Consider the following 56,601-nt stretch of genomic DNA (forward strand, 5'->3'; position numbering starts at 1 on the left):
GCGCCCCACATGCCGCACACGCAGTTTCTGCTCTTCGTCACTCATATTTGGTGTCCACCTATTTTAAGTGGACACTTCATGCGGCAGAGGCATCAACGAGAAAAGGCGCATGGAAATGAGCGCTTACGCTTGATCCGCGAAGCCCGCGGTGTGGGCGGCCGTCGTAAAGTTGCTGCCGTTCACGATCTCGCTTATGGCCACACGCATCCGGTTCCAAGCGCGGTAGCGACGGAAAGGCACACCCACCTCTCGGGTGAATACGCGCTGAAACTGCGACGGTGACAGGCCTAGGCTCTTTGCGAGCGGCGGTACCGAGGTGAGTTCGTCCGAGTGCATTCGCAGGTAATCAATAGCCGCTGCTATGCGCGTGTCTCTGCTTCTCGAGGCCCGCCGTGCGGAAAAGCCGAGCAAGTCCTCCAAAGCCAAGCCGGCCCATCTGGCGGCGGCCCTATCCTCCCACAGCTCGCGCATGACGGAAACCTCGCCACTGCGCCCCATGAGAACTCCGTCCACTTCCCAACTGTCGCCGGACAGCGGCACAAGTGCTTCGGTGCCGCCTTGCTTTGGTTCGATGTAAAATACCGCCAGTGGATAGCCGCCGAGATCAAGCTCGTGAAGCACACCAGCGGGAATGACCGCCGTACGGCACGAGTGCCATTGGCCCCCATGGATCCGCAGCCAGAATTCGCTGTAGATTCCAGCCAGGAAGACGGGAGCGCCATGCTGGTGGAGCTTGTTGTACTCGAGAGGACCTACAAAGAACGTATGCACTTCATCCACGTGCCAAAAGGGGCGGGGGATGCCGTCCGGAGCAGCACGTTCATACAAGCTATCCGGTGCCGACATAGCTAACCTCCCAATACTTGAGACCACCTAACCTCATCCCGATCGCGGGACTGCAGTGTAGGTGAACCTCGCAGAAATGGAACGACCTGTGCTGGAGCGTTCCGCAGTCAGATCGGCTGCGGCGAACGCGGCTCACTGCTTCGAGCGCAGTGGGAGCGCTCCAGCAGAGATCAGTACCCACGTGGAGGATACCGCATAATGCTTCTACCCCACCTATCTCGACGACAGGTTCTGACCTCCGCCGCTTCGTTGATAGCAGCTCCGGCCATAACCGGCCTGTGCGGTTCGGCGGCACAAGGTGCTGGCATGCCACTCGGTCCGTCTATGCCAACGCACTACCGTTTCAAGCTGGGAAGATTTGAAGTGACCAATATCCTCGATGCCGGCCCCGTGCTCGATGGACCGTGGCCGATCGTCGGGCAAGATCGCCCGCAGACCGAGGTCGAAGAGTTGATGCGGCAAAGCCTGCTTCCCGAAAGGAAATTTCGGCCGGGCTTTACCCCCACAATCGTGAACACGGGCAAAGAGCTCGTGCTCTTCGATACCGGCAACGGCGAAAACGGTTTCGTCCCGCGGCCCAATGGCGGCTGGCTAGCAAACCTGTTGGGCCCGGCCGGCTTTACGCCGGAGCAGATCGACGTCGTGGTCCTGACCCATGGCCATGCTGATCATATCGGCGGCCTTATCGAGGGTGGAAGACCACTATTCCCGAACGCGCGATATGCGATCGGGGATGCGGAGTTCGATTTCTGGTCGGCCGAGGACCGTCTCGCGGCTTCTCCCAGCGACAACGAGTATGTGTCGGCAAAGCTCTTCGCCAGCAATGTCATTCCCTTGGCCGAACGTACAAGCTTTATCAAACCGGGTGGCGACGTAGTTCCCGGCATTCGTGCGGTTGAGGCCTATGGGCATACACCTGGCCACCTTGCGTTTCACATCGAAAGCGAGGGCAAACAACTGCTCGTCTGGGGCGATTGCGCGCATCACGAGGTAGCATCGCTTGCGCATCCCGAGTGGCACGCTTTTTTCGACATGGATAAGGCCAAAGGCGCGGAGACCCGGCGGCACATCTATGACATGGTTGCAACCGACCGGCTTCCAGTCGCCGGATACCATACGTCATTCCCCTCGCTCGGGTTCGTTGAGCGGAAGGATAGAGGTTATCGTTGGCTGCCGATTTCCTATCAGTTCAGTTTATAGGCCCCATTGCAACAATGTCAGAGTGTGACCTGATTGTCTCGCATCAAGCCTACGGCCGGGAGCCATTCCCTGATCCGTGCAGTGAGGGCTACGATGCGGCGTATTGGCCGTCCAAGGGCAGCCGACAATGCCTCGGCCGCTTCTTATATCGCGCCCGCCGGATACCGATTCTTCTGTAGCGCGCAGCGTTCTCACAATTTTTCGTACTATAACTGGTAGTCACGCGCGCTGCGAGTCGCTCATCCCACAGTGTGCATGCATTTCTGCAGCGAAGGCGTTTTCGGCCGCCCCGGTCGAGGCCGCACCGACGTGCGAACTGACGTGTCGAGCTAAACCTATCGCTACATAGACGGGCTTAGCGCCGTCTTTTTCGTTCGGTGTGCGCCCAGGGATGCCCTCGCCCCACCCTTAATACCTCCACTTAGGAGCGCGCTTTGCGTTGTGAAGCAACTCGCGAGCCGTGGCAAACCGGCCGAAGAGGCGGGTCAAGCGCCGTTTTTCTTCTTCGCACAAGTTTTGCCGTCGGCAAAACTCCGGCACTGACAACATTTTGGTTGCAGCCTCTGTTATTGCGGCTTGCGGCTGAAGCTCCATAGAAATCCTCCATCCCATGACGCGAGCACACTACCAAAGCCTAATTTAGCTAGAAATAAACTAAGACATGTGCTGAGATTTTTTATCTGCAGTCGGGTTTCAGACATAATACAAGCAGTCGCTCAGTCCCAGCATTCGCATAACGCCAAAGGCCGCGACAGGGGCCTGGCCGTCCCGGTAAAATAGATAGAAGCGGGCTTTAAGCTTGGTCGCACACACCTGCCTCTAGCCCTTCAGGCGGCTGGCCGCTTTATCGGCAGCGTCGCGGTCGTTGCCGTGCTGTTTGATGATGCGGCGTGCATCCGCTGCAGCGATGCCGTGCTTTCGCGCGAAGTAGTCGACCTCGTATTTCTGGGTGCCCGATACCAGTCGGCGGTCAGCTGCCGTCTTAGTCTTGTCGTCCGCCATCTAAGGCCTCCTTCCGTTGACTAACCAACAACGCAGACGGGAATCGCAGGTTCCGCGCCTCCTGCCATCACGACCACTAGATCCGAACACACGATAGGGAGCTGGCGCCATGACATTTGCACGCGTGTAAACAGGAGAGTTGGAGTAGGTGCCGCGGTCGGTTTCAGCGTTTCAGCGGGCAGTCTTCGTCGAACAGCAGCTCGCAATGCGGGTCGAGCTTTCGGCTGCCCCGGTTCTGCTATCTTTCTTCTCGGTACGGGTTGGCCTCGTTTTGGCCGCTATCCGGGATCCGCGCATCGCAAAAGTTGCCGTTGGAAGCACTGCGTTATGAAAAATGGATGCGGCCAGCAATCCGCACTCCGGCACTCACAAATGGACGGCTTTGGGTGGTATTACTATGTGGTGCCCTTGGCGAACTGAGTGGAGACAATGTGCCGCTGGAAGAGCACGAAAAGGATAACGACTGGCACGATCGAGATGAACGCACCGGCCAAGACGAGTCCCCAATCACCCTGCACACCCCCGAACGAACGACGTAGACTGAGAAGCCCGACTTGGACCGTCAACGCTTCGGGCGGGCTGGTGATGAGGACGAGGGGCCAAAAGAAGTCGTTCCAGGCGCCTTGAAACGCGAGAATCGCGTTGACCAACAAGGCCGGTTTGGCGTTTGGCAGAACGATCTTGCAGAACACTTGAAAACGGCTGGCACCGTCGACAATTGCAGCTTCCTCTATCTCTCTTGGAAACCCCTCGAAAAACTGTTTCATCAAGAGGACGTTAGCTGAAGCTACGAAAACGACGATTACGCTCCAGGGTGTGTTCAGAAGCGACAGATCCCTGAAAATCAGATAGTTTGACACGAAGGTCACTTGCGCCGGGATTGTCATTGAGAAGAGTGCTGCAGCGAATAGTAAGCGGCTGCCCCTGAACTTAAGCCGCGCGAGCGCATACCCCGCAAGGCTAGCGACGACGAGCGTCAGGACCAGGCGCCCAGTTGCGATCACAAGACTATTGCCCAGCCAGCTTCCAAGCAGGCTCTTCCCAGTCTGCAGGTCAGCGGTCTCGTTTATCACCCTCCGGTAGTTGTTGAAGATCAACCCAAGAGCGCCTGGTGTGATGTTGTCCCAGCTCAGCAAACGTCCGCGCCGCTCGGATCGGGATGGCGAAATCGGACTGTCGATAAGAATTTGAGAGGTCGGGGCGGTAAGATTGAGGGGCGTACGTTCGATCCAGGGGCCATTCTGGCGGTCGGTGCGGTAGGTGATCTCATAGACGAATGTCCGCGTCTGCCAACCCTGCCGAATTCCCTTCTCGTCACGAGCCTGCATCGTTGCCGCACTGGAGCTTCTCAATGCAATTGACGCATAATCCGCCGCATAATGCCGCATGAGCGCAGCGGCGATGCCCGAGCCCGGGCGGCGGCGAGGAACCTCGGCTCTGGGTTCAACAATCGTAGCATCGGCGGGTGCCGCGTACGTCACGCTGAAATCAACTTTGGCGCCAGGAGCAAGTCCTCCCCACAAAGCGTCACCCGCACCCTCCTGTCCCAAGCGAGCGGCGGCGATCCATGCGGCCGGATTGAGCTGATCGAAATAGATGCGGAACGGTCTCTCGAGTGGATCGACTTTCAAGCTCGCTATAAAGGCAAGAGCGAATGTCCCCACCATGATGGTCGCGACGGCAAGAAAGGCCAGATATAGCCAGGCGCTCGCCGCAAGCTGCCGCCGGCGAAGCGCGCCAGCCGGTAAACGGCGGCGCAAGGGAGGGACTTTAGCAGCCGGCGTGCTCGCCATCATTCGCCCTTTTCCTTCACGCCGAGCGATTTTTGCACGTAGACGGCTGTGATTGTAAGGATGCCAAGGACGAGGGCCGCAGCACTTGCCATACCGATTCTCGAAGAGGCGCCTGCGGGAAAGGCGTTCTCATAAACGTAGTAGGCAAGCGTTACTCGACTTGCGAGGGGAGCCGCATCTCCTAAAATCGCAACCTGGTCAAACATTTGTAGGGTACCAATGACGCCCATCGTCACGACGGCAAAGGTTACCGGCCTGAGCGCCGGCACGGTTATGTGGCGAAATCGCTGGAAAGCGTTGGCTCCGTCGACCTCAGCCGCATCGTATAAGCTGCTCGGGATTGACTGCAGGCCTGCCAGGAACAACAGCATCAGCGTCGGGACCGTCGTAAAAACGTTCATCAACGCCACGGACCACAGCGTGACCGGCATGAAAAGGAAATGGCGCTGCGTATTTAGCCAGGAAATAGGCAGATTGTTGTCGAAAACAGACAGCAATCCCGCGAGGGCACAGGAAACAGCAAGCGCCAGCGCGCCTACGGCGGCGACGAGCAGAAAGAATGGATCGAAGATCGAAACACCTTCGTAGTTGCGTCGCGCGTTGAGAACCAGGGCGCCGTGCAGCGCAGCCATGCCCACGAGGAACAAAAGGATGTGCTGGCGATAAGCAAGCACGACGCTGACGATTGCGGTCATGAAGCCATCTCCCTGAAAAAGCCAGAGAAAGATAAGCGTCATGGCCGCACTGGACATGATCGATGGCAGGTAAAACACCGTCCGAACGAGTCCCCTCGCCCGGACGGCATGGTTCACGAGAACCGCCAGAGCAAGTGCGAGCACGGTCTGGGTCGTTGTGACAATGAGCGAGAAGCCGATAGTGTTGCGCAAGGCGAGGAGGAAAAGTTCGTCGGAGACCAGTGCAGTGTAATTGGACATCCCAACAAAGCTTGGAGCCTCGAACAAGTCGAAATCGGTAAAGCTGTAGTAAGCTGTCCGCACAATCGCGTAGACGAAAAACAGCATCATCGAGATTGTAAAAGGCAATACGAAGAGCCAGCCGCTCCTCTCTTCTGACCTTGCTCGTGACATGCATGCTCCTCCCGCAGGCGCCTGCTTCGCGCGTTCTCTAACCGTGGCAAGCCCGAGAGAAACTTACTTGGCGAGCATCCGATCAAAGGCGTTTTGTGCCGATGGCAAAGCTTTGTTCGCATCCTCCTCCCCGAGGATGACAGAATTGAGCGCAGCATTGATCGGCTGCATCCATCTCCCACCGACGTCTCCGAAAAAATACGGCGTAACGTGATCGTCCGAGAGGCCTTCAAGGACCACTCGGCTTGCGATCTGTTCAGACTCGCCGCCCCGCAGCCAGGGGTTGTCAGTCAGACTAGTCCGGCTCGGGAGGGCCAGCCCCTGCTCCAAAACCCATAGCTGAGCCTCCTCGGTGGTTAGGAGCTCGGCGGCTTTTGCAGCAGCCTTACTGACCTTCGAGGCCGCGTTGACGGTCCAACCGACGGAGAAGACGATATTGCCTCGTTTGCCGCTTTCAGGGTCTTTCGGCATCCGGACAGTGCCGAGATTCATGTTTGGAGCACTATCGCGCAACGCGCTGAGTATCCAAGCACCCTCTATCGCTACGGCAGCCCGCTCGGACGCCAAGCAACCGCCAGTCCAGCTGTGTCCCGCGTCGGCGGCCATAACGGCGGCCCCGGACTTCACGAGGCCGGTATAGAAATCGAAAGCCCGACGAAAGCGCTCATCCAGGACGGTTTTTCCCCGAGTATCAAAGGGGGACCATCCTGTCGATAATGCAAAGGCGCCGAACCGGGCATATTCCGGAACAACACAGAGACCATCGACCTCCGGAAGCGACTTGTGCACGGCCACCAATTTCTCTTGCAGCGTAGTCCACGTGTCGTCGTTGCTCGGATAATCGACTCCCGCGTCATCGAAGATGTCCTTGTTGAAATGTATGGCCAGCGTATTGAAGTCCTTGGGGATCGAGTAAAGCTTCCCATCGTAGGTGAAGGCCGTGAGAAGATTGGCTGCAAAACCAGAAACGTCGCTTGTTACCGGTGCGGCTTGACCGGCGCTGAATACTGACCGCGCCCAAAAGGTATCGACGTAAAAAAGGTCTGGAGCGGTGCCCGCCGACAGGCCGTTGATGATGAATTGCGAATAGTCGCCATCAACAGGCTCGTACTTTACCCTGATACCCTCTTTCGCGAGCTTTTCGGCAACAACGTTCGTCAATAGCCCGTTGACAATGGCGACCTCGGACCCACCCCAGCCGGATATCCGCACAGTCTCCTCAGCAGATGCCGGCAAACAGAGCATGGTCGCTGCGACGAGAGCTCCAGGACGGAACAGCATATCGGTCCTCCCTCCGAACAAAAGGCCACGTAACAGAGCGGCAGGTACGGGACAAAGGCGTCCTGCTTTTTTCAGCAGGTAGATAGCTTCATATGTGGAAACGTCGAGCGGCGGTCCCCTACTTGCAATATCGCGGAGCCTATCCGAGTATATTCGCTGCGCGGCCGCAACGCCGAGATCGAGGCGAACGCCATCGTCGGCGCCCTTCTCCAAAACTACAACGAGAGTTCCCGATGACCTGCTTCAGCCGGACCGCAGCTGCAAGACCAGCCGGTCCCGCAGCGACGATCACGACGTCGAATTCCATTCTCTCGCGCTCGGGGGGTTCAGCCTACACCGTGCCATCACATCGCCTTTTCGAGTTCCGGCAGGACGTCGAAGAGATCGGCGACGAGGCCGTAGTCGGCGACCTGGAAGATCGGCGCTTCCTCGTCCTTGTTGATGGCGACGATCACCTTGCTATCCTTCATGCCGGCGAGGTGCTGGATCGCACCGGAAATGCCGCAGGCGATGTAGAGGTCGGGGGCGACCACCTTGCCGGTCTGGCCGACCTGCCAGTCGTTCGGCGCATAGCCGGCATCGACGGCGGCGCGCGAGGCGCCGACGGCGGCGCCGAGCTTGTCGGCAACCGGGAGGATGACTTCCTTGAACTTCTCCGAGGAGCCGAGCGCCCGGCCGCCGGAGATGATGATCTTCGCCGAGGTCAGTTCCGGCCGGTCGGAGGACGACAGCGCATCGGAAACATGGGCGGAAAGGCCGGGATTAGCCGCGGCGGCAACCGTCTCGACCGGGGCCGAGCCGCCGTCTTGAGCAGCGGCAAAGGAGGCGGTGCGCACGGTGATCACCTTCTTCGGCTCGCTCGTCTGCACCGTCTGGATGGCGTTGCCGGCATAGATCGGCCGTTTGAAGGTATCGGGCGCGACGACCTCGATGATCTCCGAAACCTGGGCGACGTCGAGAAGGGCTGCGACCCGTGGCATGACGTTCTTGCCGACCGAGGTGGCGGCGGCAACGACGGTGTCGTAATTGCCGGCGAGCGAAACGATCAGCGCGGCCAGCGGCTCGGCGAGATTGTTGGCGAGCGAGGCGTCCTCGGCGACCAGCACCCTGGCGACGCCCGGAAGCTTGGAGGCTTGCTCGGCAATCCCTTTGACGTTCTGACCGGCAACCAGCACATGCACGTCGGTTCCGGTCCCACTGGCGATCTTCGTTGCCGCCGTCAGCGCCTTCGCCGTCTGGTCGGAAAGGTGGCTGTTGTCGTGGTCAGCCAGAAGCAGAATGGCCATGGTAGAATTCTCCCTTTCGATCGAGCTCAACGATCCGTTCCGGATCGGAGCTCATGAGTCTGAAGTGGTTCATGCGTTTGCCCGGAAGCCGGTGTTCACTTTCCGGACGCATGAACTTAAAGCACGCCGGCTTCGGTCTTGAGCTTCTCGACGAGCTCGGCGACCGTCTTCACCTTGACGCCGGCCTTGCGGCCGGAGGGCTCTTCGGTCTTCAAGACTTTCAATCGCGGCGCCGTGTCGACGCCGAAATCGGCCGGGGTCTTCTTGTCGAGCGGCTTCTTCTTCGCCTTCATGATGTTCGGCAGCGAGGCATAGCGCGGCTCGTTGAGGCGCAGATCGGTGGTGACGACCGCCGGCAGCTTCAGTTCGACCGTCTGCAGGCCGCCGTCGACCTCCCGGGTGACGTTGATCTTGCCGTCGCCGATCTCGACCTTGGAGGCAAAGGTGCCCTGGGCCCAGCCGAGCAAGGCCGACAGCATCTGGCCGGTCTGGTTGGAATCGTCGTCGATCGCCTGCTTGCCGACGATGATCAGCCCCGGCTGTTCGGCCTCGGCGACTTGCCTGACGATCTTGGCCACAGCGAGCGGCTCGACCTGGTCTTCGGTCTCGACCAGGATCGCCCGGTCGGCGCCCATGGCGAGCGCGGTCCTGAGCGTCTCTTCCGCCTTGGCCGGGCCGATCGACACGACCACCACTTCAGTCGCCTTGCCGGCTTCCTTCAGCCGCAGCGCCTCTTCGACCGAGATCTCGTCGAAGGGGTTCATCGACATCTTCACATTGGCAAGCTCGACGCCCGTTCCATCCGCTTTGACCCGGATCTTGACGTTGTAGTCGACGACCCGTTTCACCGTCACAAGTATTTTCATGGATTCCTACTCTCTGTCAGCAACAGTTGCGGAAACGCTCGACCATCACGTCCAGCACCTCGCCGGGATCGCGCTTCCACCAGTCGTTCGCGGAAAAGATTTCGACCTCGCAAGGGCCGCGATAGCCGGCGCTTTCAACGAATGAACGGATCGTCTTGAGATCGGCGACGCCGTCGCCCATCATGCCGCGGTCGAGAAGCACGTCGTTGGTTTCGGCGAGCCAGTCGCAGAGATGATAGCCATATATTCGCTCGGCGCCGGCACGGTTCAACTGCCGTTCAAGCTCCGTGTCCCACCAGACATGGTAGACATCCACGGCTATGCCGACATTCGGGGCAGCTATGCGATCGCAAAGGTCCACGGCATCGCGAAGCGTCGTGAGGCAGGAGCGGTTGCCGGCGTAGACGGGATTGAGCGGTTCCAGAGCCAGTTTCACGCCGCTTGCCTGTGCGCAGGGAGCGGCCTCGGCAACGCGGTCCGCAACGATCTTCAGGCTTTCGGCAATCCCTTTGGTCCCCGGATGCACGCCTCCGACGACAATCGTTAAGACCGGAGCCCCCAAGGCTGCGGCCATGTCGATCGAGCTCTTCAAGTCGTCCATGACGCTTTCGACATCCGTCGCCTGGGTGCCTACCAGAAAGGGCGTCCGGCACAGACCCGCCACGGCAAGCCCGGCGGAACGAACCCGTTCGCCGATCTCCACGGCGCGTGCGCCGATTTCGCGCCGCCAGAACACGATGCTCCCGAAGCCGCGCTCGGCACAGGCATCGATGACCTGTTCGCTAGTCCAGCCCGCACCGCGACCCTCGAGGTTGTGGCCGAGGCTTGCCGTGTTCAGTGCAAGGGCCGAGTGATCCGAAGAGAAGTCCCTCATCTCACACCCCGTAGACTGCGAGGAGACGCTTCATGCGGGTGACGGCCACTTCCGGATCGCGAAGGATACCGCATTGATCCGCTAGGCGGAAAACCTCGGTGAAATAGGGAAGCGGCCGCATCGCCTGCGCGCCGTTCAGCATCACGAAGTGGTCCTGGAAGCCGTTCAGCCAGGCCAGGAAGACCACGCCCGTCTTGTAGTATTGGGTCGGCTCCCGGAAGATCAGCCGCGCCAGCGGCACTGTCGGATCCAATGTCGCGCGGAACGCGGCAACGTCGCCTTCGCCAAGTCTCTGCACCGCAAAAGCGGCAGCCGGCGCGAGCGGATCGAAGATGCCGAGAAGTGCATGCGAAAAACCCTGCTCGTCGCCTTCAATGAGTTCCGGGTAGTTGAAATCGTCTCCGGTGTACATCTTGACGTCCGCCGGCAGCAGCCGGCGCATCGCTATTTCTTTGTCCTTGTCGAGCAGGGAGATCTTTATGCCGTCAACCTTGCGGACGTTCGCTTCGATGACCGCCAATGCCGTCTGCATCGCGGGCTCGAATGTCTCGCCACCCCAATACCCGGCAAGCTGCGGGTCGAACATGTCTCCTAGCCAGTGCAGGATGACCGGGTGATCACAGGCATCGAGCACGTCGGAATAGACCCTGATGTAATCGTCCGGCCCCCTGGCCGCCCGAACCAGCGCCCTCGACGCCATGAGGATGATCCGCCCGCCCAGCTTCTGCACCGCTTCGACCTGATCGAGATAGGCACGTCTCACGTCGTCGATGCTGTGGGACTTGGAAAGGTCCAGATGATCGGTCCCGCAGCCGTTTGCAATCAGCGCGTCCGGCAGCTCGGCTTTTGTGCGGCGAATGAGTTCCAGGGCGCCCGCCCAGTCCAGGCCCATGCCGCGCTGGGCCGTGTCCATGGCCTCGGCGATCCCGAGCCCCAGCCCCGCAAGGTAGCGGCGGAACTCCAGCGTCTTTGGCCAGTCGACGGTTGCCCGTCCTGAGGGCTCGTTGGCGGTGAACGGGTCTGCCACGACATGGGCGGCGGAATAGACGACACGAGCAGGATCGGAACCGAGGGCCGCGCCTGCTATCGCTTTGCCTGAAAGGCCGTATTCGGCCAGTCTGCCTTCGGTGTCGGGAAGAGCAATTTTCATTGGAGACCTCAAAATCGCGGAAGGAGCATGCCGGCATCTGCCGAGATCGTCTGTCCTGTCGTGTAGGGGAGCCTGCCGGAGGCGAGCGAGGCGATCACGGCCCCGACCTCCTCGGGCTCTCCGACGCGCGGAAAAAGCGTCAGCCCCTGCTCCGCGCGCTCGCGATAGGAGTCGATCACCGGAGCGGTCATTTCGGTGGCGATCAGACCGGGCTGGACATCATAAACTGCGACGTTTTCCCGCCCGAGACGGACCGCAAGCGCCTTGGAAACCATCGACGCCGCCGCCTTGGAGGCGCAATATTCCGAGCGCTGAACGGCGACCGCCACGGAATTCGACGAAGTGACGTTGACGATCGAGTGGAAAAGCGGGCTTCGCTCCCGAGCCAGAAGTCGGCGCGCGAAAGCCTGGCTCAGAAAGAACATCGCCTTGGCATTCACCCTGAGGCAATGGTCCCAGCTCTCTTCCGTCACCTCGAGAAGGTCGCCGCGCTTCAGCACGCCCACCCCCGCATTGTTGACGAGCGTCGTGAGCGGGCCGAGCTCCGCCTCGATCTTCGTAAGCGCGGCTTCGTGAGCAGCCAAGTCTGCGACGTCGAAGGCAGCCGCGATCACCCGTGCGCCGTGGCTGGAGACGCGTGCGGCAGCGGCCGCCAATTCGTCGTCGGCCGACAGCCCGTTGATTGCGACGGAGAACCCTTCCCGCGCCAGGGCTTCGGCAGCGGCAAGGCCGATACCGCGGGACGAGCCCGTCACCAGTGCCACGGGTTTCGCGGTCGAAGCAATCACGCCCTTGCCCCCTTCTTCAGAAGTTCACGCGCAATGATCATCCGCTGGATCTGGTTCGTGCCTTCATAGATCTGCGTGATCTTTGCGTCGCGATAGAGCCGCTCGACCTCGAAGCCGCGGATATACCCCGACCCGCCGAAAACCTGCACCGCGTCGGCGGTGCGCTGAACGGCCATGTCTCCGGCGAAACATTTGGCGATGGAGCAGGCCTTCGTCGCGTCAAGGCCCCGGTCGATCTTGGAGGCGGCCGAATGGACAAGAAGACGCGCGGCCTCAATGTCCTTTGCCATGTCGGCGAGCAGCCATTGCACGCCCTGGAAATCGGAAATGGCCTTGCCGAATTGCTTGCGTGTACCGGCATAGTCTACCGCCGCCTCCAGCCCCGCCTGCGCGATGCCGACGGCGAGCGCGGCGATGCCCACGCGGCCTTTGTCGAGAACGGACATCATCATGTGAAACCCGCGCCCCTCCTGACCCAGCAAAGCACCACCGGGCAGGCGCACATCGGTGAAGGTCAACGCTCCCACCTGGCTGGCTCTCTGGCCCATCTTGTGCTCTTTCGGACCTCTCTCGACCCCTGCGGAATTGAGATCCACGATAAAGATCGACATGCCGCGGTTGCCGGCCTCCTTGTCGGTCCTCGCCAGCACGAACCCGACATCGGCAACGGGCGCGTTGTGGATCCAGATTTTGCCGCCGTTCAGCATCCAGCCGTCGCCGTCGCGTTCCGCCGTCGTCCGGATGCCCGATACGTCGGTTCCCGCCTCAGGTTCGGTGATGCAATAGGCGACCTTGACGCGCATGTTCAGGACGTCGGGGAGCATGCGTTGCTGATCATCGGTCCCGTGACGGACGAGCAGCGTGGATATCAGCTCTACCAGGCCGCACTGGTCGGCAACCGACGCATAACCGCGGCTGAGTTCCTCCATCACGACCGCATAGGTCAGCGTGTCGAAACCCGGTCCGCCGAGGGGTTCGGGAACGCCGATACCGAATAGTCCGAGCTTCGCCATTTCCCCGTAGAGCTCTGCGGGGAAACGTTCCTCGCGGTCGAGCGACTCCGCCATCGGTCGGATCACTTCATCGGCAAATGCGCGCGCCATGTCGCGTACCTGCTCCTGTATTTCCGTTAGATACATGGACTTATCCCGATTTCAGTAACTATTCAGTTACATACATCGGGATGCGGCAGTCGGTCAAGCCGGAAAATCGCCGATCGCATCACGACGAGGCTTGCGCGCTGGCCCTAGCCGCGCATATTATGCACCATCTGGTTACTTACATGAGGAGGTTTGTGCATGCACCCGGGAGAGAAACGGAAGTTCGGCCGCGTGGACCTAGACGTCACCGCGTTCGGGTTCGGGACAGCGCCGCTCGGAAACATTTTCCGTGAGATCGATGAAGAGGCGTCGCAGTCCATGTTCCAGCTCGCCTGGGACGCGGGCGTCCGCTTCTTCGATACCGCGCCCATGTACGGGCATGGCCTGGCTGAGCTTCGCACCGGCCATGGCCTGCGCTGGAAGAACAGGGACGAATACGTGCTTTCATCGAAAGTCGGCCGGCTGCTGACGCCCGCCAAGCGATCGACGATCGACTTTGCCCCATGGGTGAACGCGGCGCCCTTCAGCATGCGCTTCGACTACAGCTATGACGGCACGATGCGCTCCTTCGAGGACAGCCTGCAGAGGCTGGGCCTGGAACGGATGGACATCTGCTTCATTCACGACATCGACGTTTTCACGCGGGGAAGCGAACAGCCCGAAGTCTTCGGGCAGGCCATGGACGGGGCCTGGCGAGCGCTCGATAAACTTCGGTCGGAAGGCCTGGTCAAGGCGATCGGGGTCGGTGTCAACGAATGGGAGGTGTGCCACGAGGCGTTGAGGCAGCGGGATTTCGACTGCTTCCTACTTGCCGGGCGTTATACGCTTCTCGAACAGGACGCACTCGAGGAATTCCTGCCTCTTTGTGAAGAGCGTGGCGCAGCCGTGGTCGTCGGCGGAGGCTTCAACTCAGGAATTCTGGCGACGGGGGCAAGGGAGGGAGCGAAATACAATTACGCACCGGCGCCGAAGGCCATATTGGAAAAGGTGGCGCGGATCGAGGCGGTGTGCAGGACACATGACGTGCCCCTTGGGGCAGCCGCACTCCAATTCGTGGTCGCGCACCCCGCCGTTCCCTCCTTCATGGCCGGCACACGGACGATCGAACAACTGCGCCAGAACCTTTCCTGGTTCAGCCACGCGATTCCCGCTGGGTTCTGGGCGGAACTCAAGTCCAAGGGGCTCCTGCGCGAGGATGCTCCGACGCCCGTATGAAGCGATTCAAGTGAGCGGGCCCTTTCCGACCGTCATTCTCGGGCTTTGACGCCGAGGATGACGTTTGGAGAGGCTGCGCGCATGCACTGGCTCGGAAGAGGGTAGCCGCCTTTCACCGTACCAGAATCGCCCTGAAGTCATTCACATTGGTACCTGTGGGCCCAGGCACGAACAGATCTTCGAGGCAATTGAACGCAGTCCAGGCGTCGTTGCCCGAAAGCAATGCGACCGGATCTCTGCCGAGTGCGCGCAAGCGCGTCGCGCTGCTTCCGTCTGCAAATGCTCCCGCATTGTTCTCCGAACCGTCGATACCGTCGCTATCTGCCGCAAGTGACGCGAAGGGCAGGCCTTCGGCTGCGATCGCGAGCGAAAGAAGGAATTCGGTATTGCGCCCTCCCCTTCCATGCCCGCGAAGCGTCACCGTCGTTTCACCGCCCGAAAGCAGAACCACGGGACGTTCGAAGGGGCGGTTGCGCAAGGCCACTTCGCGCGCGATTGCGGCGTGGACTTTGCCGACGTCGCGCGCCTCCCCTTCGATCGCGTCCGACAGGATGATGGCAGGCATTCCCCGTGCTTCGGCCCGAGCCGCGGCAGCCTCCAACGAAAGCCGCGCCGAGGTGATAACCTGAGCCTCGTGGCCCGCAAAGACGGGATCGTTCGGCGACGGGGCCGTCCCGTTCTCGCCCTTCAGCCAATCGACGAGCCTCTCGGGCAGTTCGATTCGCCAGGCATCCACCATTGCGCGGGCCGTAGCGCGGTCCGTCGCGTCGGGAACCGTGGGTCCCGACGCGACCTGTGCCGGGTCATCGCCCGGGACGTCGGAAACGATGAAGCTCACTACTTTCGCCGGGTGGCAGGCGGCGGCGAGCCGCCCTCCCTTTATGCCTGAGACCTGCTTGCGGATTGCGTTCATCACGGATATCGGTGCGCCGCTTGCGAGCAGCGCCCGATTCAGGGCGATTTCATCTTCGAGAGCGAGTTCTTCGGGCGGGCAAGGCAGCAGGGCCGAGCCTCCTCCACAGAAAAGAGCAACGACGAGGTCATCCGCCGTCAGCCCGCGCACAGCTTCGAAGAGCGCGCGCGAGGCGACAAGTCCGTTTCGGTCGGGAACCGGATGGGCCGCCTCGATCACCCTTATCCGATGGCAGGGAACGGCATAGCCGTAGCGGGTGACGACGACGCCTTCGAGCGGGCCGCCCCAAAGGCTCTCGAATGCCGCCGCCAGTTGGGCCGCGCCCTTGCCCGCCCCAACCACAACGGTGCGCCCGCGCGGCGGCTCCGGCAATCGGGTGCGAAGCGCAAGCTTCGGGTCTGCCGCCCGCACGGCCGCGTCGAACAATTCCGAAAGAAAGTCCCGATCGTCAGGTGACATGAAAACCCCAGCTCATGAGCCGAACCGCGCCGGCCGCCTCTCGCGGAAGGCCGACAGGCCTTCCTGCAGGTCGTCGGACGCCGCGGCCACGGCACCCGCCAAGGCTTCGACGACCCGCTCGTTTTCTTCTTTCTCCGCTGCGTTGATGAGCATTTTCGTGAGTTCGGTCGCGCGCGCCGATCGCTTCATTACGCCTGCCGCTGCGCTTTCCGCGGCGGCGCGCCCCTCGCCCGTTGCGACCACCTGATCCACCAACCCAAGGGCGAGCGCCTCCTCAGCGTTATAGACATGCCCGAAGAGCGCCATGCGCCGCACGAGCTGCGGACCGAACCTTCGCACCGCGCGTTGCGTGCCTGACCAGCCGGGAATTATTCCGAGCCCCGTCTCCGGCTGGCCTATCCTGACATGTGCCTCGGCGATCCGGAGATCGGCGCAGGCGGCGAGCTCGAGCCCACCCCCTAATGTGTGCCCGTTCAACACCGCGATCAGCGGAACCGCGAGCCGGGCCAGAGCATCGAAGGCCGCATGGCCGTCACGCACCCAATGGCGGCCGAAGGACTCGGGCGAAGCATTGCTCCAGGCATCGATGTCACCTCCGGCGCAAAACGAACGCTCCCCCTCACCGGTCAGTATCGCCACCTTCGCCGCGGAGCGCTCGATTTCGCGACAGGCCGGGACGATTGCATCGACCATCTCGCCGTTAAGCGCATTCAGCTTGTCCGGCCGGCTAATCGTCAGCCAGGCGACACCTTCCTCGATCTTCAGTCGAACCGGCTCGCTCACAGGTCTAACCCCATTGCGGTTGAAAGAAACAGGGCTTTGTCCATTTCCTTGAGGCCGTCGGCTACCCGCAGGGGCGTCGCTGCCTGATCGAGAACGTCCCTCCTCAAGTCCAAACCGGGGGCAACCTCGCTGACAACGAGCCCATCGGGCTCGAGCTTCATCACGCAGCGTTCGGTGACATAGGTGACATCCTGCCCTTGCATGCGTGCACGCCGGCCGGAAAAACTGACCTGATCGACTTTCGGGACGATCTTCGCAACTCGTCCTTCCTTGTCGATGACGAGCCGCCCGTCCTCGACATGCATTTTCGCGCCCGCGTTGAAATTGCCCGAGAAAACGATCTTCCTTGCGCGCGCGGTGATGTCGACGAAGCCGCCTGCGCCGGCCGTGCGGTGGGGTGTCGCTGCGAGACGGCTGACATTCACCGAACCTTCGGCGTCGATTTCAAGAAATGACAGCAAAGAGCAATCGAACCCGCCCGCCTGGAAATAACAGAACTGATGCGGCGAGGCGACGAAAGCCTCGGCGTTCGACGCACAGCCGAATTTGAAATCGAGCAGCGGCACGCCGCCCACCGCGCCCTGCTCGATCACCCAGGTGATCTTGCCGTGATGCCCTTCTTCGATCAGCACGCGCGGGACGTTTGCCGAAATACCGAACCCGATATTGACCGCCCAGCCGGCCTTGAGTTCCTGCGCCACCCGGCGGGCGATCACCTTGCCGGGGTCCAGCGCCGGCGTGCGGAACGTATGAAGCGGGCGGAACAGTTCCCCGGATATCGCGGGATCGTAAGCGGTCGCAGTCGTCTGCAATTGATCGGGCGCTTCGACGATGACATCGACGAGTATCCCCGGAACGCGCACGTCGTGAGGACGCATCGTTCCCTCGGCCGCGACCCTTTTCACCTGGGCTATGACGATCCCACCCGAATTGCGCGCCGCAAGCGCCATCTCCATCGCGCCGAGCGTCGCACCTTCGTGCTCGAAGGTCAGGTTGCCTCTCTCGTCGGAGGTCGTCGCGCGGATGATCGCGACATCGGGCTGAATGGGCGGAAAATGCAGCCAGTCGTCGTCGGCAAAGCGCACGCGCCTGACGATCGGCTCGGCCCGCGCTGCGGCGTTCATGGCGCAGCCTTCCTGCTCGGGATCGACGAAGGTGTCGATGCCGACCTTGGTCAGCACACCGGGGCGTTTCGCGGCACCTTCCCTCAGCATGTCGAAGACGATGCCGGAGGGCACGTTCCAAGCCGCCACCTCTTCCTTCAAAATCATCTGCCAGATGAGCGGCGGTTCGGCACTGCTCGGACCGGAAGGATACGAACCGCCGATGATCTTCTTCAGCATGCCTGGCCTGGCGATGTGATCGACCCCCTTCGTCCCGAAGAAATCTCCGGCGGCGATGGGGTGAACCGACGTCAGTGCGCGCGGATGTCCCTCCGACTCGAACCGCTCTCCGAGTGCCCTCAAAACCTCATCGGGACAACATAGGCCGGACGACGAATTGACCGCCAGCACCGCCCCATCTTTGACCAGCCCGGCGGCCTCGTGTGCGGTCATCATTTTTGCCATGCCAGGGCTCCTTTTCTTGTTGCGTAAGTAACTAACCAGTTATAGCTTAAGCATGACAAGCCGCGGAGGCAAGAGGCATTTCCTCAGCTCCTCATTTTACTGGGCCAATCAATGGGAGGACCGATGAGCGTTTATTTCGAGAAGAGTTATCAGAGAGGTTTCGGCACCTACCCACTGAAGGGCGAGCCGTTGAAGGCGGCCATTCACGAGGCCATCATGGTCGGCTACCGCGCCTTCGACACTGCACAGATGTACGGCAACGAGGCCGAAACAGGGGAAGCGCTTGCCGAGAGTGGCGTTGATCGGAGCGAGTTCTGCATCACCACCAAGGTGCACCCCGACAACTATTCCGAAGAGAAATTTCTGCCTTCGATCGAGGCGAGCCTGAAAGCCTTGCGCGTGGATCAGGTCGACGTCCTCATGCTGCATTGGCCGGCAATCGGTGGTGAGAACGCTCAATCCCTGCGACTGCTACAGAAGGCTTTCCACATCGGCCTCGCCCGCAATATAGGGATCTCCAACTACACGGCCCGGATGATGCGCGACGCACAGTCGATCATAGAGGCGCCGCTGGTGACCAACCAGGTCGAATTCCACCCGCTCATCGACCAGAGCCGGCTGCTCGACGCAGCAGAAGAGACGAAGATCCCACTGTCCTCCTACTGTTCGGTGGCCAGGGGCGAGGTGTTCAAACATGCGGTCTTCGCCGAGGTCGGCGCGAGATACGGCAAGACGGCTGCCCAGGCGGTCCTTCGTTGGATCTTTCAAAAGGGTGTGTCCATGAATACCATGTCGACAAAGCCGGAGAACATCAGGGCGAACTTCGAGATCGTGGATTTCGTCCTTTCGCCGGAAGACATGAAGCGGATCGGCGCGATGAACGCGACCAACTATCGGATTCTGAAGGCCGGGATGTTGCCGTGGGTTCCGGACTGGGACCGGTAGGTCACGCGCTTCCTCCGCCCGGTCCGGACGCCGGAAACACCCAGTAAGTGGCGTCAACCGGTAGAAACCAAATTGCCACCTTGTCCCGCCGAAGAATCCGGATCCCGGAATGAATATCGGGCTGCAAAGGCCCGATATAAGACGTATCCACGAGACGATCGAATTCGAGGCGCAGTTTGCGGATGCGTTCAGCGCTACGCTCCAACGCCTCGCCAGGCGGATCTCCAAGTTAGACATAAGCGTCGAACAGATGATCGAAGATCAGCTCGAAATCGCGTTCGGCATCCGAACAATCCGTCGCTTCCGCTCAATCATCGCCGCAACGCGGCCTTCCATTTCCGTCCCAGAAATCATCGGTCCTGTTAATCGACGCTGGATCACTTCGCGAAGCGCTGACGCCTCGACGGTCTCCGCTTCCGTCTTTTGACGAAGCAGTTCGAAGCCTGCTGGAGGACGGAACTCAGGCTGGATACCGGCCGCTCTCTACCAACGAACGGGCGAACGCATCTTGTTGATCGGTCAACGAGATCGACGATTTGACACTCATAGACTGAAATCCTCTGCCCACCCTCTACTCAGTAGCACATTTGTCAAATTGTGTCGGGATCCCTCCGTTACTGCCTCGCGGTCATGTGTTACCCCGGATCAGATCGGCCGCCTTCTCGCCGATCATGATGGTAGCCGCATTGGTATTGGAGCCCACGAGACTGGGCATCACCGAACTGTCGCAGATGCGGATGCCATCAAGGCCGTGGACGCGGAGCTGCGGATCGACCACCGACATATCGTCGCGACCCATCTTGCAGGTGCATGTCGGGTGATAGGACGTCCGTCCGTATTGCCGCGCATAGGCCTCGAAGTCGGCCTGTGTCCTGACGTTCTCGTCGGGGAAGCGGATCGTCCTGATGTATTTCTGCAGCGACGGCTGCCCGAAAATTTCCCTGCTGATCCTGATGCCTTCGACCGAGATCCTGAGATCGTCCGGATCCTCGAGGAAGTTCGGGTCGACGATCGGCAGGGCGCGGGGGTCGGCAGAACGAAGGGTGACGGAACCCCGTGACTTCGGCCGGACCGTGTAGGAATTCAAGGTCACCCCGGAGGAACCCTTTGGAACGCTCGGCACTCCGGCCTCGGCTCCCGCCCCCGCAAGGAAGTGGAACTGGAGGTCGGGATAGGGGCTTGCCCGATCGCCGTACCAGAAGGCTCCACCCTCAACAACGTTGGAGGCGACCGGCCCGGATTTGAAAAGCGCGTATTCGATCCCCGCCAAGAACATCCAGTGGAGCTTGTTGTACTTGTCGAGACTGTCATGCCCCTTCAGCTCGGCAACGATGTCCACGCCGAAGTGATCGTGGAGGTTCTGGCCGACCCCCGCCATATCCTGCACGACGTCGATACCGTGGCTCTGGAGGGAGGCGGCCGGGCCGACCCCTGAAAGCATCATGAGCTTGGGCGTTCCGATCGCACCCGAGGTGACGAGTACCTCGCTCTCCGCCCGGGCGATCTTCGCGGCGCTCCCGGTCGAATATTCGACGCCGACAGCGCGGCGGCCCTGGAACACGATGCGAAGGACAAGCGCACCCGTGATGAGCGTGAGGTTCTTGCGCGCGAGCGCCGGCCGCAGATATCCGACGGCGGCCGAGCAGCGGCGGCTGTTGCGGATCGTCGTCTGGTAGACCCCCGCGCCTTCCTGGACCGGCCCGTTGAAGTCGGGATTATAGGGGATGCCGAGCTCCTGGCAGCTTTGGACGAAAGCCCGTGTCATCGGTTGCGGATCGGGAAGGTTGGAGACTCCGAGAGGACCGTCCGTCCCGTGCCACTCGCCGGAAAGGATCGTATTGCCCTCGGACCGCAGGAAGTAAGGCTTCACCTCCTGAAAGCTCCAGCCGTCGGCCCCCTCTTCCACCCAGCGGTCATAGTCCCGCGGGTGGCCGCGCGTATAGACCTCGGCATTGATCGAGGAGCCGCCGCCAAGCACTCTCGCCTGGGCATAGGGAATCTCGCGGTTGTTTGCATGTTTCTGCGGGGCGGTCGTCAGGCCCCAGGTCATCGGCCCCGCAGTCATCTTCGCGAAGCCGACGGGCATGTGGATCAACGGGTGACGATCGCGGCCGCCTGCCTCGATCAGGCAGACGCGCACCGAAGGGTTCTCGGAAAGGCGGGCGGCCAGAACGCAGCCGGACGATCCGCCGCCGACGATGACGTAATCGAAACCTTCCATCATCAGGCAATCCAATGCGTGCGCTTGCCGATCTCGATATGGACCGACTTCACCTGCGTATATTCCTCGACTCCGTACATGCCGGCCTCGCGGCCCCAGCCGGACTGCTTGAAGCCTCCGAGCGGCATCTCCGGCCCGCCGGCCATCATGGTATTGACCCAGAAGCGGCCCGCTCGAACGCGGCGCGTGACGGTCAGGGCCTTGTCGATATTCTTGGTCCAGACGCTTGCAGCCAGTCCGTAAACCGTGTCGTTTGCCAGCTCGACCGCCTGCTCGACCGTGTCGAAAGTCATCGAGCAAAGCACCGGCCCGAAGATTTCGTCACGCGCAATCGCCATGTCGCGCGATACGCCCGAAAACAGCGTGGGCGCGATGTATTGCCCGCGACCGAGATCGACGGCGGCCCCCCCGGTCACGAGCTCCGCTCCTTCCGTTTTGCCCTTGGCGATATAATCGAGAATGGTCGTATTCTGTGCTTCGGTCGTGATCGCGCCGACCTGGGTCGTCTCGTCCAGCGGGTCTCCGACGCGTATCCGTTTCATCTTCTCGGCAAGCAGCGCTTCGAATTCGTGCGCCACCGACCGCTCGACGATCAAGCGGGATGAGGACACGCAGCATTGCCCCGTATTGAAGCTGATGCCGAAAGCTGCGCCATCGGCCGCATCCTCTAGATCGGAGTCGGCAAAGACGATGATCGGGTTCTTGCCTCCAAGCTCCAGACCGAGCTTCTTGAAATTACTGTCGGCGGCCGCATGCACGCAGGAACGGCCAACGGCGGTTGAACCCGTGAACGACAGCATGTCGATGTCGGGATGCTCACTCATGGCCTGACCGATCGTCCGACCCGAGCCGGTGATCACGTTATACACGCCGTCGGGCAGTCCGGCTTCGGCGAGCACATCGGCAAGGATGAGAGTCGTCGCGGAAGTCACCTCCGACGGCTTCACGACCATCGTGCAACCCGATGCGAGAATGAAGGGAACGCGCTCGCACAGGATCAGGAAAGGAAAGTTCCATGGCGTGATGAGCCCGACGACCCCGATCGGCTCGCGCAGAACCATGCCGAACAATCCGTCTCCGAGCGAATTGAAGCTGTCGCCGTGCAGAAGGCGGGCCGCACCCGCGCCTACTTCAAAGCAGGCGATGCAGTGGTCGATCTCGCCGCGCGCCTGGGTGATCGGTTTGCCGTTTTCCAGCGCCTCCCAATAGGCGAGTTCATCGCGACGGGTGCGCAGGATCTCGGCCACCCGCAGCAATACCGACGCACGAGAGCCCCCCGGGAGACCGGACCAACGCCGGTCCTCGAAAGCCCGGCGTGCGGCGGCGACTGCGGAATGCAGGTCGTCGACGCTGCATTTTGCGGTGCGGGTGACCGCAATGCCATGTCCGGGCGAGTGCCGCACGAAGAGGTCATGACCGTTTTGCCATTTGCCATCCACGAAGAAACCGAAATCCCGCGGGGCGGCCGGAGGAGAAAGGAAGTTGTTCAGCTGGTCCATCGGGTGCCTCTCTATTCTAGTAACTAAACGGAAACTTGTATTAGCTGCGCGCTCGACCACGATGGTTTTAGGTCCGGCCGACCTAATGTCGTGACCGTGATCGATTCAGAGCGGGATGCGGGCGGAAACGGCGCACACTTTCCTCATCCCGCTCTAAGCGTCCAGCAGGATCTGGGTCTTGAGGTGCTCGGTTCTTGCCGAAACCGTTTCGAAGGCCTCCTGAATGCGCTCGAGCGGAAAGTGAGCAGCGGTAAAAGCCTCGGTTCGGAACCTGCCATGGGACAGAAGCGTCAGCGCGTCATGCATGTCCTCCCCCATTCCCGCAACCGAACCCTTGAGGCTGTTTTCCTCGAGTACGGTCCTGAGTATCTCGATCGGAACGGTTTCGCCTGGCGGGGTAATCCCGAAGAAAGCCACATGACCGCCCTTGCGGACCAGGTCGAAGGCCTGACGATAGAGCTTCGGGCTGCCGACGCTTTCGACGACGATATCTGCGCCGCGTCCGCCCGTCATCTCAAGCACCCTGCTCCTGAGCGCCGCGGGTTCCGATACCGCAGCATCCGCGCCCGCCTCGACCGCCATGCGGCAGCGCTCGCTCGATAGATCCGCAACGATGACCGGAGCCATGCCGACAAGGCGCATCATCTGGACATGCAGGTTGCCGATGGGGCCTGCTCCCAGAACCACTCCCGAGCGACCGAAGGCCGCACCGGCCTTGCGCGCCGCCCGGACGACGCAGGCGACCGGTTCGACGAGCGCCAGAACGGCTTCAGGCACTCCATCCGGAACCGGAAGGACCAGACGACCGGGAAGCGCCACATATTGCGCAAAGGCTCCATCGCGCCCGATCCCGACCTGCTCCACTTCGCCGCAGTTCAGAACTTCGTTGCGCCGGCACCAGTAGCAGTTGCCGCAACCAATATTGATGTCCGCGACCACACGCATCCCGGTCTTGAGGTGCGTCACGCTTTCGCCAACCTCTGCGATCGTCCCGCAGAACTCGTGCCCGGGCACCATCGGCAACCGATCGGCCGCGTAATGGCCGTTGAAGATGTGGAGGTCGGTACCGCATATGCCCGCCCGCGTTACGCGGATCAGGACGTCGGCCGGACCGATCTCGGGAATGCCGACTTCTCTGACTTCAAACCGGCGCGGCTCCACGAGAACGGCAGCTTTCATCGTCGCCATCCTTCTCTCCTACTTCACCGTCCTGAGCTTGGCCCGGTCGATCGTCAGGGCGATGGCGCCGATGAGGACGATGCCGAAGACCATTTGCTGTTGTGTCGCATCGATCTCGAAATAGAGCATCGAGGCGCGAATGACCGCTACGATCAGGGTGCCGATAACTGTGTTGAGGACCCCACCCACTCCGCCCGTCAGCGGAGTTCCGCCAACGAGAACGGCGACGATCGCCGGCAGCAGGAAACCGTTGGCGATCGTCGGCGCTCCGCCCGAAAGCTTGACTGCGAACAGGAGGCCGGCAATCGCCGCGAGCGCACCGGAAATCGCAAAGGCCAGTATCTTATAGCGGGCCACGTTCAAGCCCGATGCGGCGGCGGCGAGCTCGCCTGCGCCGACGGCCTTCAGCGCCCGTCCGAGAATGGTCCGGCGCTCGATGAAGAGGCAGACGACGAGGAGCACTGCAGCGATGAGGAGCTCGTTCGGCACCCCCCACGTCCGGCCGATCATCCAGCCGAAGGTCTCGTTGCGTTGCGCCGCGTCCATGTTCAGCGCGCGCTGGCCGGACAGCCATTGCGCGACCGAAAAGGCGACGCCGCCCACGGCAAGGGTGGAAATGAAGGACGGAACGTAAAGTCTCGTAGTGATGTAGCCGGACAAGGTGCCCAGCAGAAAACCCGCAGCCACGCAGAGAAGGGCCACCCAGGCTCCCATCGATGCAAGGTAGACCGAGGCAATCACGGTCACCATGTTGGCCATGGACTGGGCCGACAGGTCGATGCCTCCGATATAGATGGCGAAGGTCAGGCCGAGCGCCATGATGAAGAGCGGCACGATGTCGCCTGCGAGGCTCATGAGGTTTTGCGGCTTGAGAAAACCGGGATCGGCCATCCCGACGATGGCGACGAGCACCGTGAGCGTGATCCAGGGCAGGTGCGGTTTGAGGTGTTGTAGGTCCATCTTATCCTCAGATCATGTAATGCAGGAGGTCATAGAGGGAGGGCTTCGCGCCGGGTGCGCAATCGAACCGTTTCTGGATACTGCCATCCTTGACGACGACGATCGTATGGGAGAGGCCAATCGCTTCTTCGAGCGTGTCTGCCACCAGGACGATCCCGACGCCGGCATCGTTCATGGCGCGGATCATTTCGTAGACGTCCTCCTTCGCCCCGATGTCGAGACCTCGCGTCGGGTGATCGAGCAGCATGATATCGGCGCCAGCGGAGCGCCATTTGGCGAGAACGACCTTCTGCTGATTGCCGCCTGACAGATTGCCGCAATCCGCGAGCTCGGAATGGGCCTTGATGGAGAGCTTCCTGATCCACTCCCGCGCGAGCGCGCGCTCCTTTCCGACCTGCAGAACGCTTGCGGTCGAATGCTTTCTCATCTGCGAGAGGGTCATGTTCTCGTAGACATTCATGCCCGCCACGATGCCCTCGATCTTGCGCTCGCGCGGAACATATCCGACACCGAGGCCGACCGATTGACGCGGCGAATATGCCTTCACCTCCTGTCCCTTGATCTTCAGGCGTCCGCCGGTGGGGCTGAGCATGCCGTAGATTGCGCGCAATATTGCTTCCCGGCCCGAGCCTTCGGTTCCGACGAGGCACAGGACCTCACCGGCGTGAAGCCTGAACGAGATGTCCCTCGTGCGGCCCGGCAGGTCGATGCCGGACATTTCGACCAGGACTCTCGAGGGATCGTAGGGCTTTTGAAGCTGCTCCCGGTAATATTGCTTGTCGACGTTCCGCCCGACCATCTTGTGCTGGATCGATTCGGCATCGGCTCCGCGCCCGCCCCGCTCGACGACGTCGACCACCTGTCCGTCCTTCATCACGTAGATCCGGTCCGACAGCTCCATCACCTCGTCCATTCGGTGCGAGACGAATATGAAGGAGGCACGGGTCACGAGCTCGCGCACGAGCTTGAACAGGAGTTGCACTTCGTCCTTCGACAGGACCGAGGTGGGCTCGTCGAGGAGGATGACGAGATCGCCGTCGACCCGCTCTTCGAGTGTGAGGACCTTTGCGAGTTCGACCAGCTGACGCTGGGCGAAGGACAGCTTCGACGTGACCGTTGAAGGATCGATGTCCAGCTTGACCTTCGCAAGCTGTGCTTTCGCGGCCTTGGCCATCTCCTTCCAGTTGATGACGCCGAGGCGGACGAACTGCTGCTCGTAGCCGAGGAAAATGTTCTCCATCACAGTGAGGTTGGGGATCAGGGACTGCTCCTGAAACACCATCCCGATTCCCTTTTCCATCGCCTGGCGGGGGTTCGCGAAGCGCACGGCATCGCCGTTGATGAGGATCTGCCCGCCATCGGGCTGGTAGGCGCCATAGATCACCTTCATCAGGGTGGATTTTCCCGCGCCGTTCTCTCCTACCAGCCCGACGATCTCGCCGCGTTTGATATGGAAGTCGATCGCCTTCAGCGCATGAACGCCGGGGAACTTCTTGTCGAGGGACTTCAGCTCGTACATGGGCTCACTCTCACTTCACGAAAGAGACAAGCTTGCGATCGGTCGACAACACGACGGCAAGGATGACGAGGAGGCCCAGAACGCCGTCCTGAAGGAAGTCCGGCAGACCGATGACCACCATGCCGTTGTTGATGACGCCGACGATAAGGACGCCGATCAGCGCATTCCACACGCCGCCGATGCCGCCCCACAGGGCCACCCCTCCGACGACGACTGAGGTGATCGATACGAACATGAAATTGGAACCCGTGACGGACTCCGCTTGCCCGATGCGTGCGACGACGAGGACTGCCGCAATCGCGTAAAACATGCCTGCAAGCGCAAAGCCGGCGATGCGCACGCGGCTGACGTCGAGGCCCGAGGCATGCGCCAGTTCTTCTCCGCCGCCGACCGCATAGAAGTTGCGGCCGAGCCTTGTGTGTTCCTGGATGAACCAGGCGACGATCAGGAATACGGCGGCCACGTACACCATGAGCGGGAAGCCAAGCCATCTGACGGTCAAGAGGCCGCGGAACGCCGGATCGCTGACCCGCACTATATCGCCGCCCGTGACCAGAATTGCCGCGCCGGTTCCGACGAAACCCATGGCGAGGCTCGCCATGAACGAGGGTACCCGCAGTTTGACGTGGATCAGGCCGTTCAGGAAGCCTATGAGCCCGCCCATGATCAGGACCAGCGGAAGGGCGAGCCACGCCGTGCCCAGCAAGGTGCCGCCGAGCTTTATGAAGGCAAAGGAGAAGAGCACGGCCGTAAGCGAGATGACACCTTCCATGGAAAGGTCGATCGAGCCCATGATGATGATGAAAGTCACGCCCACGGCCACCATCAAGGCGGGGGCGGATGCGATGGCGATGCGCGCGAAGTTGCGGGCCGAGAAGAATGTCGGGTTCAAAACCGTAAAGAAGATCACAAGCGCGACGAGCACCAGAAGGGGCGCCCATTTGATCAGGGTCTCGCGCGATATGGGCCGGGTCACGATGGGCACCTTTCGCATGGTCTCGGATAAAGATAACGGGGACGGTCGGCTGCGCGCCGTCCCCTGAGAAAGCGTCAGGACCGATACTGAATCTGTCCGTTGGAAGGCCCCCAGAAGTCGGCCCAATCGTATTTGGGAACCGAATCCAGATACTTGGCCTTGAACTCCTCGGCATCCTTCTTGCTGACCAGGACGGTCGGTCCGTAGAACTCGCGATGCTCTTTCGGCTCTTCCGACGGCTTGAAGCTGCCGATTGCCGCATGGTAGGCGAGCGCCGAGGTGATGCCACCACCCCAGTGCGGATTGGTGAAGACTGTCGCGAGCAGCTGGCCGTCCATGACCATCTGCACCGCTTCGGGATTGCCGTCATAGGACACGATCGGCATGCCCTCGAGGCCTTCGGCGCGCAGCGCCTCGATGACGCCGTAGGCGATGTTGTCGTTGGCGCAATGCACACCCTTGATCCTGTCGCCGTAGCGGGTCAGGAAGGATGACATCAGTGCCGCGCCTTTCTGCGTGTCCCAGTCCGCCGGCTGCGCATCGAGCAGTTCGATGTTGGGAAAGTCCTTCAGTGCATTCTTGAGGCCGTTGAGCCGCTCGACCGCAGGGTTGTTGGCGGCAATGCCGCCCAGGTGGACGACCCCGCCCTCGCCGCCCATGGCTTCGAACAGGATGCGTGCGGTTTCTTCGGCGGGCTTCTCGTCCGACCAGGTCATGTGCGACACGTAGTTGTCGCCGAAATCCCATGGATGGAGATCATCGGTCTTGTTCCAGATCGTGGCGATGTAGCCGCCCGCAGCCGACACTGCCTCGACGATCGGCCGCGCATTCGGGCTGTCATTGGCATCGCAGGCGAGGGCGCAATTTCCATTGTTCTTGGCAAGGAAGGCCTTGATGTCGGCCAGAGATTTCTCGGAGGACCCTTCGTTGATCAGGCTTACGAGCGCGCTCTTCGGCTTGCCGAGCGATTCGACGAACGCTTCGCCGCCGGACACGACCGAGTTCCAATAGGCCGAAGCGCGGTCGCGATAGCTCCAGGCGATCGCGGGATCCGTCAATGCAGCGCGCGCGCCGCCGCCAAACGGGTTTGGCAGGACCGCTGCCCCCAGACCTGCGGCCGAGGCAAGCAGAAAGTGGCGACGGCTGATCGTCTCACGCTCGATGAAGTTCTTGATGAATGTCGACATTCGCATTCCTCCCAATGCAGTTGAGTGTCCGGCACCGACGGCTTCATGGAGGAGAAGGATCATTCCCCGCCCGCACCCTTCTTCCGCCGCCATTGCCGTTAACGCACTAACTAGTTACTTGTTTAGTGTTGCATGAGTCAAGGGTTTTCGTATATTTTCATGAAGCGAACATCTCGGCAGGCGGCTTTGACGGCTATACCGGCGGGCGTGTATGAGTCGGGCAACACAAGCTATGAACGCGTGAAGGTCAGACCTTGAGAACGACGAGTGCACAGAAAGCGAAAGCAGCCGGGAAACCGCGGCTGCGCGATGCCGAAGCAACCAAGGCGCGCATCCTCGAGGCCGCGAAGAAGGAATTCGCGAAAAACGGCTTGGGGGGCGCCAGGGTGGACGTGATCGCCGAGAAGGCAAACGCCAACAAGCGGATGATTTACCACTACTTCGACGGCAAGGACCACCTCTTCCAGACCGTTCTCGAAGACGCCTATAACGGGATCCGGACCGCGGAACAAAAGCTCAACCTGAATGACCTTGAACCCAAGGCCGCCCTTGAAAGGCTCGTGCGTTTCACCTGGGAATACTATCTGAAGCACCCGGAGTTCATAACGCTGGTCAACAGCGAGAACCTTCATCGCGCCAAGCACTTGAAGAAGTCCCAGGTGGTCCGTGCAACCAGTCGAAAATTCGTCGGCATGGTCAAGGAGCTGCTGGAGCGGGGCGTTTCCGAGGGGGTTTTCCGGCCGGGAATCGACCCGGTGCAACTGAACCTCACCATCGCGGCCATCGGCTATTACTACATCACCAACCGCTTTACCGGTTCGATCGTTTTCGAGCGTGACCTGATGGCGAAAGACGCGCTCGAAGAGCGCGTTCAATTCAACATAGAGACCATCATGCGCATGGTCTGCGCTTAGATAACGATACCTTCAGCCGGGTCGGTCCAAATCGGTCCAATCAAGGACGATGAACGGTTCGTCCATATGCCTTGCGGCAATGTCTGCGTAGAGAGAGGCAGGATCGGCCGGAGAAACGCGGCGCAGCAGTCCGTCGAGTTCAATTCTTCCCTCCGCCAGCCAGTCGAGCGCCCGGGCGAACCCTCCGAAGACGCTGTGACGCGCGTTATTGTAACCGCCCAGCAGTTCCTCCCACTCGAATGCATGCGCATGAACCGGCAATTCCCATTCCCAGCCCGACCGCAGGGTTACAAGGTTGAAGAAAACCGCGTGCAGAATCTCATGCGCGGAGATCTCGGTCAGCTTGCGCCATGGAACGCCAACCAGGACGACCTCGCCCAGGCGGCGAACGATGCGGCATGCGTCGAGCACGGCCCCTTCGTGGCCGGAACAATCGAGAACGAGCGCGACCTGCCCTTGAAGCGACGACTGAAGCGGGACACGCTCGCGGCAATCGGAGATGCCGCACCTGGCGAGTTGCGCCCTTCTCAGCGGATCCGGATCGACGACGGTAGTGCGGTAACCGGAAATCTTGAAGAGCTGCGCCGCGAGAAGACCGACCGGGCCGGCTCCAGTGACGACGACGTGATCGCCAGGCCGGGCCTTCGTCGTCATGAGGGTCGTGAGCGAGACGCCCATGAGGCGCGAGAGAACGGCGATCTCGGGCCTCATGCCGGCCGGCAATGGAACCGTGTCCCGCGCCATATGCGTCTGAGTGCTCCGGTGCATGCCCATCGCGAAACGCAGTTCACCGGGCAGAACACCAGCCACGCCGTCCGCCACATCTTCCACCTCGAAAACAGCAGAGTAGCCAGGCCGAATTGGAAAGACATCGCCATTCGCCCAGCCGAGTTCGGTGCCGGGGCTGACCAGAGTACAAAGCGTCCGCCCGCGGACTTCGCCGAAGTTTAGCGGCAAGTCCTCATACCGGTCGAGTCGGAACGTCTGCTTCGCAGGGATCGTTATCTCGTGGGGCAAGCGCACTCCTTTCCGCCGGAGACGGCGTTCTTGCGATGGATGATGAAATCACTCGCCCGTTACCGGGGACCACTGCTTCGGCCCACCGGCCCGCTCATAGCCCAGCGCACCGTTCATGCTTACGAGTTCGAGGAACTGCCCCCACGGCGCACGCAGGTAGAGCCAGGTGAGGCCCTGCATCGCGCCGGCGTCCACGAATGTCGGCCCCTCCAGCACGTCGACGCCCGCCTGGCGCAGCCGATCCGCGGCCGCGTGGCAGTCATCCACCTCAAACGCCAGATGAAAGCCGCCGGGTTGACTGTTGCGCTTCAATGGCTCGTCGCGGCCTTCCTCGCCCGAATATTGAAAAAGTTCGAGATTGGTGCCGTTGCCAATTCGAAGAACCTTTATGTTCTCGATCCTGCAGCCGGCAGGCACGCCGAGCCTTCTCTGCATGAAGGCGTCGTCCGCTTCGATGCGTCCGGTCTCCAAACACGTCACGGCGCCGAAGGCAGCTTCGAAGAAGCGAACCGCCTCCTCCAGATGCGGCACGGTGAAGCCGATATGCTGCATGCCGAACACTCTCATCGATCCCCTCCCCGGTCATCGGTCGAAACAGCAGCTACACTGTAGTTAATGATGTAACTGGTTAGTGCGTTATATTCACTGCTGCAGACATGAGTCAAGCGTTCGGGGGACAGAGCGCACCTGAGTATCCGACCGAATCCGACCGGAAAGCCGTTTCAAATTTTCCCGGAATGCTCTACCCCGCGATCGGCGCTGGCTCGCGCTGCAACCACTTCGGCTGCGGAACGGCCCGCAGCAGGGCTTGCGTGTATTCGTGCCGAGGTGAGACGAAAAGGGCTTCCGTCTCGCCTTCCTCGACGATCCTGCCGCGCTGCATCACCAGGATCCGGTCGGCGAATTGGCGCACGATGGGCAGATCGTGGGTAATGAAGATGTAGGAGAGGCCGAGGCGCTGGCGGAGATCGGCCAGAAGCTCGATGACCTGCATCTGAATCGACACGTCGAGCGCCGAAACCGCCTCGTCGCAGACGATCAGCTCGGGTTCACTGGCGAGTGCCCGGGCAATGGCGATGCGTTGCCGCTGCCCGCCCGAAAACTGATGCGGATGCCGTTCAGCATGCTCCGCCTTCAAGCCGACAAGCTCCAGCAGCTCCACGACACGGTCGTTCCAGCGTCCGCGCGGCAGGATGTCCCCATGGATCGCCCAGGGTTCGGAAATGATCGAGCGGACGTTCATGCGCGGATTCATCGACCCGAACGGATCCTGGAACACCATCTGCACCCTTCGGCGGAAACCGTTGAGCGCCCTGCCCTTGAGCTTGAAAATATCCTCGCCGGCAAAGAGTGCCGCGCCCGACGTCGGCTCGTTCAGCCTCAGCAGCATGCGTGCAATGCTCGATTTACCCGAACCGGACTCGCCAACGATACCGACCGTTTCCCCGCGCCGAAGCGTGAAACTGACGTCGTCCACGGCCTTGAACTCCCGCTTGGGCGAGAACGGACCGGACCCCAGCTTGTAATGCTTGCTTAAATCGGCGACCTGCAGCAGGACCTCTCCCTGTGCGGCATTCCGAGGCGCTTTCGGCGCGTCGGCATGGGGCACGGCCGACATCAGCCGGCGGGTATAGGCGTGGCTCGGATTGGTGAACACGTTCTCGGCCTTGCCGCTCTCCACCACCCTGCCGCCATTCATCACGATGATCCGGTCCGCCATGGCCGCGGCGACCTCGAGATCGTGGGTGATCATGATCAGCGCCATGCCGGTCTCGCGCTGCAGGTCCCGCAGGAGTTCGAGGATTTGTGCCTGAACGCTGACGTCGAGTGCCGTGGTCGGCTCGTCGGCGATCAGGATGTCCGGCTTCAGCGCGATCGCCATGGCGATCATCACGCGCTGCCTCTGTCCGCCCGAGAACTGGTGCGGATAATAGTCGATCCGCTCGTCAGCTTCAGGAATTCCGACCCGTTCGAGCAGCCGAACGACCTTGTCGCGCACCGCACCCCCCTCGCCTCCGCCATGGCTCTCGAACACCTCGGCGATCTGCCTGCCGACAGTATAGACCGGGTTGAGATAGGCCAGCGGATCCTGGAAGATCATGGCGATGCGGCGGCCGTTCAGTTCACGCCGGCCTTCGTCATCGAGGCGGGAAAGATCCGTCCCGTCGAACACCAGCGAGCCCGAGACGATGTCGCCCGGCGGGCAATCGATCAGCCCCATCACCGTTCCGGTGCTGACGCTCTTTCCCGATCCGCTCTCGCCCAGGATGACGAGGGTTTCCCCCGGGCAGACGTCGAACGAGACGTCGTCGACGGCACGCACGGGATCGCCTTCGGAGAGGAAGTCGACCGTGAGTTTGTCGATCCGCAGTATGGGTTTGTCCGGCGCGTTCATCGCGGAGCCTTTCGCAGCGATTGCAGACGCCAGCGCTGCAGCGGATCGGCGACGGTCCGGGCCCAGCTGGCGAGAATGTTCAGGGAAAGCGTCGTCAGCAGGATGGCGAGTCCCGGCCAGAAAGCGATCCACCACGCCGTCTTCAGATAACCGCGGCCGTTGGCTACCATGGCGCCCCAGGTGAAATCCGGAGGCTGAATGCCAAGCCCGAGGAAACTCAAGGAGGATTCGGCCAGGATGACGGTAGCGAAATCGATCGCGGCTATCGTTACCAGCGTCGGCAGCACCAGCGGTGCGATATGACGGAACAGGATGCGTCCGGTGCTCGCGCCCATGGAGCGCGCGGCACTGACGAACATGCGTTCGCGCAGTTCGAGCACTTCGGCCCGTGCGGTGCGGATGAAGATGGGCATGCGGGTAATCGCCAGCACGATCACCAGGTTCGTCATGCTGGGGCCGAGCGTATAGAGCACGATGAGCGCCAGCAGCAGCGAGGGAAAGCTCATCACCACATCGGCCAGGCGCAGGATGAGGTGGCTGTACCAGCGCTCCGAATAGCCGGCGGCAAGGCCGAGAATGCCGCCTAAAGCCATGGAGCAGAAGACGGCAGCGGCCGCGATGCCGAGCGTGTTCTGCGCCCCGACGATCAGCCGCGCCAGGATAGGCCGCCCGAGCGTATCGGCTCCCAGAATGTAGATGAACCCGTGTTCCAGTGCGAAGGGCGGCAGGTTGCGTTGCCTGAGCCCGAGCTTGCCCGCAAGTTCGCCGACGAAGAGCGGTCCGACAAGCACGCAGACGATGAGCACGAAGAGAAAGACGGCTGCGCAGAGCGCCAGCTTGTCCCGGGTGAGATAGATTGCGAGCTGCCGCAGGGCGCCGGGCGATCTTACGGATGGCAATGCCAGGTCGGTCATTGTCGCCTCCCCTCAGTAGCGGATGCGCGGATCGAGCACTGCGTAAAGAAGATCGATCGCGATGTTGACGATGAAGATGGCGATTGCCGTGACGAGGATCGTCGATTGCACCACGGCAAAATCGCGCTGAATGATCGAATCGATCATCAGCTTGCCGATGCCCGGCCAGCCGAAGATCGTCTCGACGACGACGGCGCCATTGATCAGCCCGGTCGCCAGGTCACCAGCGACGGTGATCACCGGCAGCAGCGAGTTCCTGAGCGCGTGACCGAAGATGATCTTGCGACGCTTCATGCCTTTGGCGTGGGCGGTCTTGATAAACGGCGAGGCGAGCGCAGAGATCATCGTGCCACGCACAACCTGGACCAGCAGCCCGAAAGGACGCAGCATCAGCACGACGATCGGCATGACCCAGTGCAGGGCGGTGCCCGTACCCGACGTCGGCAACATGCCGAGCCCGACCGCGAAGACGAGAATGCCGACGATCGCGATCCAGAAATCGGGTGTGCTCGCACCCGCCAGCGAAACGAGGCCGGCGACGCGGTCGAACAGGCTCCCGGGACGGGCAGCGGCCAGCGCGCCGACGACGATGGCCAGAACTGTTGAAAGCGTCATCGCGACCAAAGCCAGCTTCAACGTGGCCGGAAAGGCCTCAAGAGCGACCTCGATCGCCGACCGGTTCTGTCGCAAGGACTGGCCGAAATCCAGCGACAGCAGGTTGTGCAGATACTGGAAGAACTGCACGTAAATCGGCTGGTCCAGACCGTTCAGGCGGGCGAAGGCCTGGCGCGCCTCGAGACTTGAATCGAGCGGCAGGTAGAGGGCCGACGGATCGCCGGTCAAACGCGTGAGGAAGAAGACGAGCGTCAGCAGGCCGATCACCGAAATTACGCTGTGATATGCCCGCCGGCCGATATAGCCGAGCATCATGCGGAGCCTCTGGATTCCCTTGCAGTTCATGCGAGCGCGCGAACGTGTCGCGCGCTCGCCCGGATGGTGACACTCAGTCCTTGAGGGCGATATTGGCGAGCGGGATCTCGCTGTTGGTCGTGATGTCCGGCTTCCACTCGAGGCGGCTGCCGACACGGGTGTAGCCGATCATGTGGAACATCGGGATGTCGACCGCGAGATCGTCATGCACCTTCGCAAAGATCGCCTTGAACTTTGCCGTACGGTCCTCGCCGGTGGCAGCCATGGCATCGGCGACCTCCTTGTCGAGGCCCGCATCCTCGAAGGTCGAATAGCTTCCGCCCGAGGTGTAGAAGATCGGAACGGTGAAGGCAGCATCACCCTTGTTGTTGTCGTGCATCATCTGTAGCAGGTTCGGCCCGCGGCTCTCCGGGAAAGGCTTCTGCAGGTAGCGCAGCCAATCGTTCACGTCGAGCATCGTCAGCTTGACGTTCAGGCCGACATCCTGCCACATGGCCATCATGGCTTCCATGGCTTCCGTACCGTTGGGGTAGATGCCGTTGCGGCCGATCAGTTCGATTTCGGTATCGACCGGTACGCCCGCGGCCTTGGCCTCGGCAATCAGCGCGCGCGCCTTTTCGGCATCGAAGGCCCAGGGCGCCAGCTTGTCGTCGTGGCCGTTGATACCGGTGACGACCATCTGCGAAGCCCGCTGCACGTCCTCGCCGAAAAGCTGCGCGAGACCATCCCAGTCGATCGCCAGGTTCAGCGCCTTGCGGATTCGGACGTCGTCGAGCGGAGCAAAGCCGGCATCGATGCGGATCGCGGTGGTTTCGGAGTTCAGATAGGCGAAGTCCGTTTCCGGATTGGTCGCATCCTGGATCGCAATGGACGGCGTTAGGTCGGCCTCGCCGGTCTCCACCATGGCGGCGCGAATCGAGGATTCCGGGCGCCAGACATAGCTGGCCTTGGCAATGGCCGGCTTCTCGCCCCAGTAGCCGTCGAAGGCTTCCAGCACGACCGTCTGCGGGGTGAAGCTCGAAAGCTTGAACGGCCCGGTTCCGACCGGATCGTTCACGGCCTTGTCCGCCGGCGTGTTCGGCGAGACGATCATGACCACGCTGAGCAGCGTCGGCAGAATCGGCTGCGGCTTGTCCGATTTGATCTCGACCGTCAGGTCATCGATGGGCGTGACCGTCAGCTTGGCATCGCCGAACTTGGCGATGTTGCTGCAGGTCAGCTTGCCGCCGGTCATCCGCTCGATCGAGAATTTGACCGCCTCCGCATTGAAAGCGGCTCCGTCCTGGAACTTGACTCCTTCACGCAGCTTGAGCTGCCAGGTGTTCGGATCGGTCTGCTTCCACTCGGTCGCAAGACCGGGTGTCGGCTGACCGCTTTTCGGATCGACGATGGTCAGCGGCTCGACGACGTTGCGGCTCAATATCTGACCGACATTGGTGATGATGGTACCGCAGGGCTCAAGATTGGCCGGCTGTTCCGGCAGGACGATCTTGATTTCCGAGGCGCTCTGCGCGCCGGCCCAGCCGGCCCAGCCGGCCACCACCATTGCGCCCGCGATGACGCGAACAGATTTGTTTCCCATTGCACTCCTCCCCAGTTGGAACGACGACGTTTAAGGCGGGCGCCATCCTCCTGGCGCCCGGCCCGATGTTTCTTTTCAGCGGCGCGATGCCTCTATCAGCCCCTGCAATATCTCCCGCTCCTCGCCGGTCAGGTCGACCAGCGGCGGGCGAACCGGGCCCGGCGCAAAACCGGCAAGCTCCACCCCCGCCTTGATGATCGAAACCGGATAGCCGGCCTTGCGGTCGCGCAGGGCCGCGAAGGGGAAGAAGAACGTATGAAGAATGCCTTCCATCACCGCCTTGTCACCGGCACGCATGGCCCGGTAGAAGCGCTGCGCCAGTTCCGGCACGAAATTGAAAACCGCCGACGAATAGGTCGTGACGCCGACGCCGTTGAAGCCTTCCGCGAAGAGCTCATGGGTCGGCATGCCGCCGATATAGCAGAGCCGGTCGCCGAGCCGGGCCGTCACATGACGCACGAGGTCCACCTTGCCGGTGCCGTCCTTGAAGCCGATCAGGTTGGGGCAGGCCTCGGCAAGGCGCGCGACCGTGTCGGCATTGGCGACCGAATTGGCGCGGTTGTAGAGAATGACGCCGAGGCCCGTCGAATCGCAGACGGCCTTCACATGGGCATAGATGCCTTCCTGCGGCGCTTCCGTCAGGTAGTGCGGCAGCAGGAGAATACCGTCGGCACCCGCCTCCTCGACGATCTTCGCGGTCTCGACGGCAAGGGACGTGCCGTAGCCGCAACCCGCAATGATCGGCACCTCGCCCGATACGTCCTTGGCCGCACGGGTGACCTGGCCCACTTCGTTCGGCGAGAGCGAAAAGAACTCGCCGGTGCCGCCGGCAGCGAACAGGGCCGCGGCCTCAAAGCCGGAAAGCCACTCCACATGACGTCGGTAGCTCTCCAGATTGAGCTTGTAGTCCGACGTGAAGTGCGTGACCGGAAAGGACAAGAGCCCCGAACCGACACGCGACTTGATTTCTTCAGGCGACAATGAATTCCCTCCGGCTGCGAGCTTAAGATGGGAAATTCATATGATGACTTTTAAGATGAGTCAATCAACCTCGCCGGATTTTTCACTGGGGCGCCAGGTCGTCAGCGAGCGGTACCGCTTGATCCCGGTGACGAGATGGCGGCGCATGGCCTCCCGGGCCCGGTCCGGATCCCGTGCGAGGATCGCCTCGGCGATCTCGCGGTGTTCGAGGAGAATGGGCTCGTCCCGGCTCGGCAACGGATCCACGCCGCCCATGACCGTGCGAAACTTCACGCGCGGGATCATGCGGCGCCCGACATGCTCCAGAAAGGTGCGGAAGCGGGTGTTGTTGGTGGCCGTCGCTATAGCCATGTGAAACTGGAAATCGGCCTCATCCGTGGGCTTTCCTTCGGCGACGAGATGGGCAAAGCGCTCGACCTGGGTCTGGATTTCGGCCTCCTGCGCCGGGGAACTGCGCGCCGCCGCCAGGCCTGCCGCCTCGACTTCGATGCCGATGCGCAGTTCGAGCTCCTCGATGATATCGGAAATCTTGTCGGTCTCGCCGGTGAAAAGCCTGAGGCCGGGGTCGCTCTGCCGCGGCCCTATCACGAAGACGCCCGACCCCTGCCGCGACTCCACCAGGCCATCGGCCCTAAGCGCCGCGATCGCCTCCCTCACCACCGTCCGACTGAAGCCGAACTTGTCGATCAAAGCCGGCTCGGTCGGCAACTTGTCGCCCGGCGCATAGTATCCTGCCTCGATCTGCGCCTTTATGGCGTCTGCCACCTGCGAGGACAGCGACGGGCGCGCGCCTCCCTTTTTCGTACTCGGCATGAATATTCCCATACCCCGCATCTAAAATCATCATATGACTACGACTGTTAGTTGTCGCAGACATCTTATGGGATTATCGAGCGGCGGTACAGCAGATTTCGAACCGCGGACGAGATGCAGCAAGCCCGAGACGAAGTCGGATAAGGGGCGACAGCAGGCATGTTCCGGAACATTTCGCCTCGTGCAAGGTTCGACAGAGTTGGCCCGCACCTGAGGAGCCAAGACTGACGCCGGGCGGGCTTCAAGGAGGAAGCCATGATCCGTGCACTGCCATCAATTTTCCTTCCGCGCCGCCGCCTTTTGCAGCTTGGCCTCGGGGCGACGCTCGTTTCAACCGCAGGCTTCCCCTCGATATCGCAGGCCGACGAGCCGAGTGACGTCGAGGACGAGGACATATTCCAATTTGCGCTCAACCTCGAATACATGGAAGCTGAGTACTATCTGCGTGGCACGACTGGCAAAGGCATCGATGATTCCGATGCAGGTTCTGACGCCGGCCCGGTCACCGGCGGCAAGCAAGTCTCCTTCGCTACCCCTGCGATTGGCGCGTTCATGCGGGAGGTTGCGGAAAACGAACTTGCGCACGTCAGATTCTATCGCAAGACGCTCGCAGATCAGGCTGTGCCGAGGCCGGCCATTGATTTCGACGCCGGCTTTGCCGCGGTCGCGAAAGCGGCAGGGCTCGGCGAGGACTTTGATCCGTTCGGTAATGAGACGAACTTCGTGCTCGGCGGCATGCTATTCGAAGATGTTGGCGTTACCGCCTATGCCGGAGCAGCCACCGTCCTCAAGAACAAGGACTTTCTCGCCGCCGCCGCCGGCATCCTGGCAGTCGAGGCCTACCACATGGGCATGGCGCGATCCACCCTTTACCGGAAGGGCGAAGAAGCCTGGAAGGCCGCGCAAGCGGTATCCGACGCACGGGATAAAATTGATGGCGCGGAAGACAAGGATCAGGGCATTCAGATGGATGGCAAGGCCAACATCGTTCCCTCGACGCCGGATGCGATCGCGTTCACCCGGACCCCGCAAGAGGTGCTACGCATCGTTTATCTCTCCGACAAGGAAGGCGTCAGCAAGGGTGGCTTTTACCCCAATGGAATGAACGGCAAGATAAAAAGCACCTGAATCGGTAGCATTTGTCTGTGTGTGACGCCGAACTCCCGGACGCTGCGTGCGTTGTCGCCAACGGCGCCGAAGCGTGCATCGCATACGAGGTCAAACGGCACTTGGAAGCCGGAGAGTTGGTCGAGGTGATTGCCCGGCCATCGACGTTACACACTCTTCCTGGAAGTGCTCTATGCCACGGCCTGCGCACCCGTTAGTTCAACGAGCGAGCCGCACATGAAGGCGGCCTCGTCGGATGCGAGGAAAGCGACGAGGGCTGCCACTTCTTCTGGTTTTCCGATCCGCCCGAAGGGAACGAGTTTGTCGAGGTCGGCAATGGTTCGTCCTGATCGCTTCACGCCCGCTTCGAGCATCGGCGTGTGGATCTCGCCGGGGCACACGGCGTTGACGCGGACCTTGTGCGGAGCATAGTCCCGGGCCAGATTCTGCGTGAACGCCGCCACCGCCGCTTTGGTCGTGTTGTAGGCGATGTGATCTGGTGCCGGGTAAAGGCCCCATTGGGAGGCGGTGTTGACGATCGCGCCGCCGCCGGCATCGATCATGTGCGGGATGGTTGCGCGGCATAGGTGGAACATCGAATCGAGGTTTACCGCGAAGCTCGCATTCCAGTCGTTGTCCGTGAGCGACAGGAGGTTGCCGCGCCGGTTGATGCCCGCGTTGTTGACGAGAATGTCGATGCGCTTCCTCTGATCGAAAGCCTGAGCAATGAGGCTGAAGCATGGCTCCTTCCGGGCGATATCGGCGGCGATTGCGATCGCGGAGCCGCCCGCCGCCACGATCTCCGCCGCGACGTCGTCCGCCGCATCGGCGTTTACGTCGGAGACGACGACCAATGCGCCTTCGTCCGACAGCCTGCGCGAGACCGCAGAGCCAATGCCGCCGCCTCCGCCCGTGACAATGGCGACTTTGCCTTGGAACCTCTTCATGCCCAGCTCCTAAACTCTCTTATCGGATGTAGCTGCCGCCGTTGACGTCGAGCGTCGCCCCGTTCAGCGACGATTGCGACGGGCGCAACAGGAATGCGACCAGTTCGGCCACTTCGGTCGGTTCCGCCATTTCGCCGATTGGAATGTCGGCGACCACCGCCTGCTTGCCGTACTGGGCGACGAAATCCTCGGCCATGCCGGTACGCACCCAGCCGGGAGCGACGGCAATGGCGACGACGCCGTCCCGGCCGAAGCTGCGGGCAATCGACTTTGTGAGGTTCACGAGTGCCGCTTTCGTGGCACCATACGGCATGGCGTCGGCGGCGTAGCCGCGCTGACCCGCCCGGCTCGCCATGCTGATGATCCGGCCGCCCCCATTCGCCTTGAAATGCCTGAGCGCCTCCTTGCAGAGATCTGCGGCTGCGAAGAAGTTCACCTGAAACTCCCTTTGCCAGGCCGCCTTCCAGGCTGTGGGATCGGCGTCGATCGATATCTCGGTGCGGATGCCCGCATTGTTGATCAGGGCGTGTATTCGCCCGACCGCCTCTTCGGCCTTGCGCCAAAGTTCGAAAGGGCCTTCGGAATGGGACAGGTCAGCCTGGAGGATGATGCCGCGCCCGGAAATGCGGGCAAGAAGCGCCTCGGCGGCGGCTTTGTCTTTACCGTAGTGGATCAACGGCCGGGCGCCTTCGACAGAGAGGCGTTCGACGATCGATGCGCCAATGCCACCGGAGGCTCCGGTCACGAGCACTCTCTGGCCGTCGAGCGACTCCGGTTCGTCGGCCATCATTCTTCCTCCGTCAGCAAGTGAACCTGTGGTCCCCAACTGTCAGAGAGTGCAAAACCATTCTTGAAGGGGTCCTCGTCGGAAATACGGAGCTGTTCGCGACCGTAGACCCAGCCGCGCCCCGTGATCCGGGGCAGCACCGCGGGATGCCCGCCCACTTCCGTGATGCCGATCGCTTCCGCAACAAATTCGCCGCCGATGATCGAGCGGGACGTCCGCCGGTCTCCCACGACAACTTCACCGCGCGCATAGAGCGTCGCAAGGTTTGCCGAGCTTCCCGTGCCGCACGGCGACCGGTCGACGCGGCCCGGTTTAAGTGTCGTACATGTGCGAACCACCCCGTCAGGCTCATGGCCGCGGAACATCACATAGGCGATCTCATCGACCCCGGGGAGATCCGGATGTTTTACTTTCACCTGCGCGGCAAGCAACGACTTCAGCTCTATGCCCGCCTCGGCCAGATAGCGCGCATTGGCCGGCGCGATATCGCTGCCGATTTGATCGACATCGACGATCGCGTAATAGACGCCTCCGAAAGCCACATCGAGTTTGATGCGGCCCCAGCGCGGCGTCTCTATGTCCCGGTCCAACGCTTCCGCGAAACTTGGCACATTGTCGAGGCTGACCGAGAGGCAGCGCCCTTGGAAGCAATCGGCCCGTGCGACGATCAATCCCGCAGGCGTGTCGAGCCGGACGATCGTTTCGGGTTCGCGCATCGCAACCCGTCCGCTTTCAAGCAGTGCGGTCACGACGCAGATGCAATTGCTGCCGGACATGGGGTGAGCGCGGTCGGCCTGCAGCACGATGAAGCCCGCATCGGCGTCGGGCCGCGTCGGCGCGACGAGCAGATTGACCGACATGGCAACGCCGGCGCGCGGCTCGAAGGTCACGAAGCGGCGGAGGCTGTCGTCCACCATGTTGATGTGGTTCATTTTGTCGAGCATGGTCGCGCCCGGGATTTCCGGCGCACCGCCCACGATCACCTTGCCGATCTCGCCCTGGCAATGAACCAGAAGCAGGTCGAGCGAGTTGTCCCAATCCATCGAAATATTGCCGGTCATCTGATGTACCAACCCCATTTCTCGCCAGCGGCAAAACGGGTGATCTGCTTCGTCTCGAGATAGTTTTCGAGACCCCAGCGGCCGAGCTCGCGGCCGATGCCCGACTCCTTGTAACCGCCCCAGGGCGCCTCGGTGAAGGTCGGCTGCGAACAGTTGATCCAGACGATGCCGGCGCGGAAGGCGGCGGCGACCCGTTCGGCGCGGACATCGTCCTTCGACATGACAGCCGCAGCGAGGCCGAAGCGGGAATCGTTTGCAAGCTCGATTGCTTCGTCTTCCGTCGAGAACGGGCGGATGCAGAGGACCGGCCCGAAAATCTCCTCGCGCCACGCGTCGCTTTCCAAGGGCACGTCGGTCAGGATCGTCGGCTCGAGGTAGTAACCCCTGTCGAAACCTTCAGGGCGCTTGCCGCCGCATGCGATGGTCGCGCCGGCCGCTTTCGCCGCCTCGATCGCCCTGAGCACCTGCTCGTATTGGTGCCTGGAGACGAGCGGCCCGAGCAGTACGCCTTCCTCGAGGCCGTTGCCGATCATGATCTTTTTCGTCTCCTCGATCAGACGCGACAGCAGGCGATCATAGATCCGCTCCTGCACGAGGACGCGCGACGTGGCCGAGCAGACCTGACCCTGGTTCCAGAAGATCCCGAACATGATCCATTCGACCGCCTCGTCGATATCGGCATCGTCGAAAACGACGAAAGGCGACTTGCCGCCAAGTTCCAGGCTCACCCGCTTAATGTCGCGAGCCGCAGCAGCCATGATTTTCGAACCGACCGGACCGGAGCCGGTGAAGGCCAGCTTGTCGACCGCCTTGTGGTCGATGAGCGCCTGCCCGGCAACGGAGCCTGCCCCTGTCACGATGTTGAGGACCCCCGGCGGCAAGCCCGCCTCGTCGGCCACCGCCGCGAGTTCCAGTGCGGTAAGAGACGTAACCTCCGCCGGTTTCAGCACGACCGTGCAGCCGGCGGCGAGCGCCGGCGCAACCTTCCAGGCGGCCATCAGAAGCGGGTAGTTCCAGGGGATGATGGCGCCGGCAACACCGATCGGCTCCCTGACGGCCTTCGAGGTGAACCGGGCATCGGCGAGCGCGATCGGCTCCTCCGGATCGTTGTCGAGCTGTTCGGCAAGTCCGGCGTAGAAATCGAAGCAGCCCGCGGCATCGGCGACGTCCCAATCCGCTTCCGGAAGCGGCTTGCCGTTGTCGATAACCTCCAGCCTCGCGATCTCCCCCTGCCGTGCCCGGATGCCGTCGGCGATCGCCCGGAGATAGCGCGCGCGCTCTCGGCCGGAAAGCTTCGGCCAACCGTCCTTGTCGAAAGCACGGCGTGCCGCCGTGACGGCAATGTCCACATCCTCGGCGCTCGCTGCGGCTGCCTTGTGAATGACCTCTTCCGTGGCCGGATTGACGATCTCGAAAGTTCCGCCTTTGACCGGTGCCACCCATTTTCCGTCGATAAAGAGTCCGCTGCGCATTCTTCGCTCCATTCGTTCTGGTCGCCGCCCGTTCTGAGATCAGAACCGGTTCACGCGGTATGGTTTGATGTCGATCGGGAGTTGGGCGCCCGTGACGAGGTCGGCGATGAGCCGCGCGGTCGTCGCCGCATAGGTGAGCCCCAGATGCCCGTGACCCGTGGCGTAGAAGATGCCGGGATGCTTCGCCGAAGGGCCGATGATGGGCACCGTGTCGGGGAGCGCCGGCCGATGGCCCATCCACTCCGTGGCCTTCTCAGGTCGCAAATCCGGCAGGGCGTCCTGCGCCCGCCTGACGAGCACCTTTGCCCGCCGATAGTCCGGAGCGGCGTCGAGGCCCGCCATCTCCACCGTGCCGCCGACGCGGATGCCGCCGGCCGTCGGAGTGACCATGAATGCACGCGCCGGCCAGATCACCGAGTGGCGCATCGAAATGCCTGAAGCCATGATCTGGGTGTGGTATCCGCGTTCGGTTTCGAGCGGGATCGGCTCGCCGAGAAGTCGCGACAGCCTGCCTGTATAGGCTCCGGCGCATAGCACGATCGCGGATGCATCCAGCGAGCGACCCTCGTCGAGGCGCAGCCCTTTGACACCGTCCGCATGCCTGAAGCCGAGGACCTCCGCTTGCTCGATCCTGCCGCCCAGCGACAGGAATTTCTCACTCAGTTTCACCACGAGCTCGTACGGGTCGATGACGGAACGATTGTCGGGAAAAAGAACCGCCTTCTCGATCTTCGACGTCAATGCGGGTTCAAGGTCGCGAATCCCGGGCCCGTCCAGGATTTTGTGACGAAAGCCGAAGCGTTCGAGAACCTCTATATGCTCCCGGTCCGCCCGAAACTCGGCTTCGTCCGCATAGAGGCTGAGGCAGCCCTCCTCGGTCAACATGTCCTCAAGATCCGCCCTTCGGAGGAGAGGCAGAAGATCTTCGTAGACGCGGCTGCACAGCACGGCCCCTGCTGCCTCCAGCTCCCTCACACGCGACGGACGGCTCGCTTCGACAAACCGAAGAAACCAGGGCGCGAGTTTCGGCAGATAGGAGGGGCGGATGCGCACCGGTCCTTCCGGATCGACAAGCCATTTCGGCATCTTCGCCCAGACCGAAGGCCGCGAGGCGGGCATGAACTCCGTGATCGCGATCGAGGCCATATTGCCATAGGAGGCACCTTTGCCAGGCCCGTCGCGGTCGACCAGCACCACGTTCAGTCCGCGGCGCTGAAGCTCGAAGGCGATGGTGACACCGATGATGCCGGCGCCGACGACTGCGATGGGAGACACGATCTATCCTCTAATCCTGAGCGTGAGAACCGAAGAGCAACTTCCATTTCTCCCCCGGCTCTCAGGTCACGATGATCTTTGAGACGCGGGATGCGGGCGGATAACCGCACGCTTTTCGTCATCCCGCTCTAGCAGATCAGGATCGGCTCCATCGCGGCGCGGAACTCGGCTTTTTCATCCTCGGTCAGAGGACCGAGCGGCGCGCGGCACTCGCCCACGGGCAGACCCTGAAGCTCGCAACCATATTTGATCTTCTGGACGAACTTGCCGCTTTCGAGGATGTTCATCGCCCGGAAGAGCGTCTTCATCTGCTGACGTGCCGTGTCCAGATCGCCGGATTTGAACGTCCGGTCGAGGTCACAGCAGGCCTTGGCCATGCAGTTCGACGGTCCGCAGATCCAGCTCTCTGCTCCCCAGAACATGAAGTCGAGCGCGATGTCATCGGAGCCGGAAACCAGTTGAATGCGGCCGTCGTAGCGACTGGCGATGTCGATTGCGCGCTGCAGCACCCCGGAGCTTTCCTTGATGCCGATCACGCGCGGATTGTCGGCGAAGTGGTCCATCAGTTCGTAACCGATATCCGACCCATCCTTGGCCGGATAGGAATAGAGGACCAGGTTTACGTCCACGGCACCGAGCACGGTTTCATAGTGCCCGATCAGTTCGGCTTGCGTAGGCCGGGTGTAGAACGGAGGAGCGAGCAGCACAGTATCGTAGCCAATCTCTTTGGCGATCGCCGTCTGTTCTATGACCTCGCGGGTGGCCGACGCGTTGGTGCCGGCGATCAGAATTTCCCCCGGTCTGGCGAAATCCTTGACGAATTGCAGCACGTCGCGGCGCTCTTCAGTGGATTGGCTGAAATACTCGCCGGTCGAGCCGTTCGGAACCCAGCCTGTGACACCGGCGTCGCGCAGATGCGCCAGAAGCTTTTCAAAAGCCTTGAAGTCGACCCTGTTGTTCGCGTCGAACGGAGTGACGAGCGCGGGCATGACGCCAGACAGTTTCATGGAATATCTCCTTTAGAAAGAATTCGGTTCAGATGGCGAGCTTGGCGAGCACGCGCCGCTCGACGAGCGTGACTGCGCGCGTCAGCGGGAAGGCAATGACGAAGTAGATGAGGGCGACGACCGTCAGCACCTCGACCGGGCGCGCGGTGTTGTTGGAAATGTTCTGTCCGACGAACATCAGGTCGGCCATGCCGACTGCGGAGACGAGCGCGCTTTCCTTGAACAGGCTGACGCAATTCGACAGCAGCGTCGGGACGGCGCGCAGCACCGCCTGGGGCAGGATGACGCTCGTCACCTGAACCCGGCGCGGCAGGCCGAGCGCGACGCAGGCATCGAGTTGCTCGCGGCCGATGGATTTCAGCGATGCACGGAACGTCTCGCTGGTGATCGCGCCCATGTAGAGGGTGAGTGCGATCACTCCCGAGGCGAGATTGGAGAGCTCGACGCCGAGGATCAATGGCAGGCAGAAGAATATCCAGAAGAGCTGGATCAGCACCGGCGTGCCGCGGAAGAACTCGACATAGATGCCGGAAACAGTCCGCAGAATGCCGCTCCGCGATGCGCGGGCGAGACCGATGAAGAAGCCGAGGCTGCATCCGAGGACGACGCAGATCAGCGTCAGCTTGATGGTCATCCAGAGACCGAGCGCAAGGGCTTCCTGGAAGCGGAGGACGATGGAGAAGTCGAGAGCCATCAGTATTCTCCTCAACTCGTCATCAGCTGACGGCGGCGTTCGAGAAAGCCGACGATCTGCGAGACTGGGAACGAGACGGCGAAATAGACGAGCGCGACGATCGTGAAGGTCTCGATCGGCCTATAGGTCTCCGTCGCGAGCGTCTTCGCCTGATACATGAGGTCCTGTACTGCGACGATCGCGACCAGGGCGCTCTGTTGGAAGATGCCGATACCATTGGTGAGCAGGACCGGGATCGAAGCCCGAACCGCGGTCGGCAGGACGATATGGAGGGTGCGCTGGAGCGGATTGAGCCCGAGCGCGATGCCGGCATCGAGCTGTTCGCGTGGGACCGCCTGGATCGCGGCGCGGTATGCCTCGGCGTTGAAGGCCATCAGATTGAGGCCGAGTGCGAGGATGCCCATCGTCATCGATCCGAGGAAGACGTTGAACAGCATCGGCACGCAATAGAAGAACCAGACGATCTGCACGATGGCCGGCGTACACCGGAAGAATTCGACGAAAAGCACCGCCGGCACCCGTACCGGCGCAAAGCGGCTCATGATGAGGAGTGCCAGCGGAAATCCGAGCACGACGCCGATGAGATTGGCAGCGGCTGTCAATTGCAGCGTGACCATCAGCCCTTCCCATAGCGGCCCGAAGGAGATGGACTGGAAGTCGAACGTGTAATCCATCGCTCGCTCCTAGTGCCGGATATGGAAGACGCGGTCGATGAATTCGCGGGTGCGCTCTTCCTTTGGAGAACCAAGCACCTGCTCCGGCGGCCCGTCTTCAACCACGATGCCGCCGGCACAGAAGATGACGCGCGAGGCGATGTTCTTCGCAAACCACATGTCATGGGTGACGATCATCATCGGCATATCCTGGGCGGCAAGCTGCAGGATGACCTGCTCGACTTCGGCGACGAGTTCGGGATCGAGCGCCGAGGTCACCTCGTCGAACAACATCAACTTGGGGTCGAGCATCAGAGCGCGGGCGATCGCCACGCGCTGTTTCTGGCCACCGGAGAGCTGCGCCGGATAGGCATTGGCCTTTGCGCCAAGGCCAAAGCGCTCGAGCAGCGCCTGGGCACGCTTAGTGGCACTGGCTTTGTTCTCGCCGCGCACCTTGCACGGCGCGAGAATCAGGTTCTGAGTGACGTTCAGATGCGGGAACAACGTGTAATGCTGGAACACCATGCCGATCGAGCGCCGCACCTCGGTGTCGATGACGGTTTTCTTGTCGGCTCCCTGCGATGATATGTATGGCTTGCCGCCGAAGCTGATCGCACCGCTGTCGATCTTCTCGAGGCCCATCATGACGCGCAGCAGCGTACTCTTCCCGCCGCCGCTCGGGCCGATGACTACGACCCTTTCGCCGGGCTTCATTTCGATGTCCAAGCCCTTGAGCACCTGGATATGCGGTCCATAGCTCTTGTGGAGAGACTGGATTTTGACAAGGGGGGCACTGAAGGACATGGTCATCGCCGATCTCGCTGGTCAAAAGAAGGGATGAGAGGCCGGGCAAACGGTGGCGTGCCCGGCCCGGCCCTCGTCATTGAGCGCTCTTGAGCACTTCGTCGACGGCCTTGCGGATCAGCTCATCCACGTGACCGGTCGCGACCTTTTCCTCGAGAAAGATGTTCAGCACTTCGACGTCGGCCGCCGACAACCGATGCGGCATGCCGAATGCAACGCCTTGCTTCGCCAGTGCCGGCGTCGGGTTCAACGCAACCGCCCACTCGGGATTGGACTGGGTGAAGAGTTGATTGGTGTCGGAGGCATCGACGAGGATATCTGCGCGCCGCGATACGAGGGCGAGTCGTGTTTCATCGTTGCCGGGAAGCCGGAGAATCGTCGCGTTCTTGATCGCGGCGGTAATCGCCTTGTCCTGCGCAGTCCCGGACATGACGGCCAGCGTCACGTCCTTCTTGTCGACGTCGGCAACGGACGTCGCGCCGCTTGGGACCTTGGGGTTTTCCTTATTGTAGGCGAGCGAGATCTGATATTCCATCGCGGGGATCGAGAACTGCACGGCCATAGCGCGGGCCGGCGTCCTGTTCAGCGCAAGGGAGAGGTCCCATTTTCCCGCCTGGAGTCCGGCGACGATGTTGTCCCAGCTCGTGTCCACGAATTCCGCCTTCACTTTCAATGCATCGGCGAACTCGCGGCAAAGATCGGCAAAGAAACCGGAATATTCCCCGGAAGCCGGGTCGCGCATGACGTAGGGCGGTGCGACCGCGGCGCCGCAACGAAGAACGCCGGCTTTCTGTACGCCTTGCCAGTAGCCATCGGCGGTTTCGGCCGAGGCGGCAGCGGTTGAAAGTCCAGTCATCAAGGCAAGCGCAGGCAGCACCCGCAGCACGGGCGAAAGCATCTTCGAAAGCATCGTCGTTTCCTCTGTTTGACGTGCGCGTGACGCGCGGTTCCTCTCGCCGGCTTGGAGCCGATCTTCAGTTTTGGTGTCGTCTTCGTGTCGACATTCGAATTAATGTCGTCTCTGTGTCGACATTGTCAAGCGGAAAAATTACATTGTCTTGGGATGCGCGTTCTGGCGTTATGCAGCCGGACAACGGGAAAGGGACGTAAGTGTCTGAGGAAACAGAGACGAAACGGGCGAAGGGTACCGGCTGGAAAAGCGTCTACGAGACGTTGCGGAACGAGATTCTGGCGCTGACCATCCCCCCCGGCCAGCTTCTCGACGAAAACACGCTCGCCGAGCGGTTCGACATGTCGCGCTCACCCGTTCGCGAGGCGTTGATCCGGCTTGCCGGCGAGGACCTCGTCGTCACGCTTTCCAACCGCAGCACCATCGTCGCGCCGATCGAGGTCGGAACCTTCCCGAAATATGTTGAAGCGCTTGATATCGCGCAACGCATGAACACCCGCCTTGCCGCCGAACTGAGGACAGAGGCTGATCTGAAGGCGATCGCCAGGCGGCAGAAGGAGTTCGAAGCGGCGGTGAAGTCAGGCAATCATCTGCAGATGTCGGAGGCGAACAAACAATTCCACATTGCGATCGCCGCGGCCGGCAAGAACCCTTATCTCGCCGCGTTCTACGAGCGACTGTTGAACCAGGGGCAACGGATGCTCCATCTCCATTTCGAGTATCTGGAGCGAACGCATGAAGGATATCTGCTGACGGACGAGCACAATCTGATGCTCGAGGCGATCCGGGTGAAGAACGTCGACCTCGCCGACGAGCTGGCGCATGCCCATACGCGGCAGTTCCAGCAGAATTTCATCGACTTCATGCGCGAAAACTACACGACGGACGTCTCGCTCGGCCGGCGTAAGGCGGCAGAGTAGAACACGAGCCTGCCGACCCGCTGGGAATCGCAGCGAGCTCACATCATTGCGGGGAACTCAGGCCAGCGATACCTGGCGCGTCTCGGCGTCGATCAGAAAGGCCGCAACGGCAGCCACGAGCAGAAGGCCGGCAAAGATGCCGATGGCGAGACCGAAACTCTGCGCCACCACCAGTCCCATCAGCGATGGAGCAAGCAAGCCGCCGAGCCGGGCCATGGCGCCGGCAGCACCCATTCCCGTCGCCCGCGATGCCGTCGGATAGAGTTCCGGCGTATAGGCATAAAGCGCGCCCCAGGTGCCGAGCAAGGCGAAGCTCATGATCAGGAGCGAAGCCGCGATCAGCGTTGCAGTGCCGGCAATCACAAAGAGCAGGCAGCCAAGTGCCGAGAGGAGGCAGAAGCCTATCAGCGTAGGCCTTCGGCCCCATTTCTCGACCCCGTAGGCGGCCAGCGCGTAGCCGGGGATCTGCGCCAACGCCAGGACGACGAGGAAGCCGTAGCCCCGAACGAACCCGAAGCCTTCGCCCGCGAGCCGCGGAGGCATCCAGGTAAAGACGCCATAATATGATATCGAGACCAGAAACCAGATGGCCAGGATCATCAGGCTGCGCTTCCGAAGATCGACCGAAAAAATGCCGGCGCTCTGCGCTACCGGCGACGGCACGAGCGATGCATCGACACCAAGCTGCGTCTTGCCGTTGACGACGAGGATCCGATCGACGATGGCCTTCGCCTCGGAGGTCTTTCCGCGGCGAAGCAGATAGAGCGGCGATTCCGGCACCAGGAAACGCAGCCCCAGGCCGATCAGCGCCGGCAGTGCAGTCACGGCGAAAATGTAGCGCCAGGCGTCCGCTACCCCGGCGAGGCTCGCACCCCATGCGGCGAGCGCCACGATGAGCGTGCCGACGGCCCAGAAGCCCTCCAGCATCACCAGCCAGCGGCCGCGATTGCGAGCAGGCAGAAACTCCGCCATCATCGCATAGTCGACCGGCAGAGTTCCCCCCACCGCCGCGCCGGTGAGGAACCGCAGCAGAAGCAGGACGGAAAAATCCTGTGCAAAGACCGACAGCAGGCCGAAGACTGCGTCGCAGGCGACGGTGGCAATCAGGACGCGCCGGCGGCCGATGCGGTCCGCAAGCCTGCCGAAACCCGCGGCGCCGAACAACATTCCGAGAAAGAACAGCGTGCCCGTCTGCAGCGCCTGCGGAACCGACAGCCCGAAAGTGGCGGCGATCGATGCGGCTGTGAATCCGACCGCCAGCACCTGCATCGCGTCGGCAGCCCAAACCAGACCGAAAATGGCGATGAGGCGGCGCTGGTAGGCGCCGGTTCCGGCGCGGTCGAGCGCATCGTCTATCGTGATTGTCGTCATTCGCCCTTTCTCCGGTTCGGCGGACCGCCGCAATCCGGAGAAGTCCGCGTGGATCGGCTGCCGGTTACAGACGTCGGCTGCCGCAGCTCAATTCGATATACGCTCCTACTTCTCGCATCGAAGGGAGGATGGCAAGCCGAGCGGGCGCCGGTGAGGCGGGATCAGCGTGAACCCCGGTCGAATGTCCCCGGGCTGACACCGCGCTGCCGCAGGATGCTCCTGGCGATCTTCTCGGTCGGGGTGCGCGGAAGCGGCGCGTCCGTGATCTCGAGGTAACGAGGGACCATATGGCGCGGCGCCAGCGCGCGGAAATGGTCGAGCAGTTCCGCCGGCGTCAGCGTCGAGCCCGGCCGGCGCGAAGCGACCACCATGATGTCCTCCTCGGTGAACTCGGACACGACGCCGAATGCGGCGCTCTCGACGACATCGGGATGCGCTTCGGCCAGCGTTTCCACTTCATAGGCAGAGATATTCTCGCCCCGGCGCCGGATGGCCTCGTTCAGCCGGTGCTTGAAGTAGAGCCAGCCATCCTCGTCCATCACCCCCGCATCGCCGGAATGGTACCAGAGGTTTCTCAGAGTCTGCACCGTCTTGGTGTCTGCCTGGTAGTAGCCAGAAAACATGCTCCAGCTCTTTTTCGGCCGCGAGACGATCTCGCCGACCGTGCCCGGCGGCAGCGGTCTGTCCTTTTCGTCGACGACGGCCACTTCCCAGTCGGGGTGCGGCTTTCCGCAAGAGCCCGGCCGCGTGGCATCCACCGTATCGAGGGTCACGAAGCTGGTTTCCGTCTGGCCGTAACCAGTGACGAGGCGCATGCCGAAGCGCTGCTCGAAGGCCTCCTTTTCCGGCACCATGGGAATGCACTGGCAAACCCGCACCGGATTATCCTTGTCGCTTTCGCAGGGCGCCGCCCGCATCAGTATGACGGCCATGGCTCCGAGGAGATTGGTCGCGCTCGCACCACTTTCACGAAGCTGCTCCCAGAAACGCGAGGCGCTGAACCCTTCGACCAGCGTCGCCCGGGTGCCGTAGATCAAAGGCAAGTAGACGCCGAACATCTGGGCATCGGTATGAAACAGCGGCAATGCCGAAAAATAGCTGTCGTCGGTGCTGTATCCGAGATTGGCGGCCATGGCCGCCGCCCATGAATAGCAATGATGATGCGACATCAGGGCGCCCTTGGCGGGGCCGGTCGTACCGGAAGTATAGAGGATCGCCATCGGGTCGGAATAATGCAGCCCTGCAAGGTCGACGGTCGGCAGGGAGGCCAGGCATTCCTCGAAGCGGAGGATGCGGTCGATCCGCAGGCCGGCCGCACGCGCTTCGGCGGGATCGACCCCGACCAGGACGAGGGTACGCAGGTCCGGCAGCCTCTGCTCCAACCTTGCGAGCTCGATCACGCCACGCGCGTCGGTGACCAGCACCCCCGCCCCGCAATTGTTCAGATTGTGCCAGAGCAGTTCGCCCTTCAGATCGGGATTGTTCGGCACTTCGATGGCTCCGAGGTTCGAAACCGCAAACCAGGTCGCCACGAGTTCGAAGCAATTGGGAAGCAGCATCGCAACCCGGTCGGACCTGCCGATGCCCAGCATGCGAAGACCGCTCGCAAGTCGCCAGGAGACATCGAACATCTCCTCGAAATTCGCCCGGCGCCCGCAAATATCGAGAAAGGGCGCCGATCCCAAACGCTCGGCCTGACGGAGAAGGATCTTCGGCAGGACGCGGTCTTCGATCTCGTCGTCGTGCATGCCCGGAACGGGCGAGCGGGAAACGGTGACTGTTGTTTGCGACACGGTCAAAACTCTTTTGCTCTTGCCTGCGCCTGCGGAGAGAGGAAACCACGAACCGTGGCTGCGGTCTCTCGTGCCATAGCGTCCTGAAGGGTTGAGTGAAGGCCGGCATTGATGGCGCGCTTGGCGTCCGCGACAGCGTCTGCGGGACGCTCCGCGATCCTCAGAGCCAGTTCCCGCGCCTCCTCCAGCAGGCGATCGTCCGGGACGACCTTCCAGGCGATGCCGACGTCCAGCGCCTTCCTCGCATCGTGCCGCTCGCCGAGCATGAGAAGCTCCTTCGTCACTTGTGGCCCGACCTGCTTCGTCAGCAATGCGGTTACGCCTCCCGTCACGAACAAGCCGTAGGTCACCTCGGGAAAGAACCAGCGGGCACTTTCGGAAAACAGCCGGAAATCGCAGTTGATGGCCCATTCCAGCGCGCCTCCGACGCACCAGCCGTGCACGGCCGCAATCACGATCTTGCGCGACTGCATGATCTGGAGCGTGATGTTCTGAATGGCCTCGACCCAGGCTCGCGTATCCGCCTCGCAAGCGGTCTGCGCATCGAGATCCTTGAGGTCGTCGCCGGAACAGAACGCCCTGCCCTCGCCATGAAGAATCACGGCGCGTATGCCTTCGTCCGCTTCCGCGTCGGCGAGCGCCCGGGAGAGCCCGTCGACGAGCTGCCGATTCATCGCATTCAGCCGCTCCGGGCGATTCAGCCTTACCCAGGCGACCGCTCCCTCGTTCTTGGAGATGACAGTGTTGTTCATCGCCTCCCTCCTCACACGATCATTGGCTCGGCATAGGAGCCCCAGACCTCCCGAAGAGCGCCGCAGATCTCACCGAGCGTCGCCTTGGCCTTCACCAGTTCGATCGTTTTCGGCAGCAGATTGACGTCTTCGTATTGCGCCTGCTCGGCAAGCTCCTTCAGGAGGCGCTGGACGCGCCCGTTGTCACGGTTCGCCCTCAGGGCGTTCAGACGGTCGATTTGCAGCTGCGTGCAATGCTCGTCATAAGGATGAATGTGCACATCCGCCGTACTGGTCGCCGGATCGGCGTATTTGTTCACGCCGACCGAAATCTTTTCTCCCGAGTCGATTTTCTTGAAGGTCGCATAGGCGGAGTCGGCGAGCTTCTGCTGGAACCACCCCTCCTCCACCAGCTTGATCGCGCCGCCCCGTTCGTCGATTTCATCGAGCATCTTCCAGACTTCGCCCTCCATGTCCTTCGTCAGCCGCTCGATGAAGTAGGAGCCGCCGAGAGGATCGATCACCGAGGTCACGTTGATCTCTTCGCGGATGATCTGCTGGGTTCGGATGGCGAGCTTCATCGCCTCCTCGGTCGGGATGGCGAAAGCCTCGTCCAGACCGTTGGTATGCATGCTCTGGCATCCCCCGAGCACGGCGCCGAGCGCCTGAATGGCGGTTCGCATGAGGTTGTTGTGGTGCTCGACCTTGGTCAGGCTCATGGCAGCGGTCTGCACATGCACGCGCAGACGCATGGACTCCGGTCTGCGTGCGCCGAAGCGCTCCGACATGATCTTGGCATAGACGCGCCGCGCGGCCCGGAACTTGCAGATCTGCTCGAAGAAGTCCTGATGACTGATGAAAAAGAACGACAGGCGAGGGGCAAACTCGTCGATATCCATGCCGGCCTTGGTCACCTCTTCGCAATAGGCGATGGTGAAAGCCATGATGAAAGCGATTTCCTGAAGCGCGTTCCCGCCGACATCCGAGAGGTGATATCCGCTGAGGCTGACGGGATTGATCTTCGGGGTGGCGCAGGCGCTGTGCATGATGAGGTCGCGCAGCAGCCGGACGGCCGGCCGGACCGGGTAGATCCATTCCTTCTGGGCAACGTATTCCTTGAGCGGGTCGGCCTGCAGCGTGCCGGTGAGCTTATGCAGGTCGCAACCACGCTGTTCCGCCACCGTGACGAACATGGCGTAGATGACCCAGGCTGAGGGATTTATGGTGAGAGAGACCGAGATCTTCTCGAGGTCGATGCCGTCGAACAGGCGGTCGACGTCGTCCACCGTGTCGATGGCGACGCCGACACGCCCGACCTCGCCGAAGGCCATAGGGTCGTCGGAATCGAGCCCCAGCAAAGTCGGAAGGTCGAAATCGGTCGAAAGACCGGTCTGACCCGTCTGGATCATGTATTTGTAGCGCTGGTTGGTCGCCTCGGGGTTGCCGAAGCCGGCGACCTGGCGGATGGTCCAGGGCCGGCCCCGATACATGGTCGGATAGACGCCCCGCGTGAAGGGATAGGCGCCCGGAAAACCGAGCTCGCTTGCGGGAATATCGGCAATGTCGGCCGCCGTATAGACCCGCTTCAGCGGGATGCCGCATTCCGCCTCAAACACCGGCTTCTCCTCCGGCCGCCTTTCGAGAGCGGCGGCTAAAGCGCCCTCCTCCCATTCGGTCTGTCTTCGCCGGATGTCTTCGATCGCCGCTCCCGAGAACAGTTTCACGTCGTCCATGAGTCGTCCTCCCAACCCAGCAGAGCGCGCGCGGCGACGGACGGATCGATTCGCCGGTCCGCCACGGCTCGAACATGCCGCTCGAGCGTCTCTGGCTCCCGCTGAAATTTCTGCTGAAACAGGTGCCTGGCCGTTCCGAGAATGCGCGTCCTGCAGATGTTGCGCTGACGGTCGGCCAGTTCGCCACTTCCGTTCAGATGCGCCCAGTGCTCCCCGATGGTGTTCTTCAATTCGCGGATGCGTTCGCCCGAAACGGAGCTGACCGGCAGGACAGGCCGCTTCCAGTCCGAACCGGTGCCGTCTCCGCCAAGCGCCATCATCCCCCGAAGCGCCGACACCGTTGCCGATGCCTCGGGCTTGTCGCATTTGCTGACGGCGTGAATGTCCGCGATTTCCAGGATGCCGGCCTTGATCGCCTGTATGTCGTCACCGAGGCCGGGCGCGGACAGGACGACGATCGTGTGCGCCGCCGCGACCACCTCCACCTCGTCTTGTCCCACTCCGACCGTTTCGATGATGATCGGCGAATAACCCGCCGCGTCGAGGATATCGACGGCCTGGAGTGTCGAGCGCGCCAGTCCGCCGAGGTGACCTCGGGTCGCCATGCTGCGCACGAAGGCATTGCCCGCCGCGGCCGCATCGCTCATCCGGACGCGATCGCCCAGTATTGCGCCACCCGAAAACGGGCTGCTCGGATCGACCGCAATGACGCCGACCTTGTGGCCTTCGGCGGCATAGGCCTTGATCAGGGCGGAAACGAGCGTGGACTTGCCTGCGCCCGGGACGCCGGTAATCCCGACGACATGAGCTCTTCCACCGCGCTTGTAGAGTTCGCCCAGGGCAAAGGTCGCTTCCCTGTGCCCCTCTTCGGCGCGGGAAATCATCCGGGCAATGGCGATCGGCCGCCCGGCCAGGACGCCCTCGGCCAACTCCGTGGAGGGCGTGTAGACCCCGCGCTTCGCCGATCCGGGCTGCGTGACGACGGTCATATGCGGCCACGGGCGGCAACGAGGTCGGCAATCGCCGTGACGATCACCTCCGCACGCGCCTCCTGCGGAACGATCGCATCGACGCCGCATTCCAGCAAGGCGG

At 61.8% G+C, this 56,601-nt stretch carries 52 protein-coding genes and 3 pseudogenes (1 of these 55 only partly in view); 6 read left to right on the forward strand and 49 right to left on the reverse strand.

Annotated elements, in window-relative coordinates:
- Positions 1–123: 123 nt before the first annotated feature.
- The gene (locus tag ACFHWW_RS05145) at positions 124–846 is read right to left on the reverse strand and encodes a helix-turn-helix domain-containing protein (RefSeq protein ID WP_379937529.1); all 723 of its coding nucleotides are present in this window, start codon (positions 844–846) and stop codon (positions 124–126) included.
- 198 nt (positions 847–1,044) lie between these two features.
- Between ACFHWW_RS05145 and ACFHWW_RS05150 the strand changes: the two genes are divergently transcribed.
- Entirely contained in the window at positions 1,045–2,046 is a 1,002-nt protein-coding gene (locus ACFHWW_RS05150; RefSeq protein WP_100673315.1) for an MBL fold metallo-hydrolase, read from the forward strand.
- Between the two features lie 408 nt (positions 2,047–2,454).
- On the opposite strand, the gene ACFHWW_RS05155 is transcribed toward ACFHWW_RS05150, so the two are convergent.
- From ACFHWW_RS05155 to ACFHWW_RS05210, 12 genes and pseudogenes are all read right to left on the reverse strand, one after another.
- Positions 2,455–2,640, reverse strand: a complete 186-nt coding sequence (locus ACFHWW_RS05155; RefSeq protein WP_100673314.1) for a hypothetical protein — start codon at positions 2,638–2,640, stop codon at positions 2,455–2,457.
- 225 nt (positions 2,641–2,865) lie between these two features.
- Positions 2,866–3,048 carry a DUF3606 domain-containing protein gene (locus ACFHWW_RS05160; protein WP_027992259.1) on the reverse strand — a complete coding sequence of 61 codons (183 nt, stop codon included), beginning with the start codon at positions 3,046–3,048 and terminating at the stop codon, positions 2,866–2,868.
- Positions 3,049–3,443: 395 nt separating this feature from the next.
- Positions 3,444–4,844: a carbohydrate ABC transporter permease gene (locus ACFHWW_RS05165; RefSeq protein ID WP_379937530.1), complete on the reverse strand. Its 1,401-nt coding sequence runs from the start codon at positions 4,842–4,844 to the stop codon at positions 3,444–3,446.
- The gene (locus tag ACFHWW_RS05170; RefSeq protein ID WP_379937531.1) at positions 4,841–5,929 is read right to left on the reverse strand and encodes a carbohydrate ABC transporter permease; all 1,089 of its coding nucleotides are present in this window, start codon (positions 5,927–5,929) and stop codon (positions 4,841–4,843) included. The genes ACFHWW_RS05165 and ACFHWW_RS05170 overlap by 4 nt, the downstream gene beginning before the upstream one ends.
- Before the next feature lie 63 nt (positions 5,930–5,992).
- Positions 5,993–7,210, reverse strand: coding sequence for an extracellular solute-binding protein (locus ACFHWW_RS05175; RefSeq protein ID WP_379937878.1), 1,218 nt, complete (start codon positions 7,208–7,210; stop codon positions 5,993–5,995).
- Positions 7,211–7,345: 135 nt separating this feature from the next.
- A pseudogene (locus ACFHWW_RS05180) lies at positions 7,346–7,517 on the reverse strand (electron transfer flavoprotein-ubiquinone oxidoreductase); the annotation flags it as partial.
- Between the two features lie 37 nt (positions 7,518–7,554).
- Positions 7,555–8,496, reverse strand: coding sequence for an electron transfer flavoprotein subunit alpha/FixB family protein (locus ACFHWW_RS05185; protein WP_379937532.1), 942 nt, complete (start codon positions 8,494–8,496; stop codon positions 7,555–7,557).
- Between the two features lie 116 nt (positions 8,497–8,612).
- On the reverse strand, positions 8,613–9,362 hold the full coding sequence (locus ACFHWW_RS05190; protein WP_379937533.1) for an electron transfer flavoprotein subunit beta/FixA family protein: 750 nt from the start codon (positions 9,360–9,362) through the stop codon (positions 8,613–8,615).
- Between the two features lie 16 nt (positions 9,363–9,378).
- The gene (locus ACFHWW_RS05195) at positions 9,379–10,236 is read right to left on the reverse strand and encodes a sugar phosphate isomerase/epimerase family protein (RefSeq protein WP_379937534.1); all 858 of its coding nucleotides are present in this window, start codon (positions 10,234–10,236) and stop codon (positions 9,379–9,381) included.
- Between the two features lies 1 nt (position 10,237).
- Positions 10,238–11,386: a dihydrodipicolinate synthase family protein gene (locus tag ACFHWW_RS05200; protein WP_379937535.1), complete on the reverse strand. Its 1,149-nt coding sequence runs from the start codon at positions 11,384–11,386 to the stop codon at positions 10,238–10,240.
- Positions 11,387–11,394: 8 nt separating this feature from the next.
- The gene (locus tag ACFHWW_RS05205) at positions 11,395–12,171 is read right to left on the reverse strand and encodes a 3-ketoacyl-ACP reductase (RefSeq protein WP_379937879.1); all 777 of its coding nucleotides are present in this window, start codon (positions 12,169–12,171) and stop codon (positions 11,395–11,397) included.
- Positions 12,171–13,313 (reverse strand): acyl-CoA dehydrogenase family protein, encoded by a 1,143-nt coding sequence (locus tag ACFHWW_RS05210; RefSeq protein WP_102763180.1) that lies wholly within the window; start codon positions 13,311–13,313, stop codon positions 12,171–12,173. Before ACFHWW_RS05210 ends, ACFHWW_RS05205 begins: the two co-directional genes overlap by 1 nt.
- A 159-nt stretch (positions 13,314–13,472) precedes the next feature.
- Here ACFHWW_RS05210 and ACFHWW_RS05215 point away from each other — a divergent pair, with 159 nt between their 5' ends.
- Positions 13,473–14,489, forward strand: a complete 1,017-nt coding sequence (locus ACFHWW_RS05215) for an aldo/keto reductase (protein ID WP_379937536.1) — start codon at positions 13,473–13,475, stop codon at positions 14,487–14,489.
- 112 nt (positions 14,490–14,601) lie between these two features.
- Here the strand turns inward: ACFHWW_RS05215 and ACFHWW_RS05220 are convergent, their stop codons facing one another.
- The 3 genes from ACFHWW_RS05220 to ACFHWW_RS05230 are packed head-to-tail and all read right to left on the reverse strand — an operon-like array spanning position 14,602 to position 18,212.
- Positions 14,602–15,861, reverse strand: a complete 1,260-nt coding sequence (locus tag ACFHWW_RS05220) for a glycerate kinase (RefSeq protein WP_379937537.1) — start codon at positions 15,859–15,861, stop codon at positions 14,602–14,604.
- A gap of 12 nt (positions 15,862–15,873) precedes the next feature.
- A complete protein-coding gene (locus tag ACFHWW_RS05225) occupies positions 15,874–16,644 on the reverse strand; it encodes an enoyl-CoA hydratase/isomerase family protein (RefSeq protein ID WP_275602675.1) in 771 nt (256 codons plus the stop codon).
- Positions 16,641–18,212, reverse strand: coding sequence for an acyl CoA:acetate/3-ketoacid CoA transferase (locus ACFHWW_RS05230; protein WP_379937538.1), 1,572 nt, complete (start codon positions 18,210–18,212; stop codon positions 16,641–16,643). The genes ACFHWW_RS05225 and ACFHWW_RS05230 overlap by 4 nt, the downstream gene beginning before the upstream one ends.
- A 123-nt stretch (positions 18,213–18,335) precedes the next feature.
- Here ACFHWW_RS05230 and ACFHWW_RS05235 point away from each other — a divergent pair, with 123 nt between their 5' ends.
- Positions 18,336–19,157 (forward strand): aldo/keto reductase, encoded by an 822-nt coding sequence (locus tag ACFHWW_RS05235; protein ID WP_248446592.1) that lies wholly within the window; start codon positions 18,336–18,338, stop codon positions 19,155–19,157.
- 1 nt (position 19,158) lies between these two features.
- Here ACFHWW_RS05235 and ACFHWW_RS05240 read toward each other — a convergent pair.
- The 9 genes and pseudogenes from ACFHWW_RS05240 to ACFHWW_RS05280 all read right to left on the reverse strand — a co-directional run bounded on the left by ACFHWW_RS05240 (position 19,159) and on the right by ACFHWW_RS05280 (position 28,698).
- Positions 19,159–19,422 (reverse strand): annotated as a pseudogene (locus tag ACFHWW_RS05240) (type II toxin-antitoxin system RelE/ParE family toxin).
- A pseudogene (locus ACFHWW_RS05245) lies at positions 19,419–19,704 on the reverse strand (type II toxin-antitoxin system ParD family antitoxin). Before ACFHWW_RS05245 ends, ACFHWW_RS05240 begins: the two co-directional pseudogenes overlap by 4 nt.
- An 81-nt stretch (positions 19,705–19,785) precedes the next feature.
- Positions 19,786–21,381, reverse strand: a complete 1,596-nt coding sequence (locus ACFHWW_RS05250) for a GMC family oxidoreductase (RefSeq protein ID WP_379937539.1) — start codon at positions 21,379–21,381, stop codon at positions 19,786–19,788.
- Entirely contained in the window at positions 21,381–22,877 is a 1,497-nt protein-coding gene (locus ACFHWW_RS05255) for an aldehyde dehydrogenase family protein (RefSeq protein ID WP_379937540.1), read from the reverse strand. Before ACFHWW_RS05255 ends, ACFHWW_RS05250 begins: the two co-directional genes overlap by 1 nt.
- A 153-nt stretch (positions 22,878–23,030) precedes the next feature.
- Positions 23,031–24,065: a zinc-binding dehydrogenase gene (locus ACFHWW_RS05260; protein ID WP_379937541.1), complete on the reverse strand. Its 1,035-nt coding sequence runs from the start codon at positions 24,063–24,065 to the stop codon at positions 23,031–23,033.
- Between the two features lie 9 nt (positions 24,066–24,074).
- A complete protein-coding gene (locus ACFHWW_RS05265; protein WP_102763188.1) occupies positions 24,075–25,016 on the reverse strand; it encodes an ABC transporter permease in 942 nt (313 codons plus the stop codon).
- Positions 25,017–25,023: 7 nt separating this feature from the next.
- Positions 25,024–26,535, reverse strand: coding sequence for a sugar ABC transporter ATP-binding protein (locus tag ACFHWW_RS05270; protein ID WP_379937542.1), 1,512 nt, complete (start codon positions 26,533–26,535; stop codon positions 25,024–25,026).
- A 10-nt stretch (positions 26,536–26,545) separates the two neighbouring features.
- The gene (locus ACFHWW_RS05275; RefSeq protein WP_379937543.1) at positions 26,546–27,511 is read right to left on the reverse strand and encodes an ABC transporter permease; all 966 of its coding nucleotides are present in this window, start codon (positions 27,509–27,511) and stop codon (positions 26,546–26,548) included.
- Between the two features lie 74 nt (positions 27,512–27,585).
- Entirely contained in the window at positions 27,586–28,698 is a 1,113-nt protein-coding gene (locus ACFHWW_RS05280; protein WP_379937544.1) for a sugar ABC transporter substrate-binding protein, read from the reverse strand.
- Positions 28,699–28,952: 254 nt separating this feature from the next.
- Between ACFHWW_RS05280 and ACFHWW_RS05285 the strand changes: the two genes are divergently transcribed.
- A complete protein-coding gene (locus ACFHWW_RS05285; RefSeq protein ID WP_102763191.1) occupies positions 28,953–29,612 on the forward strand; it encodes a TetR/AcrR family transcriptional regulator in 660 nt (219 codons plus the stop codon).
- A gap of 12 nt (positions 29,613–29,624) precedes the next feature.
- Here the strand turns inward: ACFHWW_RS05285 and ACFHWW_RS05290 are convergent, their stop codons facing one another.
- The 8 genes from ACFHWW_RS05290 to ACFHWW_RS05325 all read right to left on the reverse strand — a co-directional run bounded on the left by ACFHWW_RS05290 (position 29,625) and on the right by ACFHWW_RS05325 (position 38,256).
- A complete protein-coding gene (locus tag ACFHWW_RS05290) occupies positions 29,625–30,629 on the reverse strand; it encodes a zinc-binding dehydrogenase (RefSeq protein WP_379937545.1) in 1,005 nt (334 codons plus the stop codon).
- Between the two features lie 48 nt (positions 30,630–30,677).
- A complete protein-coding gene (locus ACFHWW_RS05295; protein ID WP_102763193.1) occupies positions 30,678–31,196 on the reverse strand; it encodes a VOC family protein in 519 nt (172 codons plus the stop codon).
- Between the two features lie 175 nt (positions 31,197–31,371).
- The gene (locus ACFHWW_RS05300; RefSeq protein ID WP_379937547.1) at positions 31,372–33,024 is read right to left on the reverse strand and encodes an ABC transporter ATP-binding protein; all 1,653 of its coding nucleotides are present in this window, start codon (positions 33,022–33,024) and stop codon (positions 31,372–31,374) included.
- Entirely contained in the window at positions 33,021–33,938 is a 918-nt protein-coding gene (locus ACFHWW_RS05305; protein WP_379937548.1) for an ABC transporter permease, read from the reverse strand. The genes ACFHWW_RS05300 and ACFHWW_RS05305 overlap by 4 nt, the downstream gene beginning before the upstream one ends.
- Before the next feature lie 12 nt (positions 33,939–33,950).
- Positions 33,951–34,865 carry an ABC transporter permease gene (locus ACFHWW_RS05310; RefSeq protein ID WP_379937880.1) on the reverse strand — a complete coding sequence of 305 codons (915 nt, stop codon included), beginning with the start codon at positions 34,863–34,865 and terminating at the stop codon, positions 33,951–33,953.
- Between the two features lie 76 nt (positions 34,866–34,941).
- The gene (locus ACFHWW_RS05315) at positions 34,942–36,450 is read right to left on the reverse strand and encodes an ABC transporter substrate-binding protein (RefSeq protein WP_379937549.1); all 1,509 of its coding nucleotides are present in this window, start codon (positions 36,448–36,450) and stop codon (positions 34,942–34,944) included.
- A 75-nt stretch (positions 36,451–36,525) separates the two neighbouring features.
- Positions 36,526–37,431: a 5-dehydro-4-deoxyglucarate dehydratase gene (gene kdgD, locus ACFHWW_RS05320; protein WP_102763196.1), complete on the reverse strand. Its 906-nt coding sequence runs from the start codon at positions 37,429–37,431 to the stop codon at positions 36,526–36,528.
- Between the two features lie 60 nt (positions 37,432–37,491).
- The gene (locus tag ACFHWW_RS05325) at positions 37,492–38,256 is read right to left on the reverse strand and encodes a FadR/GntR family transcriptional regulator (RefSeq protein ID WP_100673307.1); all 765 of its coding nucleotides are present in this window, start codon (positions 38,254–38,256) and stop codon (positions 37,492–37,494) included.
- Positions 38,257–38,499: 243 nt separating this feature from the next.
- On the opposite strand from ACFHWW_RS05325, the gene ACFHWW_RS05330 reads away from it, so the two are divergent.
- Complete coding sequence (locus ACFHWW_RS05330) at positions 38,500–39,372, forward strand: ferritin-like domain-containing protein (protein WP_379937550.1); 873 nt, start codon at positions 38,500–38,502, stop codon at positions 39,370–39,372.
- 170 nt (positions 39,373–39,542) lie between these two features.
- On the opposite strand, the gene ACFHWW_RS05335 is transcribed toward ACFHWW_RS05330, so the two are convergent.
- From ACFHWW_RS05335 to ACFHWW_RS05380, 10 genes are all read right to left on the reverse strand, one after another.
- A complete protein-coding gene (locus ACFHWW_RS05335; protein WP_379937551.1) occupies positions 39,543–40,298 on the reverse strand; it encodes an SDR family NAD(P)-dependent oxidoreductase in 756 nt (251 codons plus the stop codon).
- A gap of 19 nt (positions 40,299–40,317) precedes the next feature.
- Positions 40,318–41,085 carry an SDR family NAD(P)-dependent oxidoreductase gene (locus tag ACFHWW_RS05340; protein ID WP_379937552.1) on the reverse strand — a complete coding sequence of 256 codons (768 nt, stop codon included), beginning with the start codon at positions 41,083–41,085 and terminating at the stop codon, positions 40,318–40,320.
- Positions 41,085–42,128, reverse strand: a complete 1,044-nt coding sequence (locus tag ACFHWW_RS05345) for a proline racemase family protein (RefSeq protein ID WP_379937881.1) — start codon at positions 42,126–42,128, stop codon at positions 41,085–41,087. The genes ACFHWW_RS05340 and ACFHWW_RS05345 overlap by 1 nt, the downstream gene beginning before the upstream one ends.
- A gap of 14 nt (positions 42,129–42,142) precedes the next feature.
- Positions 42,143–43,618 (reverse strand): aldehyde dehydrogenase family protein, encoded by a 1,476-nt coding sequence (locus tag ACFHWW_RS05350; RefSeq protein ID WP_379937553.1) that lies wholly within the window; start codon positions 43,616–43,618, stop codon positions 42,143–42,145.
- A gap of 39 nt (positions 43,619–43,657) precedes the next feature.
- Complete coding sequence (locus tag ACFHWW_RS05355; RefSeq protein ID WP_379937555.1) at positions 43,658–44,893, reverse strand: NAD(P)/FAD-dependent oxidoreductase; 1,236 nt, start codon at positions 44,891–44,893, stop codon at positions 43,658–43,660.
- A gap of 128 nt (positions 44,894–45,021) precedes the next feature.
- Positions 45,022–45,900 (reverse strand): dihydrodipicolinate synthase family protein, encoded by an 879-nt coding sequence (locus tag ACFHWW_RS05360; protein ID WP_379937556.1) that lies wholly within the window; start codon positions 45,898–45,900, stop codon positions 45,022–45,024.
- Between the two features lie 28 nt (positions 45,901–45,928).
- Positions 45,929–46,594 carry an amino acid ABC transporter permease gene (locus tag ACFHWW_RS05365; RefSeq protein ID WP_379937557.1) on the reverse strand — a complete coding sequence of 222 codons (666 nt, stop codon included), beginning with the start codon at positions 46,592–46,594 and terminating at the stop codon, positions 45,929–45,931.
- A gap of 11 nt (positions 46,595–46,605) precedes the next feature.
- The gene (locus ACFHWW_RS05370; RefSeq protein WP_338279631.1) at positions 46,606–47,268 is read right to left on the reverse strand and encodes an amino acid ABC transporter permease; all 663 of its coding nucleotides are present in this window, start codon (positions 47,266–47,268) and stop codon (positions 46,606–46,608) included.
- A 9-nt stretch (positions 47,269–47,277) separates the two neighbouring features.
- A complete protein-coding gene (locus ACFHWW_RS05375) occupies positions 47,278–48,057 on the reverse strand; it encodes an amino acid ABC transporter ATP-binding protein (protein WP_324765399.1) in 780 nt (259 codons plus the stop codon).
- A gap of 70 nt (positions 48,058–48,127) precedes the next feature.
- Positions 48,128–48,961 carry a substrate-binding periplasmic protein gene (locus ACFHWW_RS05380; RefSeq protein ID WP_379937558.1) on the reverse strand — a complete coding sequence of 278 codons (834 nt, stop codon included), beginning with the start codon at positions 48,959–48,961 and terminating at the stop codon, positions 48,128–48,130.
- 200 nt (positions 48,962–49,161) lie between these two features.
- On the opposite strand from ACFHWW_RS05380, the gene ACFHWW_RS05385 reads away from it, so the two are divergent.
- Positions 49,162–49,881 (forward strand): GntR family transcriptional regulator, encoded by a 720-nt coding sequence (locus ACFHWW_RS05385; protein ID WP_100673296.1) that lies wholly within the window; start codon positions 49,162–49,164, stop codon positions 49,879–49,881.
- A gap of 57 nt (positions 49,882–49,938) precedes the next feature.
- Here the strand turns inward: ACFHWW_RS05385 and ACFHWW_RS05390 are convergent, their stop codons facing one another.
- From ACFHWW_RS05390 to ACFHWW_RS05415, 6 genes are all read right to left on the reverse strand, one after another.
- Entirely contained in the window at positions 49,939–51,252 is a 1,314-nt protein-coding gene (locus ACFHWW_RS05390) for an MFS transporter (RefSeq protein WP_379937559.1), read from the reverse strand.
- 161 nt (positions 51,253–51,413) lie between these two features.
- Positions 51,414–53,045 carry an AMP-binding protein gene (locus ACFHWW_RS05395; RefSeq protein WP_379937560.1) on the reverse strand — a complete coding sequence of 544 codons (1,632 nt, stop codon included), beginning with the start codon at positions 53,043–53,045 and terminating at the stop codon, positions 51,414–51,416.
- 2 nt (positions 53,046–53,047) lie between these two features.
- Positions 53,048–53,797, reverse strand: coding sequence for an enoyl-CoA hydratase/isomerase family protein (locus tag ACFHWW_RS05400; protein ID WP_100673294.1), 750 nt, complete (start codon positions 53,795–53,797; stop codon positions 53,048–53,050).
- 11 nt (positions 53,798–53,808) lie between these two features.
- Positions 53,809–55,509: a methylmalonyl-CoA mutase family protein gene (locus ACFHWW_RS05405; protein ID WP_379937561.1), complete on the reverse strand. Its 1,701-nt coding sequence runs from the start codon at positions 55,507–55,509 to the stop codon at positions 53,809–53,811.
- Complete coding sequence (gene meaB, locus ACFHWW_RS05410; protein WP_379937562.1) at positions 55,497–56,498, reverse strand: methylmalonyl Co-A mutase-associated GTPase MeaB; 1,002 nt, start codon at positions 56,496–56,498, stop codon at positions 55,497–55,499. The genes ACFHWW_RS05405 and meaB overlap by 13 nt, the downstream gene beginning before the upstream one ends.
- Positions 56,495–56,601, reverse strand: the end of a protein-coding gene (locus ACFHWW_RS05415) for a cobalamin B12-binding domain-containing protein (RefSeq protein WP_379937563.1). 361 nt of this gene lie beyond the right edge of the window; 107 of the gene's 468 nt are visible here — the last part of the coding sequence; its start codon lies off the right edge, out of view — the gene reads right to left on this strand; the stop codon is at positions 56,495–56,497. The genes meaB and ACFHWW_RS05415 overlap by 4 nt, the downstream gene beginning before the upstream one ends.

It is taken from the genome of Sinorhizobium sp. P24N7, assembly GCF_042436655.1.
Taxonomy (GTDB): domain Bacteria; phylum Pseudomonadota; class Alphaproteobacteria; order Rhizobiales; family Rhizobiaceae; genus Sinorhizobium; species Sinorhizobium meliloti_A.

What these genes read in the sequence shown, in the direction of transcription:
- ACFHWW_RS05380 (WP_379937558.1), bottom strand. Translation starts at nt 48,961, where the DNA reads ATGCTTTCGAAGATGCTTTCGCCCGTGCTGCGGGTGCTGCCTGCGCTT.
- ACFHWW_RS05375 (WP_324765399.1), bottom strand. Translation starts at nt 48,057, where the DNA reads ATGACCATGTCCTTCAGTGCCCCCCTTGTCAAAATCCAGTCTCTCCAC.
- ACFHWW_RS05270 (WP_379937542.1), bottom strand. Translation starts at nt 26,535, where the DNA reads ATGTACGAGCTGAAGTCCCTCGACAAGAAGTTCCCCGGCGTTCATGCG.
- ACFHWW_RS05315 (WP_379937549.1), bottom strand. Translation starts at nt 36,450, where the DNA reads ATGGGAAACAAATCTGTTCGCGTCATCGCGGGCGCAATGGTGGTGGCC.
- ACFHWW_RS05250 (WP_379937539.1), bottom strand. Translation starts at nt 21,381, where the DNA reads ATGATGGAAGGTTTCGATTACGTCATCGTCGGCGGCGGATCGTCCGGC.
- ACFHWW_RS05390 (WP_379937559.1), bottom strand. Translation starts at nt 51,252, where the DNA reads ATGACGACAATCACGATAGACGATGCGCTCGACCGCGCCGGAACCGGC.
- ACFHWW_RS05405 (WP_379937561.1), bottom strand. Translation starts at nt 55,509, where the DNA reads ATGGACGACGTGAAACTGTTCTCGGGAGCGGCGATCGAAGACATCCGG.
- ACFHWW_RS05280 (WP_379937544.1), bottom strand. Translation starts at nt 28,698, where the DNA reads ATGTCGACATTCATCAAGAACTTCATCGAGCGTGAGACGATCAGCCGT.
- ACFHWW_RS05215 (WP_379937536.1), top strand. Translation starts at nt 13,473, where the DNA reads ATGCACCCGGGAGAGAAACGGAAGTTCGGCCGCGTGGACCTAGACGTC.
- ACFHWW_RS05340 (WP_379937552.1), bottom strand. Translation starts at nt 41,085, where the DNA reads ATGGCCGACGAACCGGAGTCGCTCGACGGCCAGAGAGTGCTCGTGACC.
- ACFHWW_RS05260 (WP_379937541.1), bottom strand. Translation starts at nt 24,065, where the DNA reads ATGGCGACGATGAAAGCTGCCGTTCTCGTGGAGCCGCGCCGGTTTGAA.
- ACFHWW_RS05230 (WP_379937538.1), bottom strand. Translation starts at nt 18,212, where the DNA reads ATGGCAAAAATGATGACCGCACACGAGGCCGCCGGGCTGGTCAAAGAT.
- ACFHWW_RS05155 (WP_100673314.1), bottom strand. Translation starts at nt 2,640, where the DNA reads ATGGAGCTTCAGCCGCAAGCCGCAATAACAGAGGCTGCAACCAAAATG.
- ACFHWW_RS05145 (WP_379937529.1), bottom strand. Translation starts at nt 846, where the DNA reads ATGTCGGCACCGGATAGCTTGTATGAACGTGCTGCTCCGGACGGCATC.
- ACFHWW_RS05300 (WP_379937547.1), bottom strand. Translation starts at nt 33,024, where the DNA reads ATGAACGCGCCGGACAAACCCATACTGCGGATCGACAAACTCACGGTC.
- ACFHWW_RS05200 (WP_379937535.1), bottom strand. Translation starts at nt 11,386, where the DNA reads ATGAAAATTGCTCTTCCCGACACCGAAGGCAGACTGGCCGAATACGGC.
- ACFHWW_RS05255 (WP_379937540.1), bottom strand. Translation starts at nt 22,877, where the DNA reads ATGGACCAGCTGAACAACTTCCTTTCTCCTCCGGCCGCCCCGCGGGAT.
- meaB (WP_379937562.1), bottom strand. Translation starts at nt 56,498, where the DNA reads ATGACCGTCGTCACGCAGCCCGGATCGGCGAAGCGCGGGGTCTACACG.
- ACFHWW_RS05350 (WP_379937553.1), bottom strand. Translation starts at nt 43,618, where the DNA reads ATGCGCAGCGGACTCTTTATCGACGGAAAATGGGTGGCACCGGTCAAA.
- ACFHWW_RS05190 (WP_379937533.1), bottom strand. Translation starts at nt 9,362, where the DNA reads ATGAAAATACTTGTGACGGTGAAACGGGTCGTCGACTACAACGTCAAG.
- ACFHWW_RS05370 (WP_338279631.1), bottom strand. Translation starts at nt 47,268, where the DNA reads ATGGATTACACGTTCGACTTCCAGTCCATCTCCTTCGGGCCGCTATGG.
- ACFHWW_RS05365 (WP_379937557.1), bottom strand. Translation starts at nt 46,594, where the DNA reads ATGGCTCTCGACTTCTCCATCGTCCTCCGCTTCCAGGAAGCCCTTGCG.
- ACFHWW_RS05235 (WP_248446592.1), top strand. Translation starts at nt 18,336, where the DNA reads ATGAGCGTTTATTTCGAGAAGAGTTATCAGAGAGGTTTCGGCACCTAC.
- ACFHWW_RS05310 (WP_379937880.1), bottom strand. Translation starts at nt 34,865, where the DNA reads ATGCTCGGCTATATCGGCCGGCGGGCATATCACAGCGTAATTTCGGTG.
- ACFHWW_RS05330 (WP_379937550.1), top strand. Translation starts at nt 38,500, where the DNA reads ATGATCCGTGCACTGCCATCAATTTTCCTTCCGCGCCGCCGCCTTTTG.
- ACFHWW_RS05360 (WP_379937556.1), bottom strand. Translation starts at nt 45,900, where the DNA reads ATGAAACTGTCTGGCGTCATGCCCGCGCTCGTCACTCCGTTCGACGCG.
- ACFHWW_RS05170 (WP_379937531.1), bottom strand. Translation starts at nt 5,929, where the DNA reads ATGTCACGAGCAAGGTCAGAAGAGAGGAGCGGCTGGCTCTTCGTATTG.
- ACFHWW_RS05335 (WP_379937551.1), bottom strand. Translation starts at nt 40,298, where the DNA reads ATGAAGAGGTTCCAAGGCAAAGTCGCCATTGTCACGGGCGGAGGCGGC.
- ACFHWW_RS05400 (WP_100673294.1), bottom strand. Translation starts at nt 53,797, where the DNA reads ATGAACAACACTGTCATCTCCAAGAACGAGGGAGCGGTCGCCTGGGTA.
- ACFHWW_RS05345 (WP_379937881.1), bottom strand. Translation starts at nt 42,128, where the DNA reads ATGGATTGGGACAACTCGCTCGACCTGCTTCTGGTTCATTGCCAGGGC.
- ACFHWW_RS05210 (WP_102763180.1), bottom strand. Translation starts at nt 13,313, where the DNA reads ATGTATCTAACGGAAATACAGGAGCAGGTACGCGACATGGCGCGCGCA.
- ACFHWW_RS05185 (WP_379937532.1), bottom strand. Translation starts at nt 8,496, where the DNA reads ATGGCCATTCTGCTTCTGGCTGACCACGACAACAGCCACCTTTCCGAC.
- ACFHWW_RS05175 (WP_379937878.1), bottom strand. Translation starts at nt 7,210, where the DNA reads ATGCTGTTCCGTCCTGGAGCTCTCGTCGCAGCGACCATGCTCTGTTTG.
- ACFHWW_RS05160 (WP_027992259.1), bottom strand. Translation starts at nt 3,048, where the DNA reads ATGGCGGACGACAAGACTAAGACGGCAGCTGACCGCCGACTGGTATCG.
- ACFHWW_RS05305 (WP_379937548.1), bottom strand. Translation starts at nt 33,938, where the DNA reads ATGACCGACCTGGCATTGCCATCCGTAAGATCGCCCGGCGCCCTGCGG.
- ACFHWW_RS05195 (WP_379937534.1), bottom strand. Translation starts at nt 10,236, where the DNA reads ATGAGGGACTTCTCTTCGGATCACTCGGCCCTTGCACTGAACACGGCA.
- ACFHWW_RS05165 (WP_379937530.1), bottom strand. Translation starts at nt 4,844, where the DNA reads ATGATGGCGAGCACGCCGGCTGCTAAAGTCCCTCCCTTGCGCCGCCGT.
- ACFHWW_RS05325 (WP_100673307.1), bottom strand. Translation starts at nt 38,256, where the DNA reads ATGGGAATATTCATGCCGAGTACGAAAAAGGGAGGCGCGCGCCCGTCG.
- ACFHWW_RS05265 (WP_102763188.1), bottom strand. Translation starts at nt 25,016, where the DNA reads ATGGACCTACAACACCTCAAACCGCACCTGCCCTGGATCACGCTCACG.
- ACFHWW_RS05220 (WP_379937537.1), bottom strand. Translation starts at nt 15,861, where the DNA reads ATGTCACCTGACGATCGGGACTTTCTTTCGGAATTGTTCGACGCGGCC.
- ACFHWW_RS05295 (WP_102763193.1), bottom strand. Translation starts at nt 31,196, where the DNA reads ATGAGAGTGTTCGGCATGCAGCATATCGGCTTCACCGTGCCGCATCTG.
- ACFHWW_RS05150 (WP_100673315.1), top strand. Translation starts at nt 1,045, where the DNA reads ATGCTTCTACCCCACCTATCTCGACGACAGGTTCTGACCTCCGCCGCT.